Annotated in this window: 50 protein-coding genes and 1 pseudogene (2 of these 51 running past the window's edge); 28 read left to right on the top strand and 23 right to left on the bottom strand. The window is 65.9% G+C overall.

The window, feature by feature from the left end:
* Positions 1-326: the 5' portion of a metallophosphoesterase family protein gene (locus MTBLM5_RS12450; protein WP_173976416.1), read on the bottom strand. It extends 424 nt beyond the left edge of the window; 326 of the gene's 750 nt are visible here — the first part of the coding sequence; the start codon lies at positions 324-326; its stop codon lies beyond the left edge, outside the window.
* A 120-nt stretch (positions 327-446) separates the two neighbouring features.
* On the opposite strand from MTBLM5_RS12450, the gene MTBLM5_RS12445 reads away from it, so the two are divergent.
* Positions 447-1,778 carry a hypothetical protein gene (locus tag MTBLM5_RS12445; RefSeq protein WP_173976415.1) on the top strand — a complete coding sequence of 444 codons (1,332 nt, stop codon included), beginning with the start codon at positions 447-449 and terminating at the stop codon, positions 1,776-1,778.
* A 9-nt stretch (positions 1,779-1,787) separates the two neighbouring features.
* The gene (locus MTBLM5_RS12440; RefSeq protein ID WP_173976414.1) at positions 1,788-3,041 is read left to right on the top strand and encodes a hypothetical protein; all 1,254 of its coding nucleotides are present in this window, start codon (positions 1,788-1,790) and stop codon (positions 3,039-3,041) included.
* Between the two features lie 89 nt (positions 3,042-3,130).
* Here the strand turns inward: MTBLM5_RS12440 and MTBLM5_RS12435 are convergent, their stop codons facing one another.
* The gene (locus MTBLM5_RS12435; RefSeq protein ID WP_173976413.1) at positions 3,131-3,505 is read right to left on the bottom strand and encodes a hypothetical protein; all 375 of its coding nucleotides are present in this window, start codon (positions 3,503-3,505) and stop codon (positions 3,131-3,133) included.
* Between the two features lie 98 nt (positions 3,506-3,603).
* Here MTBLM5_RS12435 and MTBLM5_RS12430 point away from each other — a divergent pair, with 98 nt between their 5' ends.
* The 3 genes from MTBLM5_RS12430 to MTBLM5_RS12420 are packed head-to-tail and all read left to right on the top strand — an operon-like array spanning position 3,604 to position 5,936.
* Positions 3,604-4,356: an ABC transporter ATP-binding protein gene (locus MTBLM5_RS12430; protein WP_173976514.1), complete on the top strand. Its 753-nt coding sequence runs from the start codon at positions 3,604-3,606 to the stop codon at positions 4,354-4,356.
* Positions 4,353-5,153 carry an ABC transporter permease gene (locus tag MTBLM5_RS12425; RefSeq protein ID WP_173976412.1) on the top strand — a complete coding sequence of 267 codons (801 nt, stop codon included), beginning with the start codon at positions 4,353-4,355 and terminating at the stop codon, positions 5,151-5,153. The genes MTBLM5_RS12430 and MTBLM5_RS12425 overlap by 4 nt, the downstream gene beginning before the upstream one ends.
* A 3-nt stretch (positions 5,154-5,156) precedes the next feature.
* Positions 5,157-5,936 carry a methyltransferase domain-containing protein gene (locus tag MTBLM5_RS12420; RefSeq protein ID WP_254431028.1) on the top strand — a complete coding sequence of 260 codons (780 nt, stop codon included), beginning with the start codon at positions 5,157-5,159 and terminating at the stop codon, positions 5,934-5,936.
* On the opposite strand, the gene MTBLM5_RS12415 is transcribed toward MTBLM5_RS12420, so the two are convergent.
* The 4 genes from MTBLM5_RS12415 to MTBLM5_RS12400 all read right to left on the bottom strand — a co-directional run bounded on the left by MTBLM5_RS12415 (position 5,914) and on the right by MTBLM5_RS12400 (position 9,481).
* The gene (locus MTBLM5_RS12415; protein WP_173976411.1) at positions 5,914-6,873 is read right to left on the bottom strand and encodes a redoxin family protein; all 960 of its coding nucleotides are present in this window, start codon (positions 6,871-6,873) and stop codon (positions 5,914-5,916) included. The genes MTBLM5_RS12420 and MTBLM5_RS12415 overlap by 23 nt on opposite strands.
* A 68-nt stretch (positions 6,874-6,941) precedes the next feature.
* The gene (locus tag MTBLM5_RS12410) at positions 6,942-7,796 is read right to left on the bottom strand and encodes a hypothetical protein (protein WP_173976410.1); all 855 of its coding nucleotides are present in this window, start codon (positions 7,794-7,796) and stop codon (positions 6,942-6,944) included.
* 71 nt (positions 7,797-7,867) lie between these two features.
* Positions 7,868-9,040 carry an EAL domain-containing protein gene (locus tag MTBLM5_RS12405; RefSeq protein WP_173976409.1) on the bottom strand — a complete coding sequence of 391 codons (1,173 nt, stop codon included), beginning with the start codon at positions 9,038-9,040 and terminating at the stop codon, positions 7,868-7,870.
* A 33-nt stretch (positions 9,041-9,073) separates the two neighbouring features.
* Complete coding sequence (locus MTBLM5_RS12400) at positions 9,074-9,481, bottom strand: bacteriohemerythrin (protein WP_173976408.1); 408 nt, start codon at positions 9,479-9,481, stop codon at positions 9,074-9,076.
* 247 nt (positions 9,482-9,728) lie between these two features.
* Here MTBLM5_RS12400 and MTBLM5_RS12395 point away from each other — a divergent pair, with 247 nt between their 5' ends.
* Positions 9,729-10,169, top strand: coding sequence for a hydrogenase maturation protease (locus tag MTBLM5_RS12395; protein WP_173976407.1), 441 nt, complete (start codon positions 9,729-9,731; stop codon positions 10,167-10,169).
* Here the strand turns inward: MTBLM5_RS12395 and ruvX are convergent.
* Together ruvX and MTBLM5_RS12385 are read right to left on the bottom strand one after the other, a co-directional pair.
* Positions 10,159-10,620 (bottom strand): Holliday junction resolvase RuvX, encoded by a 462-nt coding sequence (gene ruvX, locus MTBLM5_RS12390; RefSeq protein WP_068500873.1) that lies wholly within the window; start codon positions 10,618-10,620, stop codon positions 10,159-10,161. The genes MTBLM5_RS12395 and ruvX overlap by 11 nt on opposite strands.
* A 220-nt stretch (positions 10,621-10,840) precedes the next feature.
* Positions 10,841-11,998 (bottom strand): GNAT family N-acetyltransferase, encoded by a 1,158-nt coding sequence (locus MTBLM5_RS12385; protein WP_173976406.1) that lies wholly within the window; start codon positions 11,996-11,998, stop codon positions 10,841-10,843.
* A 117-nt stretch (positions 11,999-12,115) separates the two neighbouring features.
* On the opposite strand from MTBLM5_RS12385, the gene MTBLM5_RS12380 reads away from it, so the two are divergent.
* From MTBLM5_RS12380 to MTBLM5_RS19135, 3 genes are all read left to right on the top strand, one after another.
* Positions 12,116-13,729 (top strand): FAD-binding oxidoreductase, encoded by a 1,614-nt coding sequence (locus tag MTBLM5_RS12380; RefSeq protein WP_173976405.1) that lies wholly within the window; start codon positions 12,116-12,118, stop codon positions 13,727-13,729.
* 95 nt (positions 13,730-13,824) lie between these two features.
* Complete coding sequence (locus MTBLM5_RS12375) at positions 13,825-14,349, top strand: PAS domain-containing protein (RefSeq protein WP_173976404.1); 525 nt, start codon at positions 13,825-13,827, stop codon at positions 14,347-14,349.
* Positions 14,324-16,261: a methyl-accepting chemotaxis protein gene (locus MTBLM5_RS19135; RefSeq protein WP_305792053.1), complete on the top strand. Its 1,938-nt coding sequence runs from the start codon at positions 14,324-14,326 to the stop codon at positions 16,259-16,261. Before MTBLM5_RS12375 ends, MTBLM5_RS19135 begins: the two co-directional genes overlap by 26 nt.
* Here MTBLM5_RS19135 and amrB read toward each other — a convergent pair whose 3' ends face one another.
* The gene (gene amrB / locus MTBLM5_RS12365) at positions 16,262-17,635 is read right to left on the bottom strand and encodes an AmmeMemoRadiSam system protein B (protein ID WP_173976402.1); all 1,374 of its coding nucleotides are present in this window, start codon (positions 17,633-17,635) and stop codon (positions 16,262-16,264) included. It lies immediately after the preceding gene.
* Positions 17,636-17,743: 108 nt separating this feature from the next.
* On the opposite strand from amrB, the gene amrS reads away from it, so the two are divergent.
* Entirely contained in the window at positions 17,744-18,832 is a 1,089-nt protein-coding gene (gene amrS / locus MTBLM5_RS12360) for an AmmeMemoRadiSam system radical SAM enzyme (RefSeq protein WP_173976401.1), read from the top strand.
* Between the two features lie 117 nt (positions 18,833-18,949).
* The gene (locus MTBLM5_RS12355) at positions 18,950-19,354 is read left to right on the top strand and encodes a response regulator (RefSeq protein ID WP_173976400.1); all 405 of its coding nucleotides are present in this window, start codon (positions 18,950-18,952) and stop codon (positions 19,352-19,354) included.
* A 54-nt stretch (positions 19,355-19,408) separates the two neighbouring features.
* Here the strand turns inward: MTBLM5_RS12355 and irrA are convergent, their stop codons facing one another.
* Together irrA and MTBLM5_RS12345 are read right to left on the bottom strand one after the other, a co-directional pair.
* Positions 19,409-19,810, bottom strand: a complete 402-nt coding sequence (irrA, locus tag MTBLM5_RS12350; RefSeq protein ID WP_217425023.1) for an iron response transcriptional regulator IrrA — start codon at positions 19,808-19,810, stop codon at positions 19,409-19,411.
* Positions 19,811-19,918: 108 nt separating this feature from the next.
* A complete protein-coding gene (locus MTBLM5_RS12345) occupies positions 19,919-20,443 on the bottom strand; it encodes a hypothetical protein (RefSeq protein ID WP_173976398.1) in 525 nt (174 codons plus the stop codon).
* A 239-nt stretch (positions 20,444-20,682) separates the two neighbouring features.
* Between MTBLM5_RS12345 and MTBLM5_RS12340 the strand changes: the two genes are divergently transcribed.
* The 5 genes from MTBLM5_RS12340 to MTBLM5_RS12320 all read left to right on the top strand — a co-directional run bounded on the left by MTBLM5_RS12340 (position 20,683) and on the right by MTBLM5_RS12320 (position 26,180).
* Positions 20,683-21,111 (top strand): bacteriohemerythrin, encoded by a 429-nt coding sequence (locus MTBLM5_RS12340; protein WP_173976397.1) that lies wholly within the window; start codon positions 20,683-20,685, stop codon positions 21,109-21,111.
* A gap of 198 nt (positions 21,112-21,309) precedes the next feature.
* Positions 21,310-21,759, top strand: coding sequence for a cytochrome c (locus MTBLM5_RS12335; RefSeq protein WP_173976396.1), 450 nt, complete (start codon positions 21,310-21,312; stop codon positions 21,757-21,759).
* Between the two features lie 17 nt (positions 21,760-21,776).
* Entirely contained in the window at positions 21,777-23,120 is a 1,344-nt protein-coding gene (locus tag MTBLM5_RS12330; RefSeq protein WP_173976395.1) for a cbb3-type cytochrome c oxidase subunit I, read from the top strand.
* Between the two features lie 337 nt (positions 23,121-23,457).
* Positions 23,458-24,249 carry a CbbQ/NirQ/NorQ/GpvN family protein gene (locus MTBLM5_RS12325; RefSeq protein ID WP_068500908.1) on the top strand — a complete coding sequence of 264 codons (792 nt, stop codon included), beginning with the start codon at positions 23,458-23,460 and terminating at the stop codon, positions 24,247-24,249.
* Positions 24,250-24,254: 5 nt separating this feature from the next.
* Positions 24,255-26,180 (top strand): nitric oxide reductase activation protein NorD, encoded by a 1,926-nt coding sequence (locus tag MTBLM5_RS12320; protein WP_173976394.1) that lies wholly within the window; start codon positions 24,255-24,257, stop codon positions 26,178-26,180.
* Positions 26,181-26,188: 8 nt separating this feature from the next.
* Here the strand turns inward: MTBLM5_RS12320 and MTBLM5_RS12315 are convergent, their stop codons facing one another.
* Genes MTBLM5_RS12315 through MTBLM5_RS12305 form a run of 3 tightly spaced genes read right to left on the bottom strand, consistent with a single transcriptional unit; the run spans position 26,189 to position 29,287 of the window.
* Positions 26,189-26,716, bottom strand: coding sequence for a M15 family metallopeptidase (locus MTBLM5_RS12315; RefSeq protein WP_173976393.1), 528 nt, complete (start codon positions 26,714-26,716; stop codon positions 26,189-26,191).
* Positions 26,717-26,774: 58 nt separating this feature from the next.
* The gene (locus tag MTBLM5_RS12310) at positions 26,775-28,487 is read right to left on the bottom strand and encodes a glycosyltransferase (protein WP_217425022.1); all 1,713 of its coding nucleotides are present in this window, start codon (positions 28,485-28,487) and stop codon (positions 26,775-26,777) included.
* Positions 28,488-28,492: 5 nt separating this feature from the next.
* The gene (locus tag MTBLM5_RS12305; RefSeq protein ID WP_173976391.1) at positions 28,493-29,287 is read right to left on the bottom strand and encodes a hypothetical protein; all 795 of its coding nucleotides are present in this window, start codon (positions 29,285-29,287) and stop codon (positions 28,493-28,495) included.
* A 92-nt stretch (positions 29,288-29,379) separates the two neighbouring features.
* Here MTBLM5_RS12305 and MTBLM5_RS12300 point away from each other — a divergent pair, with 92 nt between their 5' ends.
* Genes MTBLM5_RS12300 through MTBLM5_RS12285 form a run of 4 tightly spaced genes read left to right on the top strand, consistent with a single transcriptional unit; the run spans position 29,380 to position 35,156 of the window.
* Positions 29,380-31,038, top strand: coding sequence for an NAD+ synthase (locus MTBLM5_RS12300; RefSeq protein ID WP_173976390.1), 1,659 nt, complete (start codon positions 29,380-29,382; stop codon positions 31,036-31,038).
* On the top strand, positions 31,039-32,382 hold the full coding sequence (gene gltX, locus MTBLM5_RS12295) for a glutamate--tRNA ligase (RefSeq protein WP_217425025.1): 1,344 nt from the start codon (positions 31,039-31,041) through the stop codon (positions 32,380-32,382).
* Positions 32,383-32,392: 10 nt separating this feature from the next.
* Positions 32,393-33,772, top strand: coding sequence for a cysteine--tRNA ligase (gene cysS, locus MTBLM5_RS12290; RefSeq protein ID WP_173976388.1), 1,380 nt, complete (start codon positions 32,393-32,395; stop codon positions 33,770-33,772).
* A 4-nt stretch (positions 33,773-33,776) separates the two neighbouring features.
* Positions 33,777-35,156 carry a hypothetical protein gene (locus MTBLM5_RS12285; RefSeq protein ID WP_173976387.1) on the top strand — a complete coding sequence of 460 codons (1,380 nt, stop codon included), beginning with the start codon at positions 33,777-33,779 and terminating at the stop codon, positions 35,154-35,156.
* On the opposite strand, the gene MTBLM5_RS12280 is transcribed toward MTBLM5_RS12285, so the two are convergent.
* The 5 genes from MTBLM5_RS12280 to MTBLM5_RS12260 all read right to left on the bottom strand — a co-directional run bounded on the left by MTBLM5_RS12280 (position 35,149) and on the right by MTBLM5_RS12260 (position 38,395).
* Entirely contained in the window at positions 35,149-35,874 is a 726-nt protein-coding gene (locus tag MTBLM5_RS12280; protein WP_173976386.1) for an ABC transporter substrate-binding protein, read from the bottom strand. The two genes, MTBLM5_RS12285 and MTBLM5_RS12280, sit on opposite strands and share 8 nt — an antisense overlap.
* A gap of 141 nt (positions 35,875-36,015) precedes the next feature.
* The gene (locus tag MTBLM5_RS12275) at positions 36,016-36,771 is read right to left on the bottom strand and encodes an SDR family oxidoreductase (RefSeq protein WP_256367178.1); all 756 of its coding nucleotides are present in this window, start codon (positions 36,769-36,771) and stop codon (positions 36,016-36,018) included.
* On the bottom strand, positions 36,772-37,116 hold the full coding sequence (locus tag MTBLM5_RS12270; protein WP_068500944.1) for a DUF86 domain-containing protein: 345 nt from the start codon (positions 37,114-37,116) through the stop codon (positions 36,772-36,774). It lies immediately after the preceding gene.
* On the bottom strand, positions 37,113-37,556 hold the full coding sequence (locus MTBLM5_RS12265) for a nucleotidyltransferase family protein (protein ID WP_173976385.1): 444 nt from the start codon (positions 37,554-37,556) through the stop codon (positions 37,113-37,115). The genes MTBLM5_RS12270 and MTBLM5_RS12265 overlap by 4 nt, the downstream gene beginning before the upstream one ends.
* 20 nt (positions 37,557-37,576) lie before the next feature.
* On the bottom strand, positions 37,577-38,395 hold the full coding sequence (locus tag MTBLM5_RS12260) for a response regulator (protein WP_173976384.1): 819 nt from the start codon (positions 38,393-38,395) through the stop codon (positions 37,577-37,579).
* 305 nt (positions 38,396-38,700) lie between these two features.
* On the opposite strand from MTBLM5_RS12260, the gene MTBLM5_RS12255 reads away from it, so the two are divergent.
* The 5 genes and pseudogenes from MTBLM5_RS12255 to MTBLM5_RS12235 all read left to right on the top strand — a co-directional run bounded on the left by MTBLM5_RS12255 (position 38,701) and on the right by MTBLM5_RS12235 (position 44,776).
* A complete protein-coding gene (locus MTBLM5_RS12255; RefSeq protein WP_173976383.1) occupies positions 38,701-39,597 on the top strand; it encodes a YicC/YloC family endoribonuclease in 897 nt (298 codons plus the stop codon).
* 9 nt (positions 39,598-39,606) lie between these two features.
* Positions 39,607-40,263, top strand: coding sequence for a guanylate kinase (gene gmk, locus MTBLM5_RS12250; protein WP_173976382.1), 657 nt, complete (start codon positions 39,607-39,609; stop codon positions 40,261-40,263).
* On the top strand, positions 40,260-41,240 hold the full coding sequence (locus MTBLM5_RS12245; protein ID WP_173976381.1) for a glycosyltransferase family 9 protein: 981 nt from the start codon (positions 40,260-40,262) through the stop codon (positions 41,238-41,240). Before gmk ends, MTBLM5_RS12245 begins: the two co-directional genes overlap by 4 nt.
* Before the next feature lie 68 nt (positions 41,241-41,308).
* Positions 41,309-41,835: pseudogene (locus MTBLM5_RS12240) on the top strand (adenine phosphoribosyltransferase).
* Between the two features lie 37 nt (positions 41,836-41,872).
* Entirely contained in the window at positions 41,873-44,776 is a 2,904-nt protein-coding gene (locus MTBLM5_RS12235) for a PAS domain S-box protein (protein ID WP_254431026.1), read from the top strand.
* Positions 44,777-44,938: 162 nt separating this feature from the next.
* Here MTBLM5_RS12235 and MTBLM5_RS12230 read toward each other — a convergent pair whose 3' ends face one another.
* Positions 44,939-46,744, bottom strand: coding sequence for a sensor histidine kinase (locus MTBLM5_RS12230; RefSeq protein ID WP_173976380.1), 1,806 nt, complete (start codon positions 46,742-46,744; stop codon positions 44,939-44,941).
* A gap of 100 nt (positions 46,745-46,844) precedes the next feature.
* Positions 46,845-49,502, bottom strand: a complete 2,658-nt coding sequence (locus MTBLM5_RS12225) for a bifunctional acetate--CoA ligase family protein/GNAT family N-acetyltransferase (protein WP_173976379.1) — start codon at positions 49,500-49,502, stop codon at positions 46,845-46,847.
* A gap of 153 nt (positions 49,503-49,655) precedes the next feature.
* Here MTBLM5_RS12225 and MTBLM5_RS12220 point away from each other — a divergent pair, with 153 nt between their 5' ends.
* Together MTBLM5_RS12220 and MTBLM5_RS12215 are read left to right on the top strand one after the other, a co-directional pair.
* On the top strand, positions 49,656-50,450 hold the full coding sequence (locus MTBLM5_RS12220) for a hypothetical protein (RefSeq protein WP_173976378.1): 795 nt from the start codon (positions 49,656-49,658) through the stop codon (positions 50,448-50,450).
* Between the two features lie 10 nt (positions 50,451-50,460).
* A complete protein-coding gene (locus MTBLM5_RS12215) occupies positions 50,461-51,810 on the top strand; it encodes a GH1 family beta-glucosidase (RefSeq protein ID WP_173976377.1) in 1,350 nt (449 codons plus the stop codon).
* Positions 51,811-51,880: 70 nt separating this feature from the next.
* On the opposite strand, the gene MTBLM5_RS12210 is transcribed toward MTBLM5_RS12215, so the two are convergent.
* Complete coding sequence (locus MTBLM5_RS12210) at positions 51,881-53,764, bottom strand: ABC transporter ATP-binding protein/permease (RefSeq protein WP_217425021.1); 1,884 nt, start codon at positions 53,762-53,764, stop codon at positions 51,881-51,883.
* 145 nt (positions 53,765-53,909) lie between these two features.
* Here MTBLM5_RS12210 and MTBLM5_RS12205 point away from each other — a divergent pair, with 145 nt between their 5' ends.
* Positions 53,910-55,709 carry an O-acetylhomoserine aminocarboxypropyltransferase gene (locus MTBLM5_RS12205; protein WP_173976376.1) on the top strand — a complete coding sequence of 600 codons (1,800 nt, stop codon included), beginning with the start codon at positions 53,910-53,912 and terminating at the stop codon, positions 55,707-55,709.
* On the opposite strand, the gene MTBLM5_RS12200 is transcribed toward MTBLM5_RS12205, so the two are convergent.
* On the bottom strand, positions 55,691-56,820 hold the 3' portion of the coding sequence (locus MTBLM5_RS12200; RefSeq protein WP_173976375.1) for an EAL domain-containing protein. Its footprint extends 1,081 nt past the window's final position; 1,130 of the gene's 2,211 nt are visible here — the last part of the coding sequence; its start codon lies off the right edge, out of view; its stop codon occupies positions 55,691-55,693. The genes MTBLM5_RS12205 and MTBLM5_RS12200 overlap by 19 nt on opposite strands.

Genomic DNA, 56,820 nt, shown 5'->3' with positions numbered 1-56,820 from the left:
CGGCCCGAGCCTTGGTCGGTGAAGAAACGGACCAGATAATCCTCGTGGTTGCCGCGCAGGCACACCCAGTCGGCCTTGGCCAGCGGTCCAGTCGAGGGCGGGCCGGCGATCAGCCGATCGACCACCGCCTTGGAGTGCTGGCCGCGATCGACGAAATCGCCCAGAAACACCAAACTCAGCGCCTTGTGCGCATTGGCCTGGGCGTCCTCGGCGATGCGCGTCAGCAAAAGGTCGAGCAGGTCGGCGCGACCGTGCACGTCGCCAATCGCATAGACGCGACATCCCGAAGGAACAGAAGGAAAGCAGGAAGCGGGGTCCGAGCGCATTTCGCTCTAGGCTCACCATCGTGTGCGTTGTATTTTAAATGTCAGGGAAAAACATTGCCCGTTTCCGAGGGCCACGACAACAGCTACTCGGACATGGGCCGCCACCAGAATGGGGACGGAATGAACGCGACAGCGTTCGGAGGAAAACCGCAGGAAATCGTCACGTCGGAGAGCTTGCTCTTCGACGCCGCCGAGCGCGTCGGTCGAATCCGCGAAGGGCGCCAGGCGCTCCACCTGCATCTGTCGCAGCTTTTGCCGCAGAACCGCGAGGATGCGAAGATCCGCATCGCGTTCCGCATGTTCGAATCCATGGTCGATATGTTCCGCGGCCAAATGTTCCTGCTGACCAACAACGATATCGTGTTGATCTGCAAGGACGCCCGCCTGGCCGACCTGGACGCCATCGTCTATAAGCTGCGCGCCCTGTTCTCGAAGGACCCCTTGACCTATTCCGAGTCGGAAGACGGCGAAGATCGCTTCGTCACCTTCTACGACCTCGAGACCGAGTACGACACCTTCTTCTCGGTCTGCGCCGACCTGGTCAATCTGGCCAAGAAGCGGGTCGCCGACCAAAGGACGGCGCCGCCGGTCCAGCCGTTGGATTCGCGCAACCTCGCCCAGGTCCTCGAACGGATCGGCGCCACCGACATCGGTGGCGTGGTGCGCCGCCAGCCGTGCATCCGCTTCGTCGACAAGACCAAGGCGGAAGTGGCGTTCCAGGAATTCTACATGTCGATCGGCGACCTGCAGAAGGTGCTGGCCCCCGACGTCAACATCCTGGCCAATCGCTGGCTGTTCCAGCATCTGTCGCAGGTCCTGGACCTGCGCGTGCTGTCGGTGCTGCAAGATGCCGGCTTCAGGAAGACGCCGGCGGCCTTTTCGGTCAACCTCAACGTCTCGACCGTCGAGACGCCGGTGTTCCAGCAATTCGAGCGCGCCGTGCACGGCAAGGCCGGCATCTATGTTGAATTCCAGCTGATGGACATCTTCAACAACCTCGACCAGTTCTTCCGGGTGCGCGACCGCCTGCGCCGGGCCGGACACAAGACGGTGCTGGACGGCATGAGCCCGATCACCCTGCAATTCATGGACGCCGAGCTTTACGATGTCGATTTCGTCAAGGTGGCGTGGTCGGGCGACATGGCCGACGACGTGGTGACCTCGGATATCCAGCGTTCGCTGGGGCCGGTCGGCATGGATCACGTCATCTTGTCGCGCTGCGACACCGAGGCGTCGATCGAATGGGGCCTGCAGCAGGGCATCCGCCATTTCCAGGGTCGCTTCCTCGACACCATGGTCGCGGCCATCACCATGGCCCAGTGCGACAAGGCCAGCGCCTGCACGCTTCAGCAATGCAACAGCCGCCATGCGGTGATTTCCGGCCGGCCCAGGGTCGAGTGCGGGAACAACGACATGCTGGACCTGTTCCCTGCCCTCAAGATTTCGAAATAGGGGGGCGGCATGTTGGGATCACCTCCGACGGGCTACACCCGCCCCGCCAGCCAGGAAAGCCTGCTGCTCGACTATCTGAACCGGCTAGAGCGCCACCGTTCGGACCGCCGCGCCGTCCATCTGATGCTGTCCAGGCTGCAGACTCATAATCGTCGCGAGCAGCATATGCGCATGGCCACCAGCACCTTCGACGGTCTGGTCAAGATGCTGCAGGCCCAGGTCTTCACCATCGCCGGCGGCGATTTGATGGTGGTCTACAAGTCGCAGGCCCAGGACGAGATCGAGGCGGCCATCGTCAAGCTGCGCTTCCTGTTCTCGGACGATCCGCTGATCATCGACGACGATGACGGCGCGCGGGGCACGCTGTGCCTGTGGTACGACCTGGATCGCGAATACGACGCCCTGGTCACCTTCGCCCAGAAGGCGCTGGCCGACGAGCAGGCCAAGCGCAAGGCCGAGCAGGAACAAGCCAGCCGTGAGGCCCGCTTCGCGGAAAAGCCCAAGGGGGCGCCCTTCACCCCGGAATTGCTGGTCCGGGTCGAGGCCGCCCTGGGTCAGGCCGACCTGGCCAACCTGATCCGCCGCCAGGCGGTGTGCGCGGTGGTGGGCAACGCGCCGCCCCAGCCGGTGTTCCACGAATTGTTCATCTCGATCGCCGACCTGCGGCAGACCTTGATGCCCAACGTCAACATGAATTCCAGCCCGTGGCTGTTCCAGCAATTGACCGAGACGCTGGACCGCCGTGTGTTGTCGATGCTGAACAAGCACGACGACCGCACGCTGGAAGGCGACATTTCCATCAACCTCAACGTTTCGACCATCCTGTCGCCCGAGTTCCTGGTGTTCGACGACAACATCAAGGCCGGCATGCGCGGGACCATCGTGCTGGAGCTGCAGAAGGTCGATATCATGGCCGACCTGGGCGCCTATCTGTTCGCCCGCGATTTCGCCCATGACCGCGGCTACCGCATCTGCGTCGATGGGCTGGCCTATTCGATGCTGCCGTTCGTCGATCGCGAACGGCTGGGGGCCGACCTGATCAAGCTGATCTGGGACCCCTCGTTGACCGAGGAACGGGACCAGAAGACGGCGGCGCTGCGTCGCATCGGCACCACCCGGATCATCCTGGCCCGCTGCGACACGCCGTCGGCCATCGAATACGGCCAATCGGTGGGAATCAGCCTGTTCCAGGGCCGCCACGTCGAGCAGACCCTGATGAACGAAATGCGCCGCAAGGGCGGCGCGCGCGGCGCACGGCGTTAGGCGCGAAGCGCGGAGGTTATGCGCGAAGCGCGGCCCGTGGCCGGGCCCGCTCAGGCGCCGCGCGGGCTTAGGCGCGAAGCGCGCCCCGATCACCCCCCGCAGGTGCCGCAGCACACGTCGCCTTCATAGGACAGGCGCACCACCAGGGCGCGGCCGCCTTCGCGCAGGGGCAGGAACTGCACCAAGGCGGTGGATATCCCATCGGGCAATGGCGCGCGTTCGCCGGTCATGCGCATCATCCGGGCACTTCCCAGCGTGAAACTGTCGGCACCGTCGCAGCGCGAGAAGGCGTCGGCCAGGAAGGTCTGGGCCTGCTCGGCGCCGGTCTCGGCCATCAAGATGGCATCGCCGCGAACCATCGCCACCACCTGGGTCCGGCCATCCTCGATGCGCAGGTTGACCTCGGACGCGTGGGCGGCGGCGGCGTTGTGGACCAGGTCCAGAAAGGCGGGCAGGGCGGTCATGATCGGGGCTCCGGCAATTGCTCGGTCCATCTGCGCCATCGGGCGGATGAATGGCGTTGAGCTTGATCAAGCCCGTCCGGCGGGCCAATATCCAGGGAATGGACGCGTTCGCCATCACCGTCGATCATTTGGTCAAATCCTTCGGGCCGGTCCGGGCCGTCGATGACGTGTCGTTCGCCGTCGCCACCGGCTCGACCACCGCCATGCTGGGGGGCAACGGTGCCGGCAAGACCACCACGCTGTCGATGCTGCTGGGCCTGCTGCTGCCGACCTCGGGCGCCATCCGGGTGCTGGGGGAAGACATGGTGCGCCACCGCTACCGGGTGCTGCCCAGGCTGAACTTCTCCAGCCCCTATGTGGACCTGCCCCATCGCCTGACCGTGCGCGAGAACCTGACGGTCTATGGTCATCTGTATGGCATCGCCAAGCTGGCGGGGCGTATCGCCGAGTTGACCGCCGATCTTGACCTGGGCGCGATCATCGATCGCCCGGTCGGCAAGCTGTCGGCCGGGCAAAAGGCCCGCGTCGCCCTGGCCAAGGCGATGTTGAACCGGCCCGAGCTGCTGCTGCTGGACGAACCGACCGCCTCGCTTGATCCCGACACCGCCGACTGGGTGCGAAGCTTCCTGACCGAGTATCAGCGGCAAAGCGGGGCGACCATCTTGCTGGCCTCGCACAACATGACCGAGGTCGAGCGCATGTGCGACGCGGTGCTGATGATGAAGCAGGGCCGCATCGTCGATCAGGGCAGCCCGGCGGCGCTGATCGAGCGGTTCGGCCGCTCGACCCTGGAAGAGGTGTTCCTGGACATCGCCCGCGACCGCAACAAACCGGCCGAGGCGGCGCAATGACCCATTTCTCGTTCCGGCGCGTCGGTGCCTTGCTGCTTCGCCACCTCTACATCATGCGCGGTTCGTGGCCCAGGCTGCTGGAAATGGCCTATTGGCCGGCGGTCAACATGGTGGTGTGGGGCTTCACCAGCCAGTTCTTCGCCGGCCATTCCGATTGGGTCGCCAAGGCCGGCGGCATCCTGATCGGCGCGGTCTTGCTGTGGGACGTGATGTTTCGCGGCAATCTGGGGGTGGCGCTGTCCTTCATGGAAGAAATGTGGTCGCGCAACCTGGGGCACCTTTCGGTCAGTCCGCTGCGCCCGATCGAACTGGTGGCCGGCCTGGTGGCCATGAGCCTGGTCCGCACCCTGATCGGCGTGTTGCCGGCGATGCTGCTGGCCATTCCGCTGTACCATTACTCGATCTTCGAGATGGGGCCGGCACTGATCACCTTTTGGGCCAACCTGATGGTTTCGGGCTGGGCCATCGGCCTGGCGGTGTCGGCGATGGTGCTGCGTTTCGGGCTGGGGGTGGAAAGCCTGGCCTGGGTGATGGTGTTCGCCGTCGCCCCGCTGGCCGGCATCTATTACCCGGTCGAGACCTTGCCGGCCTGGCTGCAGCCGGTCGCCTGGGCCTTGCCACCGGCCCACGTGTTCGACGGCATGCGCACCTTGATGCAAACCGGCCTGTTCGACTGGAGCCGCCTGCTGCAGGCGGTCGGGTTGAACCTGTTGTACGTGGCGGCGGCCGCCGCCTTGTTCCTGCGCACCCACCATGTCGCGCGTCAACGCGGCCTGCTCTTGAATGTGGGGGAATAGATCGTGACAGATCCTTCGGGCTATCCGGGCATGTGGAGCGACGTCGTCGATCTGCGCGACTTCTATGAATCCAGCCTGGGCCAGATGGCCTGCCGGCTGATTCGCGGTCATTTGCGCCAGATGTGGCCCGACGTCACCAGCCAGCGGGTGCTGGGGCTGGGCTTCGCCACCCCCTATCTGCGCTCGTTCCAGGTCGAGGCCGAGCGGGTGGCGGCGGTGATGCCGGCCAGCCAGGGCGTGCTGCCGTGGCCGGCGGACGGGCCGGGCAAGACCTTGCTGGCCGACGAGACCGAATTGCCGTTCCCGGATCGTTGCATGGACCGCATCTTGATGGTCCACGCCCTTGAGGCGACCGAGAACGTGCGCGGCCTGATGCGCGAGATCTGGCGGGTGATGGCCGATGGCGGCCGGCTGGTGATCGTCGTCCCCAACCGGCGCGGCATCTGGGCCCGGCTCGAGGTCACGCCGTTCGGCCAGGGCCGGCCCTTCACCACCGGCCAGTTGGCCCGGCTGCTGCGCGACAACATGTTCACCCCCATGGCCCATACCGGCGCGTTGATCCTGCCGCCGGTATCGTCACGGCTGCTGCTGCGTTTCGCCCCGGCCATCGAGCAACTGGGGCGGCGCTGGTTCGAGGGCTTTTCCGGCGTCAACATCATCGAGGCGACCAAACAGATCTATGCCGGCGGCCTGGTGCGCGAGGCGCGCGGCCGGCGGCGCGGCTATCTGCCGGTGGCGCAGGGATTCGGGCGGGTCGGGGTCAAGCGGCAGGATTGGCGGTAAGCCAGTCCAGCACCTGTTCGGCGTGGCTGTCGGGCGGGAACACCGGATAGAAGACGTGCTCGACGATGCCGTGGCTGATCACCAGGGTCAGGCGGCGCAGCATGGTCATCGGCCCGACATCGATGGTCGGCAGGCCCAGGGCCTTGGTGAAGGCGAACTGGGAATCGCTCAACAGCGGGAACTTCAACCCCAGGCGCAGCGCCAGTTCCTTCTGAAAGTCCGAGGTCTGGGCCGACAGGGCGTACAATTCCGCCCCGGCCTTGCGGATCGCCTCGTGCTTGTTGCGCAGGCCGACCAATTCCTCGGAACTGTCCTGGGCGTCGGGGATGGTCCGCCATTCCGGCGGCAGCTTCTGCGAGAAGCCGGCGGTGACCGAATAGCACGCCACCACCAGGCGGGTGTCGCGCGCCTGCGACAGATCCTTGTCGCCTCCGGTGGCGATGGGCAGGCGCAGCGACGGAACCGGCTTGCCGGCCAACCCGTCGGCCGCCCCGTCATCGGTCGAACCCGACAGGGCATCGGCCAGCACCTGGCTGGGATCGTCCAACTCACCGATCAGTTCGGTGGCCTCGCGCACCAGCGCTTCGTGGCGCCGCCCCCAGGAATCGACCGCCTTCATGTCTTCGCTCGACAGGTTCAGGGACTTGCCGAAGCGGACCATGGTCCGAACTTCCTCGGGGTGGAACTCGCGGTCGGAATAGGCGATGGCCGACAATTTCAGCATCGCCGCCATCTGGGCGCGGCGGTCGCCCAGGGTCGTAAGGTCGGGGCCGGCGACATAATGCTCGCGCCGGGGCGCCGGGATCGACAATTCGTGGCGCAATGCGTCCAGCAGGCTGGATTCTTCCTTGCGGACCACCCCGTCGGCGGCAACCATCCGGTAGGCCATCAACAGCAGGGTTTGCCGCTGGGGTGCGCTGAGAAAACGTAGAAACATCCGGGTCCCCTCCGGGTATCGCTCCGACCGGTGCGAGTATAGACCGGGCGAAGCCCCCGCGCGACGGGTTATCGCCGGCCGTTCCAGGGCGAAAGCGGCACCAGGTTCAGCCCCATCGGCACCTGCGCCTTGGCCAGGTCCAGGGTGTCGTCGGTGACCGGGATGCGGACGATTCCGGCGGTCAACGGCAGATCGACGGTTCTCTGGGTGGCGTTCTCCAGCCGGACCAGCGGGCGGATCAGCGGCACCGAACTGCGCAGCAGGCGGGCGCGCGTCGGGTCCTGGGCGGTCACCATCACCCGCTTGATCACCGATTGCGTCGTCGCATAGGTCAAGATCGCCACGGTATTGGCCGGCATGTCGTCTTCCATGCCCGACAACGCCACCAGGCGCTTGCGGTCGCCTTCCAGGGTGAAGTGGGCGACCGGCGAATCGGTGTCGTAAAGCCAGTTTCCGTCGCCCAGGGAATAGACCGAGCGCTTGGTCTGGCGTTCGATCACCAGGGTTGTGTCGTCCTCGATCGAGGCGGCACGGCCGGCGGCAACGATGGTGTAAAGGGGCGGCCGCTTGACGTCTTCGGGGGTTTCCAGCGGCCAGGCGTCCAGCCGGATCAAGCCCTCGGCGCGGCTGGTCGAGAAGACATCGACATTGATGACGTCCAGGCGCAGCAACAGACGGCGCGGCCTGGGCTCGCCCGGCATCGGCACCAGGGCGGTGTGGAAATTGACGTTGACCATCCGGCCCTGCATCTGCCCGTCGACACCGCGCAGGCCGAACAGCGATTCCCCGCCCAGGACGTTGAACATCTCGGTGCGCTTCGCCCACAGGCCAATGCCGACGCCGATGGCCAAGATCGGCGACGTCGTCAGCAACACGAACCCGGCGAAGAACAAGCCGGCGACGAAGGTCCAGGTAAGGCGCATGTCTGTACGTCTACTCCCCGGCGAACCTTACGCGGATCGCTCCATCGGGGCAACCCGCAAGGGCTTGAGGCCTACAAGGCGACCCCGCTCTTGTAGAACTGGTCGGCCAGGCGGCCCTGCACCAGCCTGATGCCCATCGGGCGGATCAGGGGAAAGGCTTTGGGATTGTCGCAATGGGACAAGATCGCCTTGGTGCCGGCTCCGAAGCCCTGCACCGCCTTGACGAAGCTGGACAGTTCGGCGGGCGTGGCCTCGAGCAGGTCATTGTTCCAGATGATCTTGACGTAATCGGGACGCAATTTTTCGAAGTTCAAAAGCTCGAAATCGCGCCACTCGACGCCGTCGATGCACAATCTGATCTTGGCCTCGCCGGTCACCTTGCGCACGGCGGGAATCAGCGCGCTATTCTGGATCAGGTCGGTCTTGTGGACCTCGATGACGAAACGCGACGCCAGCCCTTCCGGGGCGCGGACCAGGAACTCGGCGAAGTCCTTGGACAGGATGGTATTGATGCCCAAGTTGGCACTGAAGGATTTGTGGCTGTACTCCTGGACCTCGCGGACCATCGCCTTCAGGGCGGCGCGGTCCAATTCCTCGCGCAGCGCGTGGAACAGCCAGGGATTGCTGGTGATCTGGATGCCCGGCAGGAAATTGCGCTGGATCTTGTCGGCCGACAGGGTGAACTCGACGAACTCGACGCTGTGGCTGGAATCGCCGGCCAGATAGATCGATTGGCTTTCGATGCAGTTGCGCATGTCGGCATTGCGCAGCCGCTCGATCAGCACCGCCAGCAATTCCGGCTTCATCGGCTGTTGGCCGCCTTCATCGTCCTGGGCGCCGCCGCGCCCGGTGATGGCCTTGACGGCGGCGACGACACGGTCGAGTTCCTTGACGGCGTCGCAAATCTTGAAGAAGCCGAACTCGTTATAGGCGTTGCGCACCGACAGCACGGAATCGCCCATGAACAGCTTTTCGACCTTGTTGCAGATCAGCACCACCTCGGCCAGCGGCAGGTTGGCGTAGGTCACGAACAGGTCGCGGTTGCCGGCGGTGAACAGCTTGAAGTTCTGCGCCTTCTCGAACGACTTCTGGATGAAGCGGGTCGCACCGTCCATGCGCAGCTTCAAATCCTCGCCGGCCGGAGCCAAGGACACCGCGAAATGAATGATCCGCTTTCCCAGCGGATCGCGTTTGATGGCGTGCAATTCGTGCAGGAACGCGCGTTCCGCGTCTGTAGCCCGCATGATCGACCCTCCCCCTGTCCCTGTCCCTGAACCTTAGGCCTTGTTGTGCTTGGCGGCGATATAGCGGGAATATTCGTTATCGACCTCCAGGATGTGGCCCAGCAGCCAATCCAGGACGAAGCCGCGAATCTTCAATGCCGCGCGTTGTTTGTTTCCGTCCTCGGCCTGGGTGCGCAATTCCTCGACCTTGGCGACGAATTCGCGGTGCAAGGCGGCGTGGCCCTCCAGCCCGGGATAGCCGACCGCGTTCATCAGCGCTTCTTCGTGGGCGAAATGATACTCGATATAGGCACTCAACGCGCCCAGAACGTCTTGGACGCACTCGTCGGCCAAGTCGGCATTGATGTTAACGTCCAGTTGATTGAGCAGCGCAAACAAGATCAGATGCTGGGCATCCATGTCGTCGTGGCCAATCTTGTATCCGTTTTCCCACGCAAGCATGGAGGTCTCTCCTCATCTTTGGCCACGACAATGCTGATAAAAAAAGCCGTCACGCCTGATGTGGCGGACAGCTTGGAAAAAACATTAACTCTTTGCCCGACTGCGAATCAAGCTCATTCCTAGGGCTCCGGCGGCATGGCGGAAATCGACGAATGGGTTCGCGATCCGCCAGCAAATCCCTTATTGGTTGATAGCGTTGATTTTGTATGCAATACCGTCGGGGGGTGATCGAAATCGGGGTACGCGCGTGATTCATTTGATCTGTCTGGGAAACCCTTGTCACGGAGATGATGGCTTCGGGGGCGCGGTGTTTGCGCGTTTGAACCAGGTGGCCTGGCGGCCCGGTGTTCGGCTGTTCGACGCCGCCGCCGAAGGCGGGGCGGTGGCGTTGTTTCAGGGGTGTTCTCGGGCGGTGATGATCGACGTGTTGCCGCCGGGGGCGGGGCAGCCCGGCCAGGTTCTGCGGCTGAAGGATTACCCGGACGATCCGCAAGGGGCGGCGGCCGGCGGCGGTGCGGGCATCCTGGCGACGGTGCGTCGGACCATCGATCCGCTTCCCGAGATCGAGGTGATCGGCGCGGTGGCGGTGGCCTGCATGCCGTTCCGGCCCGGCCTGTCGCCGTTGGTGTCGGCGGCGGTGGGGACGGTGGCAGCCATGTTGCGGCGGGAATTCGCCGTTAACGGTTAAGGGAATCCAGCGCACCCTGCAGGATATAGGCGGCGGCCATCTTGTCGATCACTTCGGCGCGGCGGGCCCGCGAGGTGTCGGCTTCCAGCAAGGTTCGGGTGACGGCGGCGGTGGACAGGCGCTCGTCCCACAGCGCGACCGGGACGTCGCGCAGGCGCAAAAGGTTGCGCACGAAGGCGCGGGTGGATTGGCAGCGCGGCCCCTCGGTACCGTCCATCTCGACCGGCAGGCCCAGCACCAGGCCGCCGACGCCTTGCTTGTCCATCAGGGCGAACAGCGCTTCGACGTCCTTGGTGAATTTCTCGCGGCGGATGGTGTCGAAGGGCGAGGCGATGGTCAGGCGCACGTCGGACAGGGCCAGTCCGATGGTCTTGGTGCCAAGGTCCAGGCCCATCAGGCGGGCGTCGCGGCCCAGCAGGGGGCGGATTTCGGTGATCGGGCAAAGGGCCATGGCCCCATCATAGGACGGCGCCGGAAAAAGCGCGACCCTCCTTCGACCGGGCCGGGGGGAGATGACGGCGAATACCCCCGGTTGACCGGTCGAAGAAGGGTCGTTGCCACCGCGGATGCCTGGTCAGGCCCGCGGCGCGGTTCGTCGTTCCAGCGGTTCGAAACCGGGTGCCCTCGGGCAGACTCTGGAATTGGGCGTGCCCCGCCCATTTTGCAAGAGGTCAGGACCCGACCTGGCGGAACGGCCCGGCCGCTTCCTGCAAGGCGATGTCGGCGGCGACCAGCGGGGTCTCGTGGGCCAGGAAGCGGGCGACCGGCAGGGCCAGGCGCTGGTCGGCGATCCAGTGGGCCGAGCGGGTCGGAACCGGCAAATAGCCCCGGCCCAGTTTGTGCTCGCCCTGGGCGCCGGCTTCGACCCGGGCCAGGCCATGGGCCAGGGCGAAGTCGATGGCGCGATAGTAGCAGGCCTCGAAATGCAGGAAGGCGGTGTCGGTGTCGGCGCCCCAGGTGCGGCCATAAAGGGTGTCGCCGCCGATCATGTTGAAGGCGGCGGCAACCGGGCGGCCGTCCTGCTCGGCCCACACCAGCACCACCTGCGCGCCCAGGGCCGAGGCCGAGAGCGCCTCGAAGAAGGCGCGGGTCAGATAGGGTTGGCCCCATTTGCGCCGCGCCGTCGCGTGGACCAGGCGCAGGAAATGGTCCCAATGGAAGGGCAAGATGTCGGCCCCGACCAGGGTGCGGATGGTCAGGCCCGAGCGCGCCACCGCGTCGCGTTCCTTGCGGATCTGCTTGCGGCGCCGGGATGCCAGGTCGGCCAGGAAATCATCGAACCGGCCATAGCCGCGGTTGGTCCAGTGATATTGATAGCCCAGCCGGGTCATGAAGCCGGCCGCTTCCAGTTCGGCGATGTCGCCATCGTTGGCGAAGGTGACGTGGGCCGAGGACAGCTTGTTGTCGCTGGCCAATTGCACCATGGCGGCGGCCAGGGTCGCACGGCCCGAGCGGCCGGGGCGGACCATCAGGCGGGGGCCGGCGACCGGCGTGAAGGGCACCGCGCATTGCAGCTTGGGATAATATTGTCCCCCGGCCCGGCCATAGGCCTCGGCCCACGCCCAGTCGAAGACATATTCGCCATAGGAATGGCTTTTCAGGTAAAGGGGCGCGCAGGCGGCCAGCGTGCCGTCGCTGTCTTGGACCGTCAGGTGGCACGGACTCCAGCCGGTGTTGGCGGTGGCCGAGCCCGATTGCTCCAGGCAATCCAGAAAGGCATGGCTGACGAACGGGTTGGAACTGGCGGCGCAGGCGTCCCACGCGTCCTTGTCGATCCGGGCGATCGAATGGACGGCGCTGACGTTGACGGCCGTGTCGCCTTCGGGCATCGGGGCTCCGATCTTTTTGCTTCTCGCTTGATATGGCGGCGGATTTGATGGATTCCAAGCGCCGATATGATATAACCCGCGCCTTATTCCCGGACCCCGCGCCCCAATGACCGGATCATGACGACGGCCAGCCCGCCACCCATCGACTTTGCCGCCCTTGGCCGCGCCGAGCTGGCCGACGATGGCGGCCGCGCGCTGGACGCCTTGCTGCTGGTAAGCGCCGACATCGTCGATGCCACCCGTCAGGCGGTGGCGGCGGGCTTTGCGGTGATGCCGACCGGCGGGCTGACCAGCGCCATCGGTTCGTTCGATTACAAGAAGGAAAGCGTGGACGGGTTCGCCGGGATCGTGGCCATCCGGCCCAAGGGTGCCCTGACCCCGGACATCGTCGATGCCACCACCCCGATCGAGCAGTTGCGGACCCACGAGGTGGCGGTCGATCGCGAAAACGGGCTGGTGTCGGCCGGGGCCGGCCTGACCTTCACCCAGATCAACGCCGTGCTGGCCGAACAGGTCGGCCCCAACGCCCGGGTGTTGGTCGATCTGACCAGCATCGGCTCGGCCTTTGTCGGCGGCGTCGTCGCCACCGGCGCCATGGGGCCGCTGCGCATGCGGCCCAGCACGACCCTGGATGCGGTGGTCCTGGCCGATGGCGGCGAGGCCCGGGTGATGGCCGGCGACGATCTGGACCTGGTCGAAGGACTGCAGGGCTGGACCGGCATGGTCGCCGCCGCCCGCTTCCGTTTCTACGACGTGCCGCCCTCGGAATTCGGCCTGGTCCTGCCGGTGCAGGGCAGCGACATCGATGCCGTGGCCGGCCTGTTGGCCTATCTCGAACCCTGGACCCAGGTGCACCTGCCGGGTGCCGGCGGCCGCCTTGGCAACGGCGACACCGTGTTGAACGGCGTCGAGCTGGTCAGCCGCGACTCGCTGGAAGTCTTCGTCGAGCATGCCCAGGACCCGGCCCGCTCGAAGGCCCAGGGTCTGCTGCAATCGTGCGAGTATGCCGGCGCCGACTGGCTGGCCTGCATCACCGGCTGGTCCGAGAATTCGGTCGATGATGTCCTGTTCAGCCTGCTCGACCCCGAGACCGAGACTATCGGCGGCGTGATGATCGAATATGGCGTCGGCTTCTCGTCGGGCGCCGAGATGGATACCTTCCGGGCCATCCGCGAAGGCGCCCCCGACCTGGCCCGCACCCGGGCCCGTGTCCGGCCGGAAGGGCGGATGAAGCCGTGGACCACCTCGACCGACGTCAACGTCTCGGTGCCGGCCGATGCCGGCGCCATCGCCGAAATCATGGCCGCCTATGCCGATTATCGCCAGGCGGTGCGCACCTTGGCCCGCGAATTGGCCGGCAGCGGCGTCGATATCGAATTGTCGGCCTACGGTCATTTGTCGCCGCATGGCATCGACCCGCATCACCGCGTCACCATCTTCGCCGATCAAGGCCAGGAAACCGCCCTGGCCGCCGCCCGTCAGGCGGTGCTGGCCGACAAGCGCACGCTGATTCGCGACCTGCTGCACGCCGCCGAGCGCGGCGGCGGTCGTGTCACTGGCGGCGAGAAGGGGGCGCCGTCGCTGGTCGAAATCGCCCGTGCCGCCGGCGGCGAAGGTCGCATGCCCGAAGATTTGCGGCGCCGCATGGGGCGTGCCCGTGCGGCGGTTTCTTCCGCGCCGCCGAACTTCAACTTCCGAGCGCCTGACGAGTTAAAGTGCGCACAGCCATAAGACATATGGCTTACTAATATTGAATCTTCCGTTGCTAGGTTGAAAACTGTATGGTTCCGCCGAGGGCGCTTGCCGCCCAAGCGGAGGGCCAATATTTGAATCGCGCAGATTTGTTCGTGACGGGAGTGGAGCGGCACCTGGAGCCGGATGCCATCATCGTCAGCAAGACCGATCCGCAAGGGCGGATTATCTATGCCAATCAAACATTCCTGGAAATTGCCGGGTATACCGAGGCCGAGGTGCTGGGCAAGCCGCACAATCTGGTCCGCCACCCCGACATGCCGCGGTGCGTGTTCAAGTTACTGTGGGACACCATTAACGCTGGCAATGAAATCTTTGCCTACGTGGTGAATCGGTCCAAGAACGGCGATCATTATTGGGTGTTCGCGCACGTCACGCCGACCTTCGACGCTTCCGGCGCCATCAAGGGCTACCATTCCAGCCGCAGGGCGCCCACGCCGGCCGCCATCGCCGCCATCAAGCCGGTCTATGCCGAGTTGCTGGCCGAAGAGGCCAAGCATGCCAATCCCAAGGAGGCCGCGGCGGCCGGGGTCGATCTGCTGGTTCGTAAATTCATTGGGGTTGGGGGCAGTTATGAAGACTTGGTCTTCTCTCTTTAAGTCGTTCGGCGCCGCCCTGGTGACGGCGATCCTGGCCTTGGTGCTGGCGGTGACGGCGATCGCGTCGGGCAACGCCCTGCAGATCGGCCTGGCCGCCGCCATCCTGGCCCTGGCCTGCCTGTCGGCGCTGTGGAACCGCATGGGCACCGCCGCGGTGACCCGCGTCGTCAACGCGCTGGAAGGCATGGCCGGCGGTCGTTTGGACGACCGTCTGATCCGCGTCGGCGACGGCGGCGAGGTCTATCGCCTGATGGAAGCCTTCAACGCCTCGGCCGACAAGGTCGAAGCCTTCACCCGCGAGGTCCGGGGCGCGCTGGAAGCCGCCTCGCACGGGCGCTTCAAGCGCACCATCCGCCCCGAAGGCATGAGCGGCGATTATATGGGCTATGTCCAGGCCATCAACGTCGCCTGCGCCCGCATGGAAGAAGGCGAAAAAAGCGTCGGCGCCATGATCGAGCGCATCGACAAGCAGGTCGCCGACACCATCGAAAGCGTGTCGGGCCTGACCGCCGACCTGGTCGACAGCGCCCAGACCATGTCGGGGGTGACCAGTTCGGTCAAGCACGACACCCATGCCGCCTCGGATGCCGCCGGCGACGCCTTCGCCTCGGCGCAAGCGGTGGCCGCCGCCGCCGAGGAATTGCATGCCTCGATCGCGGAAATCGCCTCGCAGGTCGGGCGTTCGACCGGCGCCGCCCAGGATGCGGTGACCCGTATGGGCGACGCCCGCCACGTGGTCGACCGACTGGGCGTCGCCGCCAACGAAATCGGCCAGGTGGTGGAACTGATCGGCACCATCGCCGCCCAGACCAATCTGCTGGCCTTGAACGCCACCATCGAGGCGGCGCGAGCGGGCGAAGCCGGCAAGGGCTTCGCGGTCGTTGCCAACGAGGTCAAGCATCTGGCCAACCAGACCGCCAAGGCCACCGACGAGATCACCAGCCGGGTTGCGACCATCCAGCGGGTGTCGCGTGACACCGTCGGCATGATCGACGACGTCTCGACCGCCATTCAGGGCATGGAACAGGTGGCGGCCGGCATCTCGGCCGCAGTCGAGGAGCAGACCGCCGCCACCAGCGAGATCGCCCGCAACGTGTCCTTGACCGCCGAACAGGCCGAAGCGGTCAAAAGCCGGATGTATTCGGTCGAGGAAAGCGTCAAGAACGCCGACGGCGCCTCGCACGCGGTCAGCGAAAGCGCCGTGCGCATGGACGAATCGCTGGTCAGCATGCGCAAGCTTCTGATCAAGGCGGTGCGCACCTCGTCGGACTTCGCCAACCGCCGCAAGGGCCGCCGCCGCGCCACCATGCTGGAGGCCGAACTGTCCAGGGACGGCCGGTCGGCCAAGGTGATCATCCACGATCTGTCGGAAGACGGGGCGATGACCACCGCGGTCCAAGGCGAGCAATGCACCCGCGGCTCGCGCGTGACCATGACCATCGCCTCCGAGAACATCACGCTGGAAGCCGAGATCTCGGCCTGCACCGAGGGCTTCCTGCACATGCATTTCGTCGCCGGCAAGCTGGAGAGCGCTCGGGTCGATTCCTTGTCGAAATCGTCGATCTCGAAGCTGATGGACCTGACCAAGGACGATCACCGCGCCTTCGTCGGACGGGTGGCCGAGGCGGTGGCCGGGAAACTCAGGCTGCTGCCGGCGGACCTGTCGACGCACCACACCTGCCGGTTGGGCAAGTGGTACGACAATGTCACCGACGACCGCATGATGTCGCTGCCGGCATTCCGCGAATTGCTGGACCATCACCGTCCGGTCCACACCAAGGGCCGCGATGTGCTGGTGGCGCTCAATTCCGGCGACCAGCCCCAGGCCTTGGCCGGGATGGATGAACTGGAGGAGCTGTCCAAGCGGGTGATCGCCACCTTGGACCAGTTGGGCCGGCAGTTCGCCGCCTGATTACTTGATTTCCACCGCCTGGAAGCGGCTGGCCTTGAAGCTCGTGGACCAATGGTTCACGGGCATGCCGGCCTTTTGCTTGAGGTGGGCCAGGAACTGCCCCTTGTCGGGCAGTTGTTCCCACACCGACGGCAGGAACAGGGCGCGATGACCGCCATCCTCGATGATCAGCCCGTCGATGCGCGGGCGAAGCTGCGCCAGAAGATCGGCCTGATCGACGAACGTCATCGGCTCGGGCGGGGTCAGCACCGACACCGACAGGTCCAGGCCTTGCACCTCGTCGGCCTTCAGCGGGGGAAAGCGCGGGTCCTTGAAGGCCGCCTTGAAGGCGTTGTCGGTGACGTCGTCCAACAGCGGCCGCCAGGCAATGGCCGAGCCGATGCAGCCGCGCAACTGACCGGCCCGCTTCAGGGTGACGAACACCGCGCCGGGCTGGCCCATCGCCGCCGGCATGTCGGAGGTCATCACCTCGCGCGCAGGGTGGCCGGTTTGCAGCCCGACCCGGATCGAGGCCCAGGCCAGCTGTTTCAGCAACTCGCCCATGGCGCGGATTGGGTCCTCGGCCGATGGTTCGGCCGGGTACAGCGCCCAGGCGCCATAGCCGACCACCCGGTCCTTCGGGCCGGCGGTGTCGCCGGAATTGCGCACGTCCAGGGTGACGATCTCCAGGCCGCGGCGCTGGGCCGCCAGCAACAGGCCGCCGACGGGAATGCGGCCGCAGGCCTGGTCGCGGCCCAGGCCGTTGGGGTCCAGCCGCTCGATGGCGGCGACCGAGGCGGAATCGAGCTTCTGGCAGGACGGATAATCCAGGTAATGCGACAGGTCGGTCGAGATGACGATCAAGGTTTCCGGCCCGCCCCAGGCGGCGTCCAGCAGGGCGGCCACTTCTTCCGGTCGGGCGTCGCCGATCACCACCGGGACCAGGGTGAAGCGGGTCAGGCAGCGCTGCAGGAAGGGGACATGGACTTCCAGCGAATGTTCCTGCGCATGGGCGGCGTCCAGGCTGCCCAGCATGGGGACGCCCTGCAGGCCTGCGATGAAGGCGCGGTCGATGGGCACGGGACCCAGGGGTGAGGCCCAGGCTTCGGCCCCGCTGACCGCCATGCCGCGAAAGGCCACGCGGTGTGACGGCCCCAACAGGACGACGCGGGTGATGGTGTCACGGCCGCGTTCCAGCAGGGCATAGGCGCTGGCGGCCACCGGCCCGGAATAGACATAGCCGGCATGGGGGGCGATCAGCGCCTTGGGCACCTGTGCGCGGGCGGGCGTGCGCGCGCCGGCCTGGCCCAGATAGGAATCGACCTGCTGGGCCAATTGGGCGGCGTCGGCCGGATAGAACTGACCGGCGACGGCAGTGGGGCGAATGGCAGTCATAGTCGGCATTTTACGCTATAATCGGGTCTTATACCCAATCCGAATGATCAATTCGGATATCGTGTCTTGCGCCCATTGCAGGCGCGGCCAAGCAAAGGGTGGTCGTCCATGACCGATGTCCAAGGATCGCACTTCCCCGCCCGCCACTGGCACGTCCTGGAAGACGGCCGCATCCAGTGCGATGTCTGCCCGCGCTTTTGCAAGCTGAACGACGGCCAGCGTGGCCTGTGCTTCGTGCGCGCCCGCATGGGCCAAGCCATGGTGCTGACCACCTATGGCCGCTCGTCGGGATTTTGCGTCGACCCGATCGAGAAGAAGCCGCTGAACCATTTCCTGCCCGGCACCGGGGTCTTGTCGTTCGGCACCGCCGGCTGCAATCTGACCTGCAAGTTCTGTCAGAACTGGGACATCTCGAAGGCGCGCGAGATCGACCGCCTGAACCAATTGGTCGGCCCCGAAGACATCGCCCGGGCGGCGCTGCAGACCGGGGCGCGCGCGGTGGCTTTCACCTACAACGACCCGGTGATCTTCCTGGAATACGCCATCGACACCGCCAAGGCCTGCCGGGCGGCGGGGATCAAGACTGTGGCGGTGTCGGCCGGCTATATCGCGCCCGAGGCCCGGGCCGAGTTCTATGCCCACATGGATGCCGCCAATATCGACCTCAAGGCCTTCACCGAGGAGTTCTATCACACGCTGTGCGGCGGCCATCTTGGCGCCGTGCTGGAGACCTTGAAGTACCTGAAGCATGAAACCGACGTGTGGTTCGAGATCACCACCTTGCTGATTCCCGGCCAGAATGACGGCGATGACGAACTGGCGGCGCTGGCGGCCTGGGTGGCGACCGAGCTGGGGCCCGACGTGCCCTTGCATTTCTCGGCCTTCCATCCCGATTACAAGATGACCGACCTGCCCAACACGCCGCTGTCCACCCTGGCCCGCGCGCGAGACATCGCCCGACGGGCTGGATTGCACTACGTCTATACCGGAAACGTCCATGACGAGGCCGGCGGCAGCACCTATTGCCCCGGCTGCGGCGCCAAGCTGATCGGCCGCGACTGGCACCAGATCACCCGCTGGCACCTGCGGCCCGACGGCACCTGCCCGGATTGTGGAACCCGGATCGCCGGCCATTTCGAGGCCGGCCCCGGCACCTGGGGCAGAAAGCGCGTGCCGGTGCGATTCGGGCGTGGTTAGCGGCGCCTGTCTTGACCAGCGACAAGAGGCGCACCAAACTAATGCTCTATGCTATTGAGCATTGACGGGCGACGGGGCGCCCATGACCGAACGCCTGGACGGAGTAAGGCTAAGATCATGAGCGAGAACGAATTGTTGGAGTGGGTGGCCGATAAATCCATCATCGTCGTCGAGGACGAAAGTTCGTCGCGGATGGTGCTGGCGGGGCTGCTGCGCAGTATCGGCGCGACCAAGGTGCGCGTCGCCACCAATGGCGAGGACGCCTTGCGTCAAATCGAGACCAAGGGCGTGCCCGACATCATCTTCTGCGATTGGATGATGCCGGAAATGGACGGGCTGACCCTGCTGTCGGTGGTCAAGCCACTGCATCCCGGCGTTCGCTTCGTCATGGTGACCTCGAAGAAGGAGCCGGACGACGTCCGCACCGCCGCCGCCCTGAAGGTCGATGGCTATGTCGTCAAGCCCTATGCGCGGGCCACGTTGATGGACAGCCTGGCGCGGCTGCGGGCCAAGGAAGCCTGACGACGAAAAAGGCCCCGGACGCTGATCCGGGGCCTTTGGGTCGCGATGAATGGCTCAGGACGCCTTGCGGACGCGGATGATCACATCGACGCCCACCATTTCCATGCCCGGCGGCGCGGTCGGCAGGTCAAGGACCCGCGGCTGCGTGCCGGGGATGTCCTCGATGCGGCCGGTGGCCTCGTGGTAATAATGGTGGTGTTCCGAGACGTTGGTGCAAAACCAGCTGCGCTCGCCCACCGGCACCCGCTTGACCAGGCCGGCGGCGGCGAATTCGTGCAAGGTGTTGTAGACGGTCGCCAGTGACAGGCGAATCCCGGCCGACTTCGCCTCTTGGTGCAGGCTGTCGGGCGTCAGATGGCGGCGGCCGCCATCATGGATGATTCGGGCGATGGTCAGGCGCTGACGTGTGGGGCGAATACCCACGGCCCTCAGGGCTGACTCGTCGATTGCAGGCACGACATCCTCCCCACTTACCAAAAATTACGGATTGCATATTAGGGGCGATACAAAAAATGAGCAACCAAATGATGAATTGAATCATCCCCCGATTCCGGCCTGTATCGTTCAGGTGCCGTCGGCGATGAATCCGGCCAGTTTTCGCAGCATGGACAGGTCGCGGTGCAGGTGCTCGAGGTCGTGATTGCGCCAGATTCGGCCGAAGCAGCCCAACGCCTGGCAGTCGCCGCAGGCCAGGTCGCGGCCCTTCAATTCGGCCTCGAGGCTACTGATCATGGTTTCCAGATGGCGGCGTCGTTCGGCGACGTCGACCAGATCCAGGAACGCCAGCTTCAGTCTCAGGCCGGTCTGGCCCAACGCCGCGCCGGGCTGGTCGAGCGGCAAGGACAGCATCAGGGACAAGGTCTCTCGGCCCGCTTCGGTGATGGCGAAGACCGGGTCGGGACTGGTCGGCTCGGCCGACAGATGGCCGCCGCGGACCATTTCATCCAGGCAGTCGCACACCAATTGGCCCGACGGACTCCACTGGCCGGCCGAGATGGTGTCGATGGCCTGGCAGATCGTCTCGGTGTCGATGGCGCGCCGCGCCGCGCAGCCCAACGCCGCCAGCCAGATGAAATCGCCGGCTCCCATCGGTCGGGTCCACGGAATGCTTGCCAGGGAGGTTCGATCGAGATGGCTCATGGAAACACCGCATGCAAGTGATAATCATTCGCATGTTTAGCCGATGGGTCGATGGGCTGTCAACCGCCCGCGCGGTGCTGCGATGCACAATTTTTCGCTGTGGATTTTCCGTTGCGGCGGCGCTTGCCGTTGCCGTATCGTCATAAAAACAATGGGCCAACCGGCCCAGAAAATCGGGGAGCATGTCCATGCCCATTCCAGGCCACAAGAGCCTGACGGTTGGTGTTCGCGAAATCGACGCCGGCACCGAGGGCCTGTGCTACCTGATGAACCGCCTGTTCGAGCCGATGGTCGAATGCCGGCGGGCCGGTGGCGTATGCGACCGCACCCAATGCACGCGGATTTCCGCCTTGTTGCGCTATGTCGACCGCAACTTCCTGGCCCAGGAAGCGCTGATGGAGCAGGCCGACTACCCGTACGAAGACCATCACCGGCGCGAGCATTGGCGCCTGGTCCACCAATTGCGCCGCATGCGCGAGGGCAATGTCTGCGCCGACCGTGACCGCACGGTGGTCAGCGAGGTCGTCGGCCGCTGGATGATGGAACATGTCGGCGAATGCGATCGCCGCCTGGGCAATTGGGCGGTGACGCGCCGCGTGCTGGACCCGTCCAGCTGATTTTGCCGTTCCGGGCAAAAGACCGCCTAAATTCCTTAGTCTTGACCAATGTTAAAGCTGGCTCCTTGCCAGCCCGGATAGCTTCGTCCTCGTGGTGGGGCATGTCCTCACTCCAGGCTTGAAATGTAAAGGGTGCGACCACCGTCGGGGGGAACCGCGGTGGATGGAGTTCAAACCCTCATCGTTCGAGGAGCGACCATGTCCGAGACACTGACGAAAGCCGCTGCCCGTAATATTTTTTACGGCGGTACGGCGTTTTTCTTCGTGGTGTTTGTCGCCTTGACCGCGCATAGCGTGACCAGGGCCAACGCCATTGCAGCAGCCAACCCCGTCACCCCTTCGGTGGCGGCCGGCAAGCATGTTTGGGAAAAACATTCTTGCATCAATTGCCACACCCTGATCGGTGAAGGCGCCTACTACGCGCCGGAACTGGCCAATGTGTGGGTGCGCTTCGGCGGCAAGGAAGACGCCAACGGCGCCCGCGAGGCGCTGAAGGCGTGGATGAAGGGCCAGCCCTCGGGCATCGAAGGCCGCCGCCAGATGCCCCAGTTCAATCTCTCCGAGAAGGAACTGGATGACCTCGCTGACTTCTTCAAGTGGACCAGCGAGATCAACACCCAGAATTGGCCGCCGAAGGTCAGCGGTTAAGGCGCGAGGTAAAGACTATGAAATACCAATCGCAAAAGGTGGCGCTGTATTACTTCGCAGGTGCGATGGCTCTGTTCGTCGCGCAGGTGTTGTTCGGCACCCTTCTGGGCACCGTGGTCGTCAAGCCGAATTTCCTGGCTGACCTGGTTCCCTTCAACATCCTGCGCATGATTCACACCAATGCGCTGATCGTCTGGCTGCTGATGGGCTTCTTCGGCTGCGCCTACTACCTGATCCCGGAAGAATCCGAGACCGAACTGCACAGCCCCGGCCTGGCCGTGTTGCAGTTCTGGCTGTTCCTGATCGGCGCCGCCGCCGCGGTGGTCGGCTACCTGTTCAAGATCCACGAAGGCCGCGAGTTCCTGGAACAGCCGCTGTGGATCAAGCTGGCCATCGTCGTGGTCGCCCTGATGTTCCTCTACAACGTCACCATGACGGTGCTGAAGGGTCGCAAGACCGCCATCACCAACGTCTTGCTGATGGGCCTGTGGGGCATCGCGGTGTTCTTCCTGTTCTCGCTGTACAACCCGAACAATCTGGTCCTGGACAAGATGTTCTGGTGGTGGGTCGTCCATCTGTGGGTGGAAGGCGTGTGGGAACTGGTCATGGCTTCGGTGCTGGCCTTCCTGATGATCAAGCTGACCGGCGTCGATCGCGAGATCGTCGAGAAGTGGCTGTACATCATCATCTCGATGACCCTGTTCACCGGCATCCTGGGCACCGGCCACCACTACTACTGGATCGGCACGCCGACCTATTGGCAGTGGATCGGCTCGATCTTCTCGACCCTGGAAGTCCTGCCGTTCTTCGCCATGGTGGTGTTCACCTTCTACATGGTGTGGAAGGGCGGCCGTCAGCACCCGAACAAGGCGGCGCTGCTGTGGTGCCTGGGCTGCTCGACCTTCGCCTTCTTCGGCGCCGGCGTGTGGGGCTTCCTGCACACCCTGGCCCCGATCAACTACTACACCCACGGTACCCAGGTGACCGCGGCTCACGGCCACCTCGCCTTCTACGGCGCCTATGTCATGCTGAACGTCGCGATGTTCACCTATGCCATGCCGCTGCTTCTGAAGCGCGAGCCCTATAACCAGCTGCTCAACATGTGGGGCTTCTGGATCACCACTTCGGCGGTGACCTTCATGACCTTCGCGTTGACCTTCGCCGGCGTGGTGCAGACCCATCTGCAGCGCGTGCTGGGCATGAACTTCATGGAAGTTCAGGAACAGCTGGCTCTGTTCTACTGGTTCCGTCTGGGCGCCGGTCTGTTCACCCTGGTTGGCGTGATCCTGATCGTCTACTCCCTGGTGGTTCCGGGCAAGGCCGCGCAGGCCGCCAAGACGGGTTATCAGCCCGCCGAGTAAGGTGTGATCAAAGGGGGGCGGGCCGCTTTAAAACCAAGCGGGCCGCCCCTTTTTTATGGACAGCAAACCGTCTCCCGCGAAAAAGTCCCCAGGCTTCGGCTCGGTGTACTTTTCCCCGATTCTGTTTGGAAACCCCGTGCTCAAGCAAGCTTTCCGCGCGGGATTGGCTTGTTCTCCCGCCATGAGGCGAGCACGGCTCGCCTCATGGCGGCTGTCAAACGCGAAAAATAGGCGCAGGGCCGCCCCAAGCCTATTTTTCTCCTTTTGAATCAACGTGCAAAAGTACACTGAGCGAAGCGAAGGACTTTTACACGACACTTAAACCGGAGTGATACCAATGAGCGGCACCCAGACCGACATCCCCTTCTACATGCCCGTGGGCAACGAATGCCGTCTGTTCGAGCTGGCCTTCCGCCACAAGCTGCCGCTTTTGTTGAAAGGGCCCACGGGGTGCGGCAAGACCCGCTTCGTCGCCCATATGGCCGCCCGCATGGGCCGGCCTTTGCACACGGTCTCGTGTCACGATGATTTGACCGCCGCCGACCTGACCGGGCGCTACCTGCTGAAGGGCGGCGACACCATCTGGGCCGACGGCCCGCTGACCCAGGCGGTGCGCACCGGCGGCATGTGCTACCTGGACGAGGTGGTCGAGGCCAGGAAGGACGTCACCGTGGTCTTGCACCCCTTGACCGACGACCGCCGCATCCTGCCGCTGGATCGCACCGGCGAGCTGTTGGATGCGCCCGACGAATTCATGCTGATCGTGTCGTACAATCCCGGCTATCAGAACGTCCTGAAGCAGCTCAAGCCTTCGACCCGCCAGCGCTTCGTCGCCATCGAGTTCGACTTCCCGCCGGCCGACATCGAGCGCAAGGTGGTCGCCACCGAATCCGGCCTGCCTGAAGAACAGGTGGTCTCGCTGGTGATGCTGGCCCAGAAGCTGCGCGCCATGAAGGGCCACGATCTGGAAGAGGGCGTCTCGACCCGTCTGCTGGTCTATTGCGCCACCTTGATCAATGCCGGGCTGCCGGTGCGCGAGGCGGTGCAGGCGGCGATGATCGAGCCGCTGACCGACGATTTCGACGTCAAGAAAGGGCTGGACGAACTGGTCGTCGCGGTGTTCGGGTAACGCCGATGAGCTGGCTCGAGAAGCTGGAACTGGAAGAAACCGTCGGCCGCTTCTGGCACCGTTTGGTCGGCGAGAAGCATTCCTGGCCGCGCCACCCCGACGCCGCCGTCGCGCTGGACGAGGTCCGCGCCCAGCTGGCGGTGTTCTTTCGCGGCCTTGGCGGCGATTCGGGCGTCGCCATCGCCTCGGCCTCGCTGCGCACGTCGGAACACCGGCTGACCTGGCGCCAGCGGATCGGCATGGACGACGAACGCATGGTGGTCGCCGCCCGCGACGAGGTGTCGCTGTCCTTGCCCGACGTCCTGGACCATTTCCCCGAGGCCGGTCACAATCGCGATCTCTATTTCTGGCTGGCCGCCTTCTTCGCGATGCTGCCGCCGGCCGGCCCGCAGGAATCCGACCCCTTGCGGACCGACCTGGCCTTCCTGGCCCGGGCCTCGCTGGCGACGCGGGCGGTCACCGCCCAGTTTCCCGGCCTGGCCAAGCGGTATGGCGTGCTGTCGGCGGTGCTGCGTGCCCTGCGCCCCAAACGCCCGGTCGCCGGCATCGAGGCCCAGGTCGAGGCATTGGTGACGGAATTGCTGGGCGGGCCGGCCGACCCCGCCAACCCGTTGCGTCCGGTCCTGTCGGGCATCATTCCCGACCAATTGTCGGCGCCCGCCACCTACAAGCCGTTCCTGCCCTGTCCGCTGTGGGGCGAGGCGCTGCACCGCGAGCCCGAACCGCGGCTGGACGAGGACGAAATCTCGACGCCGGATTCGAAGAAGGAAGAGGAAGGTGCGGACAACAAGCGCCGCCACGCCGAGCGCAAGAAGCAGGACAATGCCGACCGCAAGGACCCGCTGATCCTGAACCGCTTCGAGAAGATCCTGTCCTTCGCCGACATGGTCAACGTCAATCGCGGCGCAGACGATCCCGACGAGGAGGAAGCCAAGAAGGCCGCCGAGGAGATGGACAAGATCACCATCTCGCAACATGGCAAGAAGGCGGCGACCAAGCTGAAGTTCGACCTGGACCTGCCGCCCGAGGCGACCGACACCACCAAGCTGTCCGGCACCCATCTGTATCCCGAATGGGATCATCGCGCCGCCTGCTATCACAAGGACCATTGCGTGGTCCATGTGGCGGTGGCCCCCGAGGAAGGCGAGAATTGGGTCCCGGACGAGCAGGCCCGTCGGCGTATCCGCCAGGTCAAGCGCCAGTTCGAGGCGCTGCGCACCAAGGCCCAGCTTCTGCGTGCCCAGGTCGATGGTTCGGAATTGGACACCGAGGCGGTGGTGCGGGCCAGGTCCGACCTGGCCGCCTCGGGCCAATGTTCCGACCGGGTCTACATGCAGCGCCGGCCGATGGAGCGCGACCTGGCGGTGGCTGTGCTTCTGGATGCCTCGCTCTCGACCGATTCCTGGGTGGAAAACCGCCGGGTGTTGGATGTGGCCAAGGAAGCGTTGGCGGTATTTTCCCACGGACTGGCCGCCTGCGACGACCCCTTCGCCATCTACACCTTCACCTCGCGCAAGCGGGCCTGGGTCAAGGTCGATACCGTCAAGGATTTCGACGAAACCTTAAGCCCGGCGGTGATGCGCCGCATCGGCGCGGTCAAGCCCGGCTATTTCACCCGCATCGGCACCGCCATCCGCCACGTCACCAAGCAGTTGGAGGAACGGCCCAACCGTCACCGTCTGCTGCTGGTGATCACCGACGGCAAGCCCAACGACATCGACCATTACGAAGGCCGCTACGGCATCGAGGATACAAGGAAGGCGGTGGCCGAGGCCCGCGCCAAGGGCATGGCGGTGTTCGGGGTCACCATCGACAAGAAGGCGCAGACCTATTTCCCGCACCTGTTTGGCCGCGGCGGCTATGCCATCGTCCACCATCTGGCCCAGCTGACGGCGGCATTGCCGCGCATCTATCGGCATCTGGTGGGGTAGGGTCAGGATCAGGCGGTCAGCACCTCGGTCACCGTCCGCCCGGCCACCATGCCGCGGGCCTTCAGAGAGGCGATGGTCCAGCCCTGCGGCGCCTGGTAATGGGGCAGGTCGGGCTTGCTGGTCCAGTTCCCGCCCCATTCAAGGCCGCATTCGGCGGCCAGGCCGCCCACCTGAGCCCAGTCGCTGACGCCGTCCTGGTTCCAGTCGCACCCATTGCTCCAATCGACCTGGCGGCCACTTTTGACCACGATGTCGAAGGCCAGGCCATAGCCGTGGAAACTGTCGCTGGCCGTCGGCGCCCAGGTGACCGCATGGCGATTGCGCGCCTCGTCGATGGGCGCCATGCCGGCCTGCTTGCGCAGGGCGTTGACCTCGTCCAGGGGTTTCCTGCTTTGGGCGAACAAGGCGGCCTGTTCCTCGGCGGTGCGCAAGGTCTCGGTGATCTGCACTTCCAGCTTGAAGCGCTCCATCGCCAACTGGACCAGCTTTTCAGCGCGGCGGCGAACCTCTGGATGAAGCTTTTCCGTTCCCCTCATGACCAGCCCTCCCGACGCAAAACAACCATTAATATTTATGTCTGCCGGGAAAAATCCGTCAAGATTGATTTTGGTGGGACGGGGGCTTTTCCCGTCCCGCCGCCAGCACTGCGCGCCACACCTTGTCGGGGCCGTAATGGTCGCGGGCAAAGGCCAGGGCCCGGCTGGCGATGGCGTCGCGCAGGTCGGGGCGGCGTTCCAGCACCCGGCAGATGCCCTCGATGTCGCCGGCATGGGACCAGGGCAGGTAATGGTGCCAGGGGGTGAAGAAGGCTTCGGTGCCGCTGCCGTCCTGTTCAAGCAATAAGGCGCCGCAGGCGATGGATTCCCATACCCGGCCGGTGACCAGGCGTTCGGCCTGGTCGTGGGCGGCAAGGTTCAAGACCATGCCGGCCCGGGCCAGGTGCGCGGCATAATCGGCCGAGTTGGCGGTACGCTGCTTTCGTTCGGCGCCGATCAACAGGGTCAGGCCCAGCGGCCGGTTGGCCAGGGCGGCTAGCAGCATCACCCGGTGGGGCTGGGCCAGCCCGCCCACGAACAGCAAGCCTTTGTCGTTGGTCCCCGGCGCGAAGGGCGGGTGCAAGGCCGGCACCGGAATGGCCACGCCCTTGCCGCCCATGGCCGGCAGGGCCGGCGAGTGGGGATCGAACACCAGAACGCCCTCGGAAATTTCCGCCCAATATTCCATCAGCGACTGGGCCGCCTTCAGGGCGTCGCGGAACATGCAGACCAGCCGGAAGCCGAACCGGGCCTTCCACCCGGCCACCATGTCGCGGGAAAGCCCGCGCCCGGTCGGCGACCAACTGCAATCCAGCAGCACGATGTCGGGGCGGGTGCGCTCGATATGCTGGGCCAGGGCCGCCAGCCGCTGGGCGATGGCGCTGTCGGGGGCGCGCACTTCCAAGGGCTTGCCGGTGGAATCGTCCAGCCACAGATCCAGCTGGCCCCCGGCCACATCGGCGGTGGCGGCCAAATGGGCGGCCAGATCGTTGGGGAAGACCTCGCGGCCGCCATTGGTGGCGGCGCCGACGAACAAGACGCGGGCGCCGTCGGGGGAAAGCTCGGCCCCGGGCAGGGCGAAAGGCGGGTTGGGGGGCGCGGCCAGGCCGTGCTCGATCTTGGCCTCGATGGCGTCGGGCAAGGTGGTGGGGGGGCGGCAGGGTCCGATCATCGCCGCCAAGCTATCTTCGTTGGCCTGCCAGATCGGCTGCAGCATCCGGAGCGATGCCTCGGGCTGGCCGGCTTCCAGCAAGGCCTCGCCGGCCCGGACCAGCGCCATCGGCGCGATCCCGTGGCGGCCCATCCATTGGGCGACGAAGCCCGCTCCCTCGCCCGCGCGCCCGGCCTGGCGGCAGGCCTTGACCAGCCGGTCGTGGCCGTCGTCCCACTGGCCAAGGCCGCCCAGGGCCGCGACCAGTTCGGTGATGTCGTCATGGGTGCCCGCCTCGAAGGCGGTCAGAAGCGGCAAGATTCTGAAGGGGCTGCCCGGAATGATGCGGGCGGTGAGGTCGCGGGCGGTGTCATCGTCGCCGACCTGGGTGGCCAGGCAGGCACGGTCGGCCAGCAGGCCGTCATCGCCTGGCGCCTCGGCCAGGCCGCATTCCAAGGTCTCGATGGCGAGGTCCAGCAAGCCGCCGGACCGGGCCAGATGGGCCAGCGAGCGCCAGGCCAGCGGCGGCGGCGCACCGGCCTTGCGCCATTCCTCGATTCTTGCCTTGCCGGCGGGCTGCGCCGTCGCCGGGAAGCGCTCGGCCAGCCAAGTCTCGAACACAATGGTCACAATTGGTCGAGCCGGCGAAAGAAGGCGGCGACGGTATCGACGGTGTGCTCGCCATAGCGCCTTCTCAGCTCGGCCGGCCGCGCCACCACCTGGGCGCGGACGTCGGCAAACAGGGCCCGCATCATCTCGGCGAAACTGGTCTCGGTCAGCTGCCAGGTGGAATCGGGCGAGCCGGGCTGAGCCGGGGCCAGATGCGAGTTGACCAATGACAGGAACCAGTCGCGGCGATGCTCGAAGGCGCTGAAATAATGGGCCACCACCACCAGGACATCGGTGGTCAAGGCGTGGGTTTCTGGGTCGGCATGGATGCGTTCCCAATCATAGCCGCCGCTGCTGGCGCGGTGGCGGTCCAAGATGGCCTGGCTTTTCCTTTGGCATTGCTCGTACAGCATCGGGCCGATCATCTTGTCGATGGCCAGGTTGAAGCCGGGGATCACCCGGCGCGAAAGCACGCCCTTGCCGCCATCGTCGCCCTGGCGGGGCGGGAACAGGGGGGCGAAGGCCTTCATCAGGATGCGGTCGAACGGCTTGCGCCTGGCGCTTTCCCACTGCTTGGCCTCGCGCGTTACCGAGCAGGCATCGTACGAGCGGCGAAACACCGACTGGAAGCGCTTGGCTTCCTCGGCCAGGAAGGATTCGGCCAGTTCGCGGATGGCGGCGGCGGAAAGCGCGCCACCCCGACGGGCCGCTTCCACCTCCAGCCGGGTGGTGAAATGGCCGATCATGGTGTTGGCGATGGCCTCGCAGGCCTTGGGGCCGCTTGGTCCGGACGGCGGATCGAAGGTGGTCATGCTCGCGAAACTCCCCTGACTGGGCCAGGATAGCAGGAATTGCCGGCTCTGCACATTGACAGCCAGCGTCCCGGTCCCTAGGCTTTGGGGCCATGTCCCAGGCAATAACCATCGCTCTCGCCCAGATCAATCCGGTGGTCGGTGACGTCACCGGAAACGTCGCCCGCATCCGCGAGGCCCGCCTCCGCGCCGCCCGCGACGGCGCCGATCTGGTGGTGTTCCCCGAATTGACCATCTCGGGCTATCCGCCCGAGGATCTGGTGCTGAAGGCCGCGTTCCTGGATGCGGTCGAAGGTGCGGTCGACGATCTGGCCGCCGATACCGACGATGGCGGGCCGGCGGTGCTGATCGGCGCGCCCTGGCGGGTCGAGGACCACACCTACAACGCCGTCCTGCTGCTGGACAAGGGCGCCATCGCCGCCACCCGGCTGAAGGCGCATCTGCCCAATTACGGCGTGTTCGACGAAGCCCGGGTGTTCACCGCCGGGCCGCTGCCGGCGCCGATCCTGTTTCGCGGCATCCAGCTGGGCGTGATGATCTGCGAGGACATGTGGTACGCCGACGTCGCCGACGGGCTGGCGGCGCTGGGGGCCGAAATTCTGCTGGTGCCCAACGGTTCGCCGTTCGAGCTGGCCAAGGCCGGGGTGCGGCTGGAGCGTGCCGCCGAGCGGGTCGCCGCCACCGGCCTGCCGCTGGTTTATGTCAACCAGATCGGCGGTCAGGACGAACTGGTGTTCGACGGCGCCTCGTTCGTACTGGCGGGCAAGGGCCAGATGGTCGCCCGCCTGCCGGCCTGGCGCGAAGAGGTGACGACCCTGACCTTCACTCGGAACGGTGCCGGCTGGCAGGCCGACGGCGCGCTGGCCCCCGAACCCTGCGCCGATGAAAGCCTTTATCAGGCGATGGTGCTGGGCCTGCGCGACTATGTCACCAAGAACGGCTTTCCCGGCGTGGTGCTGGGCCTGTCGGGCGGCATCGATTCGGCCCTGGCGGCGGCGGTGGCCGTCGACGCCCTGGGGGCGGACAAGGTGTGGTGCGTGATGATGCCGTCGCCTTATACCAGTCATGAAAGCCTCGAGGACGCCGAAGGCGTCGCCCGCTTGCTGGGGTGCCGGCTGGATACGGTATCCATCGAGCCGGCGATGGCCGCCTTCGGGGTGATGCTGGCGCCGTCCTTTGCCGGCCACAAGGCCGACATCACCGAGGAGAATCTGCAATCGCGATCGCGCGGGCTGACCTTGATGGCGCTGTCCAACAAGTTCGGCCCGATGGTCCTGTCCACCGGCAACAAGAGCGAGATGAGCACCGGTTACGCCACCCTTTACGGCGACATGTGCGGCGGCTATGCCGTGTTGAAGGACGTCTACAAGACCGCGGTGTTCGCGGTGTGCCGGTGGCGCAACCTCTGCCGTCCCGACGGCGCCTTGGGGCCCAGTGGCCCGGTGATGCCCGAGCGGGTCATCACCAAGCCGCCCTCGGCCGAGTTGAAGCCCGACCAGAAGGACCAGGACACCTTGCCGCCCTACGACCAGTTGGACGGCATCCTGTCCTGCCTGATCGAGGGCGAGATGGGCGTCACCGAGACGGTCGCCCAGGGCTACCCCGAAGATGTGGTGCGCCGGGTCTGGCGCATGCTCGACCGCGCCGAATACAAGCGCCGCCAAGCCCCGCCCGGCGTCAAGATCACCGGCCGCTCGTTCGGTCGCGATCGGCGCTATCCCATCACCAACGGCTTCACCAGGACCATCTGAATCGTGTCGGTCACCGTCCGTTTCGCCCCCAGCCCCACCGGGCTGCTGCATGTGGGCAATGCTCGCGTCGCCCTGATCAACTGGCTGTTCGCCAAGGCGCATGGCGGCTATTTCGTGCTGCGCTACGACGACACCGATGCCGAGCGCTCGAAGCCCGAATATGTCGCGGCCATCGCTGCCGACCTTGACTGGCTGGGGCTGGAATGGGATCGCCATTTCCACCAATCGGCCCGGCTGGACCGCTATCGCGAGGTGGCCGAGGCGCTGAAGGCCCAGGGCCGGCTTTATCCCTGCTACGAGACGCCGGAAGAGCTGGAATACAAGCGCAAGCGCCAGCTGGCGCGCGGCCAGCCGCCGGTCTATGACCGCGCCCACCTGCACCTGCCCAAGGTCGAGCTCGAGCGTCTGATCGCCGAGGGCCGCACGCCCCACTGGCGCTTCAAGCTGGATCACCGCGTCGAGCAGTGGGAGGATCTGGTCAAGGGAGCGATGCATGTGGATTGCGCCTCGCTGTCCGACCCGGTGCTGATCCGCGCCGACGGCACCTTCCTTTACACCCTGCCCAGCGTGGTCGATGACGCCGATTACGCCATCAGCCACATCATCCGCGGCGAGGACCACGTCACCAATTCGGCGCCGCAATTGCAGCTGTTCCGCGCCATCGGCGCCACACCGCCGCAATTCGCCCACCTGCCGCTGATGACCGACATTTCCGGGGCGGGCCTGTCCAAGCGGCTGGGCTCGCTGTCGCTGTCCGAAATGCGCGAAGACGGTGTGCTGCCGATGGCGGTCAATTCCCTGTTGGCCAAGCTGGGCACCTCGGACGCCATCGAGGAACGCAACAGTCTGGACAGCCTGATCGAGGAATTCTCGATCACCCATTTCAGCCGCTCGACCGCCAAGTTCGACCCGGTCGAACTGGCCCATCTCAACACCCGGCTGCTGCACGCCATGAGCTTCGCCGAGGCCCAACCGGCCTTGGCCGCCCTGGGGCTGGATCAGGCCGACCAAAGCTTCTGGGAGGCGGTCAAGGGCAACCTGGCCAAGATGGCCGACGCCCGCCAATGGTGGCCGGTGGTGGCTGGCCCGATCGTGCCGGTGGTCGAGGATCAGGCCTTCCTGGACGCGGCGGCCGGTCTGTTGCCGCCCGAGCCGTGGGATGCATCGACCTGGAGTGCCTGGACCAATGCCATCAAGGCCGCCACCGGGGCCAAGGGCCGCGCCCTGTTTCACCCGCTGCGCCTAGCCTTGACGGCCGCCGAGAATGGACCGGAACTGAAGAACCTGCTACCTCTGATCGGCCGCGAAAAAGCCCTGGAACGGTTGGCCGGCAAGGCCGCCTAGGAGTCCCCGCATGCCCCTGGTCCTGTACAACACGCTGACCCGCAAGAAGGACGTGTTCGAGCCGCTGAACCCCGATCGCGTCGGCATGTATGTGTGCGGCCCGACCGTCTATGATCGCGCTCATATCGGCAATGCCCGGCCGGTGATCGTGTTCGACGTGCTGTACCGGCTGCTGACCCGGCTGTATCCGGCGGTGACCTATGTCCGCAACATCACCGACGTCGATGACAAGATCAATCAGCGCGCCAAGGATTCCGGCGAACCGATCTCGGCGATCACCGAACGCACCACCAAGATGTTCCATGACGACATCGCGGAATTGAACGCGGCTCCGCCCACCATCGAGCCGCGCGCCACCGATCATATCAACCAGATGCTGACCATGATCGAGGGGCTGATCGCCAAGGGCTTCGCTTACGAGGCCGAGGGCCATGTGCTGTTCTCGGTGCCCAGCATGAAGGATTACGGCGCCCTGTCGCGCCGGTCGATGGACGAAATGATGGCCGGCGCCCGTGTCGAGGTCGCGCCCTACAAGCGCAATCCCGCCGATTTCGTGCTGTGGAAGCCGTCCACCCCCGATCTGCCGGGCTGGGACAGCCCGTGGGGCCGCGGCCGTCCGGGCTGGCACATCGAATGCAGCGCCATGAGCGGCCAGTATCTGGGCGTCACCTTCGACATCCATGGCGGCGGCCAGGATCTGGTGTTCCCCCACCACGAGAACGAGATCGCCCAAAGTGTGTGCGCCAACGGCGCGCCCTTCGCCCGTTATTGGCTGCATAACGGCTATCTGATGGTCGAGGGCGAGAAGATGTCCAAAAGCCTGGGCAACTTCTTCACCGTGCGCGAATTGCTGGAAATCGCCCCGGGCGAGGCGATCCGCCTGGCCATGCTGTCGACCCATTATCACCAGCCGTTCGACTGGACCGCCGACGGCTTGAAGCAGGCCCGCGCCACCCTGGACCGGCTTTACACCGCGTTGCGCGGCGCAGCCGACATCGTGGCCGCCGAGGTCGCGGCCCCCATCGAGGTGATGGCGGCGCTGGAAGACGATCTGAACACCCCGCTGGCCATCAGCCATCTGCATGAACTGGCCGGCAACCTCAACAAGGCGGCCGACACGGAGGCCAAGGCCCAGGCCAAGGGGCTGCTGCTGGCGGCGGCCGACCTTCTGGGCGTGCTGAAGCAGGACCCGGAAGCGTGGTTCCGCTGGCAGCCGGACAGCGGCGGCAACGGCCTGTCGGAAGCCGATATCGAGGCGGCCATCGCCGCCCGTCTGGACGCCCGCAAGACCAAGAACTGGGCCGAGGCCGATCGCATCCGCAAGGATCTGGCCGAGCAGGGCGTGGTCCTTGAGGACGGTCCCGCCGGCACCAGCTGGAAACGGGTGTGATCCGATGCATCTGAGCGCGGGGCCGGACCTGTTCCACTGGCGGGGCTGGCGCGTGCTGTCGATCCTTGTGGTGGCGGCCCTGTTCCTGGCCCCGGCCCTGTGGAACGGCTATCCGCTGATCTATTACGACACCGAAGATTATGTCGAGATGTCGTTCACCTGGCAGCCGATCATCTGGCGCATCATGACCTATGGCGCCTTCACCTGGATCGGCCATCCCTTCGGCACCTTGTGGGCGGTGGCGTGGACGCAGGCACTGATCGGCGCCTGGATCATGCACGAGGCGGTGTGGGCCTGGGTGGCGCGCTATCGGCCGCAGGTCTATGTGCTGATGGGGGTGATCGTCGCGCTGTTCACCGGCCTGCCGTGGGTGGTCAGCCAGATCCTGGCCGACATGTTCGCCGGCTTCGCCGTGCTGGGGCTGGCGGTGCTGGCCTTTGGCGACAATCTGTCGCGGCCCCGCCGATTGGCCCTGGTGCCGTTGGTGGCGCTGGGCATTTGCCTGCATATGTCCCATGTGGCGGTGGCGGCCGGGCTGATCATCGCGATGACCGGCCTGCACCTGTTCTCGCGCCTGTCGCTCAGGCTGCCGCGTCCGCGCCTGCTGTTTCCGGTGCTGGCGGTGGCCTTGGGCACGGCCGCCGTGCCCGGACTGCATTGGGCGGTGACCGGCCAGGCCTTCTTCACCCAGTCGGGGCAGGTGCTGCAATTGGCCCTGTTCGTCCAGGACGGACTGGCCAAGAAGTATCTGGACGAGGTCTGTCCCAATGGCGCCACCTTCAAGATGTGCGCCCACAAGGAAGGTCTGCCCTACACCGCCGACGAGTTCCTGTGGGGCGACAGCGCCTTCGACGATCTGGGCGGCTGGAAGGCCATGCACGACGAGGCCGGCGCCATCGTCTCGGGGGCGATCAAGACCTTCCCGGCCGACGTCGCCCGCGCCATGGCCCGCAATACCATCACCCAGATCGACCTGATCGGCTCGGGCGAGGATCTGGTGCCGATGTCGTGGCACTTCGTGAAGACCGTGTTGAAGCGCTATCCGCGCGATTTCCGCTCGTTCCGCTTCGCCATGCAGCAGCGCGCCGAAGGGATCGACTTCACCCTGATCAACCAGATCCAGGTGCCGGTGGCCCAGGCGGCGCAGGTGGCCCTGTTCGGTCTGCTGGTGGTGGCCTGGCGGCGGCGCGACCGCATCTCGGCCGGGCTTCTGGTGACCGTCATCCTGGCGATCATCGGCAACGCCGTGGTGTGCGGGGCCTTGTCCAACCCGCATGACCGCTATCAGAATCGTCTGGTGTGGCTGGCCTTGTTCGCCTGCTCGGTGGCGGCGATCCGCCTGGATCAGCGTTTCACCCGCCGCAAGCCGGTTCCGCCTACCTGACCGTTCCGGCCAGGATACGTTCCTTGTCCAGCCGGTCGGCGATGGCCTGCAGCCGCGCGATCACCGCATCGGCGTCGGGATAGGTTTTGGACAGCACCAGATAGACGTCCAGGCGCGACACCAGATCGGACTGCACCCGGCTGATCGGGTGTTCTGCCAGCACCTCGCCGGCCGGGCCGGCATAATCCAGGACGTAATCGACGCGGTCCCGCGCCAACAGGGCGAAGGCGGAATCGTGGCTGGTCACTTCTTCCGTCCGTACCGCGTTGGCCGGATCGGCGATGAAATCCTTGAGGCCGGCATAGGAATATCCCCGGATCAGCGCCACCCGCTTGCCGGCCAGGCCTTCCTTTCCGACCAGCGCCGGACTGTCGGCCTGGCGATAGGCCCGAAGCTCGGTCGAGGCGACCGGGTTCTTGCCGTAAAGGCAGCATTCCGCCAGGGCCGGCGCGCGGACCAGCATCGAGAATTGGGCGGTCCCCGATTTCAACACCTCGAACATGCGGCTGGCGGGATAGCCCCGCGCCGTCCACTTGATGCCGGCCTGGGTGAACATCACGTTGGCCAGACGCAGCAGCGGATTGTCGGGCTCGCCCTTCGCATCGACGCGGGTGGTCCACACCGACTGGTCGGGATAGACATATTCCAGCTCGGCGGCGAGCGCCGGGGCGGCGGCCAGCCACGACAGGGCGAAGGCGGTGGCGAGGACGCGCAGCATCGTCAAGCTTCTCCTAGTGTGGTGATTCCGAAGTTCGCATCAAAATGCGGACATCGGAATCACCACACAACTCAACAGATTAGTGGCCTGCTCATCCCAGAAATTCACTTGCGAATTTCTGGGGCAGGACACTAGGGCGGGCTATTTCCTGGGCAGCCGGTGGCTGACGGCTTCCATCAGGCGGTTCGGCAAGGCGCCGGCCAGCCATGCCGCCATGGCCATCGGCCAGGGAAAGGCGATCCGGCCGCGATTGGCCGCAAGCCCCGAAATGATGATACGCGCCGCGCGGTCGGAATCCATTAGAAACGGCATCTTGAAGCGATTGGTCGCGGTCAGGCGGGTGGTGACGAAGCCCGGACAGATCACCGACACCCTGATTCCGTCGTCGGCCAGCCAGTCACGCAGGCCTTCGCCCCAGGCCTTGACCGCCGCCTTCGAGGCGCAATAGGCCGGCGCGCCGCCCAGGCCGCGATAACCCGCCAGCGACGACACGATGGCGATCTGCCCCGATTTTCTCGGTCGCATCACCTCGATGGCCGGCAGGACGGTGTTCATGACCCCGCCGACATTGGTGGCGAAGATGGCGCGGGCCTGCTCGGCGGTCTCGCCGTTGCCGCCGGTACCGGCCGAGATGCCGGCATTGGCCACCACCAGATCCAGCGGCCGGCTGCCGTTGCAGGCGCCGACCCACGCATCCATCATCGCCCGGTCGGTCACGTCGAGACGGCGCGAATGGGCCTCGGCGCCCAAGGCCCGGCAGCGATTGGTGACGTCGGACAGGCGTTCGCGGTCGCGGCCGGACAGGAACAGGGCGATGCCGGGCTTGGCATAGGAAAGCGCCATGGCTTCCCCGATGCCCGACGACGCGCCGGTGATCAGGATCGACGTGGGGGACACCTAGTCGTGCTCCGTCAAGATGGCCTTCAAGGCGCCGACCAGCGGCGGGAGGTCGCCTCGCGCGGCGTCAAGGATGATGGCGGGATCGACCGAATGGTATTCGTGGACCAGGATGTTGCGCATGTCGGTGATCCGCGACCACGGCACGTCGGGATGGCGGTGCTGGATCGGCGACGGGATGCGCTTGGCCGCCTCGCCCAGAACTTCAAGGTTGCGCAACACCGCATCCTGGGTGCGCGGGTCGGCGACGAAAGCGGCGGTGTTCATGCCATCGACATAGCGGGTGATCCGTTCGATGGCTTCCAGCATGTCCTCGATGCGGACCCGCCAATCCTTGTGGCTCACAGTTCACAGGCCTCCTCGCCCAGCACCGGCACGCATTCCGCCAGGATATGCGCCTGCAGCCGGGGTTTGATGTTGCCCTTGGTGATCAGATCGACGGGGCGACCCAGCACCCCTTCCAGGGCATGTTTCAATTCGACATAGCGAAACAGCCCGCCCGGCTGGCCGGGGAGGAATTCGACCATCAGATCGACGTCGGACATCGGCCTGGCCTCGTCCCTGACCACTGATCCGAACAGGGAAACCGACTTGACGCCGAACCGTTCGAACAGGTCGGCGTGGACCCGCAAGGTCTCGATCACTTCGTCGCGGGTGATGGGCGGGCGTTGGCGGCCGATGCGGGTGGCATAGGCCTTGACCGCCTCGACCTTGTCGGCCGGGACGCGGACCATGACCTCGACGACGTTGGGACGGCCCCTGGCGGGGCGGCGGCGTTCGCTCATGCCCCGATGATAAAGCGAAATCAGCCGCCGGTATAGGTCGTGGCGATGCGCCGGGCGGCGGCGTGCAACGAGTCGAACTCGCCGATGGTGGCGGCGCTGGGGCGGTTCTTGATTTCGGCGCTCTTGGCCAGCAGGGCTTCCAGGTTCTCGGTGCCGTGGCGCAGGTCGCGGGCGACCCGCTCCATCAACTCGCTGATCAGGTTTTCCAGGTTGAAGGCGCCGCGCAGGACCATCTCGGGGGTATGAGTCCCTTCGCGGGCCTTGTCCAGCAAGGTCTTGCATTCCCATTCGCAGCCGGCGGCCAGTCGCTTGATCCGTTCCAGCGACAGCGTCCCGAAAATCTGAGACTTCTGGGAATCATACCGTTCGGGCGCCGCGCCGGCGGCACGGGCCTGCACCGGATTGGGCACGGTGAACGCCGCCGCCGAGGTCGCCCCCGGCCGCGCCTGCTTGCGCCGGTCCGGCCCGATGTAATCATGGGTCACCACGAACGGCTTGCGCCGGTTGGCGAAGGCACCCAGCCGGGTGGCGATCTGGTCGGGCGAGAACGGAATCAGCAGCAAATCGTCGGCGCCGGAATTGACGCAATTATGGACGCGCGATTCGTCGGTGGTGGCCAGCAACATGGCGCCGACGATGAAGGGGTCGGTGCCCAGGCGGCCCAGCCGGGTCTCGCGCAGCAGATAGGTGGTGTCGGTGCCGTCGATCTCGGAGTTCATCACCACCATATCGAAACGCTCGGTGGCGAACGCATTGTGGGCGTTGACGAAGGTGTTGGCCTCGGCAATGTCGCGAATACCAAGATTATTCAGGCCAATTCTGATGCCTTGTTTAATCATGCTATTGGGCTCGCACACGAGAGCACGGACTTTCGCCAGTGAACCTGCGCCGTTGATTGCCGCATTCCTGCTGGGAGCCCGAGATATTGCTGGTGATGTGCTGGCCATTCACTGCCTGTTTAAATGCTATTTACAATGGCTATGTCCCCATAAAAACTATCAATTTTGTTGCGCAATTTACAAGAAATTTAGGACTTCTGCTGAAACAATTGTTTTATTTATGCGGCGATCAGCTGTGCGCGCCGGGTTGTTGCCGGGCCGCGCCGCCGCTATAACCAAGCCGAAACCCTGCCAGGAGATCGCCCGTGACCGTCGCCAGCATGACCGGCTATGCCCGCGCCGAAGGGCGCGATGCCCAAGGTTCGTGGGTGTGGGAAGCCAAAAGCGTCAACGGGCGCGGGCTTGAATTGCGGCTGCGCCTGCCGCCGGGCTTGGACGCGTTGGACCCCATCGCCCGCGAGGCGGCGGCGCGTGTGCTCAAGCGCGGCAACATCCAACTGTCCTTGAACCTGACGGCGGCCAGCGAGGCCCCCATGGTGCGGATCAACGCCGCCTTGGTGCGGCAACTGGCCGGTCTGGCCGCCGAACTGGCGCCGCTTTATCCCCATGTGCAGCCGGCCAGCTGGGACGGGTTGCTGGCGGTCAAGGGCGTGCTGGAGCCGGTCGGCGCCGAGGACGAGGACAGCCCGGACAAGCGCCAGGCGCGCGAGGCGGCGATCAAGGACAGCCTGATCCAGGTACTGGATCAACTGGCCTTGATGCGGCTGTCCGAGGGCCAGCGCATCAAGGCGGTGCTGCTGGACCAACTGGCCGAGATTTCCACCCTGTCCGAGCGGGCCGGCGGCACCGCCGCGCTGCGGCCCGAGGCGGTCAAGGAACGATTGCGGGTCCAATTGGCGGCGATCGTCGAGGCCCAGCCGTCCCTGATCGACGAGCGGATCGCCCAGGAAGTGGCGTTGCTGGCGGTCAAGGCCGACATCCGCGAGGAACTCGACCGTCTGCGTGCCCATGTCGGCGCCGCCCGCGAGCTGTTGGCCGCCGGTGGCGCGGTCGGCCGCAAGCTCGATTTCCTGTCGCAGGAATTCAACCGCGAAGCCAACACCTTGTGCTCGAAGGCGCAAGACGTCGAACTGACCCGCATCGGCCTGGATCTGAAGGCGGTGATCGACCAGTTCCGCGAGCAGGTTCAGAACATCGAATAGGGGAAGATCATGACCGCCACGCCGCCCGCCAACCTTCCGACCGTCGCCCGTCGCGGCCTGATGCTGGTGCTGTCGTCGCCGTCGGGCGCCGGCAAGAGCACCATCGCCCGCGCCCTGCTGGATCGCGATGCCGACATCGCCATGTCGGTTTCGTGCACCACCCGGGCGCCGCGCCCGGGCGAGGTCGACGGCAAGGACTATCATTTCGTCACCGTCGAGACATTCCAGCAGATGGTCGCCGCCGGCCAGTTCCTGGAACACGCCAAGGTGTTCGACAATTATTACGGCACGCCGCGCCAGCCGGTCGAGGACGCCCTGGCCTCGGGCCGCGACGTGCTGTTCGACATCGACTGGCAGGGCACCCAGCAATTGGGGCAGAACGCCCGCTCGGATCTGGTCACCGTGTTCATCCTGCCGCCCTCGGTCGAGGAACTCGAGCGCCGCCTGCGCGGCCGGGCCCAGGATACCGAAGAGGTGGTCAGGAAGCGCATGGCCAAGGCCGGCGACGAGATGAGCCACTGGTTCGAGTACGATTACATCCTGCTCAATACCGAGGTCGATCGCTCGATCGCCCGCGTCCAGGCCATCTTGGATTCCGAGCGTCTGAAGCGCGACCGCCAGGTCGGCATGGCCGCCTTCGTCAACAATCTGCGCGGCGAGGGATGAGCGCCGGTCCCGCCACCATCCTGGTCTATGTCGGGCTGGACGCCGTCGGCGACGGGCTGATGAAGCTGCCGTTCCTGCGGGCGCTGAAGGCCGCCTTCCCCCAGGCGCGCATCACCTGGATGGCCGGCAAGGGCCACAGTGTCTATGCCGGTATCCTGGCGCCCCTGGTCGAAGGCCTGGTGTCCGAGGTGCTGGACCAGGCGGGGATCGGATCGCGCGTCGGCGAATTGTTTGGCCGTCGTCCGTTGGCCGGGCGGACATTCGACCTGATCATCGATACCCAGCGCCGTCTGCTGACCAGCCTGATCCTGCGGCGGATCGGCCATGAACGGTTCATTTCCGCCGCCGCCGGGTTTCTTTTGTCCGACGCCCGCCCGCCCGCCGGCTATCGCCGGCCGGCCTCGATGGTGGCGCAAGTGATGGATCTGGTCGAACTGGCCAGCGGACAGCCGGCCGATGCCTGCGCGCCTTTGCCCAACGACGCGGCGATCGCGGCGACCGCGGTCGCTCTGCTGCCCGACGGGGCTTCTTATGTCGGGCTGGCCCCGGGGGCGGGCGGGCGGATCAAATGCTGGCCGCTGGACCGCTTCATCGCCGTCGCGCGCAGGCAAGCCGAGCTTGGGCGGGTGCCGGTGTTCCTGCTGGGTCCGGCCGAGGCCGACTGGGCCGGCGCGATCCGCGAGCAGGTGCCCAATGCCCGCTTCCCGTTGCAGCAGGCGGCGGCGGTCACGCCGATGCTGACCATCGCCCTGGGGCGCAGGATGGGGGCGGCCATCGCCAACGATTCGGGCACCGGCCACATGCTGGCCCTGGCCGACATTCCGCTGGTGTCGTTGTTTGGTCCGACGCCGGCCGACAAATTCGCCCCGGCAGCTCGGACGCTGACGGTTTTACGGGCCGCCGACTGGGGAAGCGACAAGATGGACGCCATCCCCGAGACCGCCGTCCTGGCCGCGCTCGACAAGTGTTTGCTTTGACCGCGCGTGAGGCCAAGGGTACCATCGGCGCCGACCTTATTCGACCACGGGATGGAGACCGCAGCAGCATGGATATCAAGGACCACATCAGGGGCATTCCCGATTTTCCCAAGCCGGGCATCCTGTTCTATGACATCTCGACCCTGTTGGCCCATCCCGATGCCTGGCAGGTGGCGATGGGGCGCATGTCGCGTGAGGTCCGCAAGTTCCAGCCCGATCTGCTGGCCGGCGTCGAATCGCGCGGCTTTCTGGCAGCGGCGCCGCTGGCGCTGAAGCTGGGCTGCGGCTTCTCGTCATGCTGCGCAAGAAGGGCAAGCTGCCCGGCAAGACCATCAAGCACGAATACAGCCTGGAATACGGCACCGACACCATCGAGATCCAGGAAGACGCCGTTCAACCCGGCCAGCGCGTGGTGGTCATCGACGATCTGCTGGCCACCGGCGGCACCATGACGGCCGGCGTGGACCTGTTGCGCAAGGTCGGCGCCAACGTGGTCGGCGCCGCGGCGATCATCGAGCTGACCTTCCTGCCCGGCCGCAAGCGTCTGGCCGAGATGGACGTTCCGTTCACCGCGCTGGTGTCGTACGACGACTGAATCATAGGGCCTGAAGACCGAGAAGGGCCGCACAGGGATGGATTTCGCGTTACAGGCCGCTCTCTTGGGCGCGGTGATGGGCTCGGCGGTTCTCGCCGTGTCCACCATCTATGGCTGGACGCTGCCCGGTGCGCCCAAGGCCTTCGGGTGGTGGGCCGGCGCGTTCATCCTGGAAGCCGCCAGCAAGGCGGTGCTGCTGGGCGGCGGCGATTCCTTCATGATCGAGGCGTCGGATTTCTTCCACGGCATGGCGACCGGGTTGTCGCTGTGCGGCGCGCTTTCGTTCATGGGCCGCCCGATCACGCCGACGATCCTGGGGGTCGGGCTGTTGTTGGCCGGCGGCTGGGCGGTGGTGGTCCATGCTTTCCGCGAGGCGGCCGGGCTGTCGGGCCTGCCGTTGTTCGGGGTCGGCGGCCTGCCCATGCTGGTCGGCGCCTGGGCTTTCCTTGATCGCGGCCAGCCGGTCGATCGCCGCCAGCCCAACCTGTTGGCGTCGATATCGTTCGCCGCCAGCGGCATCCATCAATTGTCGGCGCCGTTGCTGCATGCCCATCCGACCTCGGCGACGCTGTCCTTCGTGGTGTCGCAATTCCTGTCGATGGTGATGGCGGTGGCGCTGCTGCTGGTGGTGCTGCGCAGCCAGCAGGCCAGGGCCGAAAGCGAGGGCCAACGGGCCAGCCTGCTGCAAAGCCGCCTGCTCGACGCCCTGGATGGCGTCCAGGACGGCATCGCGCTGTTCGACTCCTCGGGGACGTTGGTCACCTCGAACGACCTTTACCGCGAGTTCCTGGCCCCGGCCGCCAACGCCATCCGCCAGGGCCAGAACATCCACGACATCTTGAAGGCCGAGGCCGAGTTCTGCCTGGTGTCCGATTCCGTCGGGATCGAGGACGGCCGCGAAGTCCAATTGTGGGATGGACGCTGGGTCGCGGCGAACGTCTATGGCACCGCCGATGGCGGCCAGCTGCGCATTCTGCGCGACGTCACCGCCCGGAAGCAGACCGATCTGGCGTTACAGGAAAGCGTGAACTGGCTGCGCGGCATCATGGACACCGTGGTCGATGGCATCATCACCATCGACGACACCGCCACGGTGCTGTCCTACAACCAGGCGGCGGCGCGCATCTTCGGCTACAATCCCGACGAGGTGGTCGGCCGCAACGTCAGCATGCTGATGCCCGAACCCTACCGCGCCGAGCATGACGGCTATATGGCCCGCTATCGCCGCACCGGCGAGGCCAGGGTGATCGGCATCGGCCGCGAGGTGCACGGTCAGCGCAAGGACGGCAGCAGCTTCCCGCTGGAGCTGTCGGTGACCGAGATGCGCCAGGGCGAGCTGGTCACCTTCATCGGCCTGGTGCGCGACATCACCGACCGTAAGCAGGTCGAAAACGCGCTGGTGCAAAGCGAACAGCGTTTCCGCGACCTGGCCGAATCGGCGTCGGACTGGTTCTGGGAACTGGATGGTCAGCTGACCTTCTCGTTCGTCTCGGGCCGGGTGCGTCAGGTCCTGGGTGTCGGGCCGGCCCATTTCATCGGGCGGTCGTTCCTGGAACTGGGCGACGCCGCCGAAAATCCGGTGGATTGGCATGCGCAACTCGGGCTGATCCAGGCCCGGCGGCCGTTCCGCGGCTTCGTCTTCCTGAACCGCATGCCGTCGGGCGCCATCAAGTTCGTGGAAATGGCCGGCCGGCCGGTGTTCGACGCCGACAATTCCTTCGCCGGCTATCGCGGCACCGCCAGCGACGTCACGCCCTTGAAGCGTCACGAACAGGAACTGGCGGCGCAATCCAGCCTGCGCCAGGCGATCATCGACAACATGGCCCAGGGCGTCGCGGTGTTCGACGGGACGGAACGGTTGGTGGCGCTCAACAAGCACGCCCGCCTGATGCTGGACCTGGCCGAGGGCGACGTCGATCCCGGCCAGTCGAACCTGGAAGGCATGCTGCTGCATCTGGCGGTCCAGGGCGAGTTCGGCCGCGGCAACGCCATGCGCAAGGCTGGCAACCGGCTGGCCCGCTTGCGCGAGCAGCCCAACCTGGTGTTCGAGCATGCCAGGCCCATGGGTGCGGTGATCGAGGTGCGCGCTTCGGGCATGCCGGGCGGCGGCCTGATCTTGACCTTCACCGACATCACCGACCGCAAGAAGGTCGAAGACACCCTGCGCGAGGCCAAGAACGCCGCCGAGCGCGGCAATCGGGCCAAGGCCACCTTCCTGGCCAACATCAGCCACGAATTGCGCACGCCGCTGAACGCCATCATCGGTTTCTCGGAATTGATGAAGCACGAGATTTTCGGGCCGCTCGAGCCGGTGTCCTATCGCACCTATGTCGATGACATTCACGAAAGCGGCATGCACCTGCTGGAGTTGATCAACGACATCTTGGACATGTCCAAGGCCGAGGCCGGAATGACCGATCTGGTCGATAGCCTGGTTGACGTGACCTCGGTGATGCGCAGCTCGATCCGGATGATGGCGAGGCGCGCCCAGGCCAACGGCGTCGATCTGATCGAGGATTACCCGGCCGATCTGCCCTTCCTGCGCGGCGACGAGCGCCGGGTGCGCCAGATCGTCCTCAACTTGCTGTCCAACGCCGTCAAGTTCACCGAGGAAGGGGGCTCGGTCACCCTGTCGGCGGTGGCCGACGAACAGGGCTATTGCATCCGGGTTGCCGATACCGGCATCGGCATGAGCCCCGAGGATCTGGAGCGCGTGATGGAGCCCTTCGTCCAGGCCGACACAAGATTGTCGCGCAAGTACGAAGGTACCGGCCTGGGATTGCCCTTGACCCGCGCCCTGACCATGGCCCATGGCGGCACCTTGGTCATCTTGTCCGAACCCGACAAGGGCACCACCGCCACCGCCTGTTTCCCGGCAAGCCGTATCGTCAACAATCCAGCCGAGGCGATCGCCATCGAGGAAAGCCTGCGGCGAGGCTAGACCGTTTTCCGCCCGAGCGGAAACCGGCCTAGAGTCATATGTTTGGCCCGTGCCGGGCCGCTCAGGCGCCGCTCTGGAGTCAAATGCTTGGCCCGTGCCGGGCCGCTCAGGCGCCGCTCGGGCTGGCCCGCGTGTTCACCCTTGGCGTGAACACGCTAAGGCTCAGCCGTCACGCAGCACCCGGGCCGGCGGGATGCCGATCGATACGGTGGTGCCGGCCCCCGGGCGGCTGGAAATATGGAACGTGCCGTCATGCAGCAGCACCAGGCGGCGCGCCAGCGGCAGTCCCAGGCCGTTGCCTTCCTGCTTGGTGACATGCGGGCTGGAGCCACGGCCGAAGGGCTGCAACACCAAATCCATGTCCTTCGAATCGATGCCGATGCCGGTGTCGTGGATCATGATCCGCACCCATCCGTCGGGCGTCGGATCGATGTCGATCGTGACCAGGCCGCCGGCCGGCGTGAATTTGATGGCGTTGTTGATCAGATTGACCAGGATCTGGCTGAAACGCAGCGAATCGACCCTGACCTTGGGGATCTGCGCGTCGGCCGTGCCGGCGAAATCCAGCCGCAGCGACCGGCTGGTGGCGAGCGGCATCAGGGTGGCCAGGCAGCTTTTGATCAGTTCGCAAATATCGATCTCGTCATCGATCAGCGCGACCTTGCCGGTATCGATCTGGGCCATGTCCAGCATGTCGTCGATGCTGCCCTTCAGCAGCATGCCGGCATGGTGGACGCTGCGCAGGGCTTCCTTCTGCTTCGCGGTCTGCAAGGGGCCGAAGATTTCCAGCTGCAGCGCCTCGGTGAAGCCCAGGATGGCGTTCAGGGGCGTGCGCAATTCATGGCTCATGTTGGCCAGGAAGTCGGTCTTGGCTTGACTGGTCTCTTCGGCGTGCTGCTTGGCCAGTTGCAGCATGCGATATTCCTGTTCCTCGGCTTCCTGCGCGGCGGCGGCGACGCGCGCCTCGGATTCGCGGCGGCGCTGGTCGGCGCGAATGAATAAGGTGACCAGCAGCGCGCTGGCCAGCAGCGCGACGATGGCGGCCGGGATCAGGATGCGGTCGGCTTCCTCGAATGGGGCCTGCATCACCGCCTTGGGGACGCCGTACAGGATGGTCCATCCCAGCCCCGGAATGCGATGGAAGGTGGTGACCACCTCGCTGCCCTCCTGGGTCAGGGCCAGGAAGCGGCCGCGCTGGGCGGTGGTCGCGGCAAGCTTCGAGCCGGCCGAGTCGGTGATGCGGGCGCCGACGAAGCTGTCGGGATCGCGCGAGCGGGCGGCGATGCGCCCATTGGCGTCGATCACCGCGACGACATGGGTGGCGGGAAAGTTCTGTCGTGTCAGCACCGCGCTCAAGGCTGCCGGGAAGAAGGTGCCGTTCAGGATATAGCGGATATCTGCGCCCTCCATCACCGGCACCCCCATGATGATCAGGGGCTTCGACTGGATGCTGCCGCTGGGCACCACGCCGAAGATCTGGGGCGCCTTGGTCTCGACGATCCGGGCGACGTTGCCGGGCGCGCTGGTATAGGGCAGGGGCGCGCCGTAGGGGCGCAAGGTGTTGGTCACCATGGTCTTGTTGACCGGGTCGATCAACGCCATGGTGAACCAATGCTGCTCGGGCCGTCGGACGACGTTGGTCAGTTCGCGGTGGAACGCGCCGATGTCATTGCGGACGATGTCGGTCGATGACGCCATCACCGTCAGCACCTGGAAGCGGGCCTCGATGTCGCGCTCGATGGCGGTGGACAGCGCGGTGACGATGCCGTCGATTTCCGACTCGATCAGCTTGCGGCGGTCGTCGGCGTAGAAATATCCCAGGACCAGGGCGAATGCGGCGATGGGCAGCGCGGTGGCGCAGCAGATGGCCACCAGGCGCCAAGATTGCGGCCATTCCTTGGCCCATCCGATCCGGACGGGTCGGGGGCTGTTGTCGTTGTTGCCGTCGAAGCGAGCCGCGGGCGCCATCCTGTCCCCAGCCATCGTGGTTGGTCGTTGATTGGATACCAGTTCGGGCGTTTTGTCGATGGGGCCGATGACCCAGGCGGGCCGGGGCGTGGCGGAAAATCTAGTCGCAGATCAAGATGCCTTCGACGATGTCGGGATCCTCCTCGGCCGGCTTCAGGGCGAAGCCCATCTTGGCCGCCAGCTTCAGCATCGCGGCGTTCTCGGCCAGAACCTGGATGACCATCTCGTGGGTGCCGCGGTTCCTGGTGAAGGCCACCATGGTTTCCAGCAATTTGCGGCCCAGCCCGGTTCCCTTCAGATTCGAGCGGACCAGGATGGCCAGCTCGGCCCGGTGGTTGTCGGGGTCGGTGACGGTCCGCACCACGCCCAATGTCTCGGGCTGACCGTCCTTGCCCGTATGGGTGGCGATGAAGGCCATTTCGCGGTCGTAATCGATCTGGGTCAGCCGCGCCAGTTGGTGGTGGGCCAGGGTGCGGATATGGCCGTGGAACCGGTAGCGCAGATCCTGCGGCGTCATGTGGCCGATCAGGTCGGCGTGGGCCGGCTCGTCCTCGGGCCGGATCGGCCGGATCAGGACCTCGGTGCCGTCGTGCAGCACGGTCGGCTCTTCCAGGTGGCCGGGATAGGGCAGGACGGCGAAATGGCGGCGGTCGCCGGGGGTGATCGGCTCGATGCGCATGCGGGCATCGACCGCCAGCACGCCCTGGTCGTCGCAGAACAGCGGGTTGACGTCGCAGGCGACGATCTCGGGATTATCGACCAGCATTTGCGACAGCCGCACCAGCGCCACCGCCAGCGCCTCGATATCGGCGGCGGCGCGCGCCCCGTGGGCGGCCAGCAGGCGGACGATGCGGGTGCGTTCGATCATGGCGCGCGCCAAGGGCAGGTTCAGCGGCGGCAGGGCCAGGGTGTGGTCGCGGACGATCTCGACGGCGCGGCCGCCCTCGCCGAAGACGATCAGCGGGCCGAACAGCGGATCGCAGGCGATGCCGATCATCAATTGGCGGGCATGGGGCCGCAGCGCCATCGACTGGATGGTGAACCCCTCGATGCGGGCGTCGGGGCGCTTGGTGGCGGTGCGATGCAAGATGCCGGCGCAGGCGGCGCGCACGGCGTCGGGGGTTTCCAGGTTCAAGGCGACGCCGCCGACGTCCCATTTGCGCGGGATGTCGGGCGAGGCGACGGTCAGGGCCACCGGCAGGCCGATCTCGACGGCCTTGCGGGCGGCGGCTTCGGAATCGGCGACGTGGTGGCTGGGCTGGGCGGCGATGCCATAGGCCGCCAGCATGGTCTTGGCCTCGGATTCCAGCAGCAGGCCGCCGCCGGCCGCCAGCGAGCGAGCGACGATGGCCCGCGCCGAGGCGGCATCGGGCTGGAAGTCCAAAAGATGCGACGGCGGCGTTTGCAGCAGCATCTCCTGGTGGCTTTGGAAGGCCAGCAGGTGGCGAAAGCCCCTGACCGCCTGGCCGGGGGTGTCGTAGGTCGGCAGGCCGGCCTCGGCGAACAATCGCCGCGCCGGACGCGCCGCCGCCTCGCCGACCCAGCAGGTCAGGACATGGCCGCCATGGCGCTTTTGAGTATCGACGACCGCCCTGGCCACCTCGATGCCGTCGGTCATGGCGTTGGGGGCGTGGATCACCAGCACGGCGTCGATTTCCGGGTCCTCGATCAGGACGCGGATGGCGTCGGCGGTGCGCTTGCCGTCGGAATCCACCGCCAGATCGACCGGGTTGCCGACCTTGGCGGATTTCGGCAGCAACACCTGAAGCTTGCGGATGCATTCCTCGGACAAGGGCGCCAGGGTGCCGTTGCCGCGCAGCAATTCATCGACCGCCATCATCGCCGTCCCGCCGCCATTCGAGACGATGGCCAGGCGGTCACCGCGCGGCGGCCGAGTGCGGGCCAGGGTCTCGACGGCGGCGAACAATTCGTCGAGGTCGGTCACCCCCAGGGCGCCGGCCCGGCCGATCGCCGCCTCGAACGCCTCGTCCGGCCGGGTCAGCGCTTCGGCCAGGAAGGCCGCCTGCGACGGCGACGGATCGTCGGCGGCGCGGCCGGCCTTGACCAGCACCACCGGCTTGTTGCGGGCGGCGGCTCGCAACGCCGGCATGAAGGCGCGGCGCTCGCGGATATCTTCGATATACAGCAAGATCGCCCGGGTCGCCTCGTCATTGGCCAGATGGTCCAGCGCGTCGGCGAAATCGACATCCATGCAGTCGCCCAAGGACAGGAACGCGGAAAAGCCGATGCCGCGCGGCCTGGCCCAGTCCAGGACGGCGGTGCACAGCGCGCCCGATTGCGACACGAAGGCGATGCGGCCCGGCTCGGCCGGGATGTGGCTGAAGCTGATGTTCAGGCGCGACTTGGGCACCAGCACCCCCAGCGAGCCGGCGCCCAGCAGGCGCATGTTGTGGCGCCGCGCCGCCTGGCGGCAGCCGGCCCATTCGGCGTCGGCCGACACCACGATGGCGATGCGGCAACCCTTGCGGCCCAACTGGTCGATCAGGCGGGGCAGGGTGTCGGGCGGCGTGCACAAGATCGCCAGGTCCGGCGCGATGGGCAGCAGGTCCACCGACGGATAGGCCAGCACGCCGGCGACGGCGCGGTATTTCGGATGGACCGGCATGATCGGGCCGGCGAAGCCGCCATCGAGCAGGTTGCGCATGACCACGGCGCCGACCGAACGCGGCGTGTCGGACGCGCCCACCACGGCGATGGCCGTCGGTTCGAACAGGAAATGCAGGTTGCGCACGCTCATGGCGGTCTCTCAGCTGCGTTGGCCTTAAAGCGATGGCCTGGGACGCGGTAATTTGCAAGGCTTGTTTGCCCGTCCTGTGCGCCCCTTTGCCAAAAGGGGGAAGTGGGGTAAACAGAGAGGGCAACGTCGTTTTCCGCCCAGATAGGTGCCTGGATGATCCGTGGTCTTGCCCTTGCCGTCCTGATCAGCGTCGCCGGGCCGGCATTGGCCCAGACGGCCACGCCCCCGATCCAGGAGGAAACGCCGCACTTCCAGCCGATCCGGCCGGTGGCGCCAGAGCCGGTCGCCCCTCCGGCCGCCGCTCCGGCCGCGCCCGCCGAACCGGTGGCGGCGCCCGAGCCCGCACCGGAGGCCCAGCCCGCCGCTCAAGACCCGGTGCCGGCGGCGATGAAGGCGATCGAGACCAAGGTGCCGTTCCAGATTCCCAATTGGGCTCTGGGGATCGTCGTGCTGTCGGTGGCCTTCCTGGCCGGGTCGTTCCTGGCCGGCGTGGTCGGGGCCATGGTGTTCAAGGCGCTGCGCCGGTCGGAATTGAAGGCGCGCCGCCGCGCCGTCGCCACCACGCTGGCAACCGAGCTGGAAACCCGCCGCCTGGCCTTCGAGGCGGTGCCGATGCCGCCCAATGCCGAGGCCGGGGTGTCATTCGTGTCGTCGGTGATCTCGCTGGCCGGGATCGAGGCCGGCTACCGCTCGGCCCAGGGTGAATTGTTCCTGCTGCCGCCGCAGACCGCCGCCAACCTGTCGGTCCATTACGCCGCCGTGCAGCGCGTCGCCGACTTCGTCAAGGGCCAAAGCCTGGCGGCGGCGGTCCGCATGATGCAGGCCAACCGCCTGGGCGGCCATCCCTGTCCCGACGCCGGCGCCATGCGCGACGCCCATGTCGAGATGGCGGCGGCCTTCCGCGGCATCGACAAGGTGATTGCCGGATTGAAGACTCTGGCCAAATAGGGAGGCGACCATGGCCGCAGGCAAGCATCCGCTGGGCGTTCGCGATGATTTCGTCTGGGGCGCCTCGACCTCGGCCTATCAGATCGAGGGAGCCGCGTTCGAGGACGGGCGCGGCCCCAGCATCTGGGACATCCATTCGCGCACCCAAGGGCGCACCGCCAACGGCGATACCGGCGACGTCGCCTGCGACCATTACCACCGCTGGCCGGAAGATGTGGCGCTGCTGAAGAAGCTGGGCGTCGGCGCCTATCGCTTCTCGGTGTCGTGGCCGCGCGTGCTGCCCCGGGGGCGGGGCGCGGTCAACGACAAGGGCATGGATTTCTATGATCGGTTGATCGACGGGGTGCTGGAAGCCGGCATCCAGCCGTGGCTGTGCCTGTATCACTGGGACCTGCCGCAGCGCCTGCATGAACTGGGCGGCTGGACCAACCGCGACGTCGCCGGCTGGTTCGCCGATTACGCCACCTTGATCGCCACCCGCTTCGGCGACCGGGTCAAGCATTTCGCCACCTTCAACGAGCCCAATGTCTGCACGCTGTTCGGCTATGGCATGACCTGGTGCGCGCCTGCCGCCGAGGACCGCGTCGCCTACCTGAAGGCCAGCCACCATCTGAACCTGGCCCATGGGGCCGGAATCGATGTGCTGCGCGGGCTGGTCAAGGATGTGTCCATCGGCTGCATCTACAATCTGCAGCCGGTCCACCCGGCCGACGAGGCGGTCGCTGCCGATCACGAGGCGGCGGCCAAGCTGGACGCCCACTGGAACCGGGTCTATGCCGACCCGCATATCCTGGGCCACTATCCCAACGTGGTGGTCGAGGATTACGAGCCCTACATGCAGGCCGGCGACCTGGCCCGCATCTGCCGGCCGATGGATTGGGTGGGGATGAACCATTACGGCCCGATCTGGACCAAGGCGGCGCCGGGTTCGCAGATGGGCTTCGCCTGGGCCGACGTCAAGGTGGCCGACGCCCACCCGGAAATCGGCTGGGAAATCTTCCCCGAGGCCTTCACCGACCAATTGCTGGAAACCTCGGCTCGCTACAAGCTGCCGGTCTACATCACCGAAAACGGCTGCGGCCGCAACGACGACCAGGAAATCGCCGATGCCGATGGGTATGTGGACGATTTCTACCGCATCACCTATCTGAAGCTTTACACGGCGGCGATGAAGGCGGCCATCGACAAGGGCGCCGACGTGCGCGGCTATTTCATCTGGTCGCTGTTGGACAATTTCGAGTGGGGCTCGGGCTACGGCAACCGCTTCGGCATCATCCGCGTCGATTTCCCGACGGGAAAGCGCACGCCGAAGAAGTCGTTCCAGTGGTACGCCGATGCCATCAAGGGGGTGTTGGGGTAACCGGGCTGTTCCCTGCCGCCGCGTCGGCGTCCCGGGTACCCGGGACGCTTCCAGTGCCGGTCATCGGCACCTAATCCCGGCTGCCGTTCTTCGGCTTCTCGGTGGCGCGGCGAAGCGGGTGGATCAGCCAGTGGCGCAGGTCCAGGGCGCCCATCTTGCGGCGGCGGTCCGAGGTGCGGACCAGGCTGGTCTCGCGGATGAAGGCCGGGCCGTGGCCCGACGCCTCCAACACCAGCTTGCGATGGTGGAACTGTTCCAGCCCCTGGTTATAGCCCACCGTCAAGATGGTGGCGTGGGGCAACTCGGCGATCAGCAGGCTCATCAGTTCCTGCTCGGCCTTTTCTTCCAGGCAGTCGGTGGCCTCGTCCAGGAAGATCCAATCGGGGCGATGCAGCAGCAGGCGGGCGAAGCCGATGCGTTGCTGTTCGCCGAGCGTCAGCACCTGTTCCCAATTGCCGACATCCAAAAGCCGGTGGGTCAGGTGGCCCAGCCCGACCTTCTGCATCGCCTTCAGCACCGTGGCCTCGGCGAAGACGTCGCGGTCGGACGGATAGCGCAGCGTGCTGCGCAATGATCCGATCGGCAGATAGGGCCGTTCGGGCACGAACGAGATGGCGCCGTCGCCCGGCAATTCGATATGGCCGCGTCCCCACGGCCACAGGCCGGCCACCACCTTGAACAGTTTCAAGGCGCCGCCGGGATCGCCCGAGATCAGCACCCGCTCGCCTTGTTGGATTTCCGCCTCGAAGCGGCTGACCACGGTGGTCCCGTCGGCGTTGGCGATGGTCAGGTCGCGGAAGGCCAGGACCGGCTTGTCCGACGGGCCGACGCAGATGCGGCTGTCGGGCATGCAGGCGATGTCGCCCTTCAGGGTCTCGATGGCGTTGTGCAGCGCCATGACCCGCTCGACCGAAGCCTTCCATTCCGCCGCCTTCGACAGATTGTCCACCGGCCATGACAGGGCCGAGGTCATCTGCTGGAAGGCCTGGGCGATCTGCATCAGCGCGCCCAGGGTGATGGCGCCGGCGATGTAGCGCGGCGCGGTGATCAGAATGGGGAAGCCGGTGGCCAGCACCGCGTAACCCGACGAGAACAGGAACACCCGGGCCAGCGCGTTGGTCTGGATGTCGAAGGCGTGGACCACGCCCTTGAACATTTCGGCAAGGCGGCGTTGTTCTTCCGGCTCGCCATCCAGCAAGGCGATGGATTCCGAGCTTTCGCGCACGCGGACCAGGCCGAAGCGGAAATTGGCCTCCTTGGTCTGGCGCAGGTTGACGGCGCCGACCAGGGGGCGGCCGATCAGCACGGCGGCGGTGGTGCCGGCGCTGGCATAAAGCAGCGAGACGAACACCATGTGGCCGGGCACGTCGAATTCGGTGCCGAACAGCGGCACCTGGATCACGCCCGACAGCGTCCACAGGATCTGGGTGAAGCTGACCAGCAGCAGCACGCAATAGACCAGGGAATGGGCCAGGTCGATGGCGGCTTCGGTGGCGTTCCTGACGTCCTCGGCGATGCGGCCGTCGGGGTTGTCGTGCTCGCCGGGGATGTGGGTGACCTGATAATGGCGGCCGTCGGCCAGCCAGTCGTCCAGCAGGCGTCGCGTCAGCCAGTCGCGCCAGCCGACCTGGACCCGGCGCTTGATCACCAGATGGACGGCGGTGACCGCCATGGCGAACACCAAGATGATCACCAGGGCGCCGATCTGCACCAGGAAGCGGTCCATCGACCGCTGCTCCAGGGCGTTGAACAGGTTGGCGCTCCACAGATTGATCAGGATCGGCGACACCACCTGCAACAGGGTCAAGGCCACCAGCAGGCCCAGCATGCCGCGCACGCGCCACTTGTCCTCGCCGGCCCAATAGGGGCCGGCCAAGCGCATGAACTGGCGAAGGAAGCCCTGTCCTTTGACGCTTGTCGTCGGCTGTTGTGGAATCTGCTCGTCCACCGGCATGGGTGATGTGACCTGCCCCGTCCCTATTTCCCACAAATTAAGCATGTTCCGAGGCTTGAGGCCAGTCGCTCGGCTAGGTTCTTGACCGGGCGCCAGCGCAAAGCCACCATCAGGATCGGTATCGTTCGATAAGGAAACCCCGCCCGTGGCCGACCTCGACCCCATTGCCTATGACGACGACTTCCTGCGCTCGATCTTGAAGGGCGTCAGGACCATCGCGGTGGTGGGGGCCTCGGCCAACTGGAACAGGCCCAGCTATTTCGTCGCCAAGTACCTGCAAGACAAGGGGTATCGGGTGATTCCGGTCAATCCCGGCCTGGCCGGCCAGACCTTGCTGGGCGAAGCCGTCTATGCCGACCTGGCCGCCATCCCCGAGCCGATCGACATGGTCGATATCTTCCGCAATTCCGAAGCCGCCGGCCCGATCACCGACCAGGCGGTGGCGATCGGCGCCAAGGTGGTGTGGATGCAATTGGGCGTCCAAAACGACGCGGCGGCGGCGCGCGCCCAGGCCGCCGGCCTGAAGGTGGTGATGAACCGCTGCCCCAAGATCGAGTTCGGCCGCCTGGGCGGCGAGCTTGGCTGGTACGGCGTCAATTCCGGCATCATCACCAATCAGCCCAAGGAAGCCCCCCGGCCCAAGCGCGAGCGTGCCGCCCGCTCGTCGGCGCCCCTGGATCACGGCTTCGCCACCAAGGCGGTGCATGCCGGCGCCGCCCCCGACGCCGCCACCGGGGCCCGGACCACGCCGATCTACCAGACCACCTCGTATGTGTTCGAGGACACCGACCATGCGGCGGCTTTGTTCAACCTGCACACCTTCGGCTACATCTATTCGCGCCTGACCAACCCGACGGTCAGCGTGCTGGAAGAACGCATGGCCGCCCTTGAAGGCGGCCGCGCCGCGGTGTGTGCCGCCTCGGGTCACGCCGCCCAGTTCCTGACCTTCTTCACCTTGCTGGAAGCGGGCGACCATTTCGTCGCCTCGCGCAATCTTTATGGCGGCTCGCTGACCCAGTTCGGCCTGTCGTTCAAGAAGCTGGGTTGGCACTGCACCTTCGTCGATCCGCACGATGCGGACAATTTCAAGGCCGCCATCGGCCCCAATACCAAGGCCATCTTCATCGAAAGCCTGGCCAATCCCGGCGGCATCGTCGTCGACATCGAGGCGGTGGCGAAAGTCGCACAGGAATCCGGCATCCCGTTGATCGTCGATAACACCCTGGCGACGCCTTACTTATGCCGCCCGTTCGAATGGGGCGCCGACATCGTCGTTCATTCGACCACCAAGTTCCTGGCCGGGCACGGCAATTCGGTCGGCGGCTGCGTCATCGAATCGGGTGGCTTCAATTGGTCTTCGTCGGACAAGTTCCCCAGCCTGACCAAGCCCGAACCGGCCTATCACGGCCTGACCTTTTATGAAACCTTCGGCGATTTCGCCTTCACCACCAAGGCCCGGGCGGTGGCTCTACGCGATTTTGGGCCAGCCATGGCGCCGATGAACGCCTTCCTGACCATCACCGGCATCGAGACCTTGCATGTCCGCATGGAACGCCATTGCGCCAACGCCCAGAAGGTCGCCCAGTTCCTGGCCGACCATCCGCAGGTGGCGTGGGTGTCCTATGCCGGGCTGGCCGACAGCCCTTATCGGGCGTTGTGCCAGAAATACCTGCCGCAAGGGGCCGGCGGGGTCTTCACCTTCGGGGTCAAGGGTGGCTTCGAGGCCGGCAAGCAGGTGGTGGAAAAGGTCCGGCTGTTCAGCCACCTGGCCAATATCGGCGACACCCGGTCGCTGATCTTGCATCCGTCCAGCACCACCCATCGCCAGCTGACCGAGGACCAGCAGATCGCGGCCGGCGCCGGCCCCGACGTCATCCGTCTGTCGATCGGCCTGGAAGATGCCGTCGATCTGATCGCCGACCTGGATCAGGCGCTGGCCGGCTGACCACGGTCTTTCAGCAACCGGCTGAATTCGGCGGCCGGCACCGCCTTGCTGTAGAGGAAGCCCTGGGCCTCGATGCAGCCCTCGGCCTGCAGGAAGTCGCGCTGACGCTCGGTCTCGACCCCTTCGGCGATCACCGCCAGGTTCAAGGATTCCGCCAGGCCGATGATGGCGCGCACCACCGCCTCGGCGCCGTGGCCGGAATGCAGGTCCATGATGAAGGACCGGTCGATCTTGATCATGTCGAACGGGAAGGCGCGCAATTGGCCCAGGCTGGAATAGCCGGTGCCGAAATCGTCCATCGACAGCCGGACGCCCTGGTCCTTCAGGCGGCTCAGGATGGCGGCGGCGGCGGCGGTGTCCTTCATCACCGTGCTTTCGGTCAGTTCCAGGTCGAAGGCCAGGGAATCGGTGCCCCAGCGGGCCATCGCCGCCTGTACCTGCCGGACCAGGCCGGGGTCGTGGAACTGGCGGGCCGACAAATTGACCGAGATGCGCAGGCGTCGTCCGTCCGCGGTCCAGTCCCGGCCCAGGCGGCAGGCCTGGTCGATGACCCAGCGGCCCAACGGCAGCACCAGACCGGTTTCTTCCGCGACCGGGATGAAGCGGTCCGGCGACACCATGCCCAGCGTCGGGTGGTGCCAGCGCAACAGGCCTTCGGCGCCGATGATGGTGTCGGTGAACAGATTGACCTGCGGCTGGAAGAACAGCTCGAACTCGTCATTTTCCAGGGCGCGGCGCAGGTCGCGTTCGACGGTCATGCGCTCGCAGGCCTGGTCGTTCATCTCGCGGGTGAAGAACTGGAAGGTCGAGCGCCCGGATTCCTTGGCCCGGTACATCGCCGCGTCGGCATGCATCAGCAGGTCCTGGCCCGAGGTGCCGTCGCGGGGCGACAACGCCGCGCCGATGCTGCAGCCGACCACCAGTTCCTGGCCATCGACCTCGATGGGCGCGCTGACATCGACGATCAGGCGCCCGATGATGTCGGCGACGACGTTTTCCGATTCGGGGGCGACCAGCAAGATGGCGAATTCGTCGCCGCCAAAGCGGGCGACGGTGTCGCCGGCCCGCACCGCCTTGGCGATGCGCTGGGCGGTGGTCTGCACCACCTTGT

This window comes from Magnetospirillum sp. LM-5, assembly GCF_902729445.1.
Classification (GTDB): domain Bacteria; phylum Pseudomonadota; class Alphaproteobacteria; order Rhodospirillales; family Magnetospirillaceae; genus Magnetospirillum.
This window is presented reverse-complemented; position numbering and strand designations above follow the sequence as displayed.

Bases quoted from the DNA above. Each gene is read 5' to 3' on its own strand.
- MTBLM5_RS12445 (WP_173976415.1), top strand. From the start codon at position 447: ATGAACGCGACAGCGTTCGGAGGAAAACCGCAGGAAATCGTCACGTCG.
- MTBLM5_RS12440 (WP_173976414.1), top strand. From the start codon at position 1,788: ATGTTGGGATCACCTCCGACGGGCTACACCCGCCCCGCCAGCCAGGAA.
- MTBLM5_RS12435 (WP_173976413.1), bottom strand. From the start codon at position 3,505: ATGACCGCCCTGCCCGCCTTTCTGGACCTGGTCCACAACGCCGCCGCC.
- MTBLM5_RS12430 (WP_173976514.1), top strand. From the start codon at position 3,604: ATGGACGCGTTCGCCATCACCGTCGATCATTTGGTCAAATCCTTCGGG.
- MTBLM5_RS12425 (WP_173976412.1), top strand. From the start codon at position 4,353: ATGACCCATTTCTCGTTCCGGCGCGTCGGTGCCTTGCTGCTTCGCCAC.
- MTBLM5_RS12415 (WP_173976411.1), bottom strand. From the start codon at position 6,873: ATGTTTCTACGTTTTCTCAGCGCACCCCAGCGGCAAACCCTGCTGTTG.
- MTBLM5_RS12410 (WP_173976410.1), bottom strand. From the start codon at position 7,796: ATGCGCCTTACCTGGACCTTCGTCGCCGGCTTGTTCTTCGCCGGGTTC.
- MTBLM5_RS12405 (WP_173976409.1), bottom strand. From the start codon at position 9,040: ATGCGGGCTACAGACGCGGAACGCGCGTTCCTGCACGAATTGCACGCC.
- MTBLM5_RS12400 (WP_173976408.1), bottom strand. From the start codon at position 9,481: ATGCTTGCGTGGGAAAACGGATACAAGATTGGCCACGACGACATGGAT.
- ruvX (WP_068500873.1), bottom strand. From the start codon at position 10,620: ATGGCCCTTTGCCCGATCACCGAAATCCGCCCCCTGCTGGGCCGCGAC.
- MTBLM5_RS12385 (WP_173976406.1), bottom strand. From the start codon at position 11,998: ATGCCCGAAGGCGACACGGCCGTCAACGTCAGCGCCGTCCATTCGATC.
- MTBLM5_RS12380 (WP_173976405.1), top strand. From the start codon at position 12,116: ATGACGACGGCCAGCCCGCCACCCATCGACTTTGCCGCCCTTGGCCGC.
- MTBLM5_RS19135 (WP_305792053.1), top strand. From the start codon at position 14,324: ATGAAGACTTGGTCTTCTCTCTTTAAGTCGTTCGGCGCCGCCCTGGTG.
- amrB (WP_173976402.1), bottom strand. From the start codon at position 17,635: ATGACTGCCATTCGCCCCACTGCCGTCGCCGGTCAGTTCTATCCGGCC.
- amrS (WP_173976401.1), top strand. From the start codon at position 17,744: ATGACCGATGTCCAAGGATCGCACTTCCCCGCCCGCCACTGGCACGTC.
- MTBLM5_RS12355 (WP_173976400.1), top strand. From the start codon at position 18,950: ATGAGCGAGAACGAATTGTTGGAGTGGGTGGCCGATAAATCCATCATC.
- MTBLM5_RS12345 (WP_173976398.1), bottom strand. From the start codon at position 20,443: ATGGGAGCCGGCGATTTCATCTGGCTGGCGGCGTTGGGCTGCGCGGCG.
- MTBLM5_RS12340 (WP_173976397.1), top strand. From the start codon at position 20,683: ATGCCCATTCCAGGCCACAAGAGCCTGACGGTTGGTGTTCGCGAAATC.
- MTBLM5_RS12335 (WP_173976396.1), top strand. From the start codon at position 21,310: ATGTCCGAGACACTGACGAAAGCCGCTGCCCGTAATATTTTTTACGGC.
- MTBLM5_RS12330 (WP_173976395.1), top strand. From the start codon at position 21,777: ATGAAATACCAATCGCAAAAGGTGGCGCTGTATTACTTCGCAGGTGCG.
- MTBLM5_RS12325 (WP_068500908.1), top strand. From the start codon at position 23,458: ATGAGCGGCACCCAGACCGACATCCCCTTCTACATGCCCGTGGGCAAC.
- MTBLM5_RS12320 (WP_173976394.1), top strand. From the start codon at position 24,255: ATGAGCTGGCTCGAGAAGCTGGAACTGGAAGAAACCGTCGGCCGCTTC.
- MTBLM5_RS12315 (WP_173976393.1), bottom strand. From the start codon at position 26,716: ATGAGGGGAACGGAAAAGCTTCATCCAGAGGTTCGCCGCCGCGCTGAA.
- MTBLM5_RS12305 (WP_173976391.1), bottom strand. From the start codon at position 29,287: ATGACCACCTTCGATCCGCCGTCCGGACCAAGCGGCCCCAAGGCCTGC.
- MTBLM5_RS12300 (WP_173976390.1), top strand. From the start codon at position 29,380: ATGTCCCAGGCAATAACCATCGCTCTCGCCCAGATCAATCCGGTGGTC.
- cysS (WP_173976388.1), top strand. From the start codon at position 32,393: ATGCCCCTGGTCCTGTACAACACGCTGACCCGCAAGAAGGACGTGTTC.
- MTBLM5_RS12285 (WP_173976387.1), top strand. From the start codon at position 33,777: ATGCATCTGAGCGCGGGGCCGGACCTGTTCCACTGGCGGGGCTGGCGC.
- MTBLM5_RS12280 (WP_173976386.1), bottom strand. From the start codon at position 35,874: ATGCTGCGCGTCCTCGCCACCGCCTTCGCCCTGTCGTGGCTGGCCGCC.
- MTBLM5_RS12265 (WP_173976385.1), bottom strand. From the start codon at position 37,556: ATGAGCGAACGCCGCCGCCCCGCCAGGGGCCGTCCCAACGTCGTCGAG.
- MTBLM5_RS12260 (WP_173976384.1), bottom strand. From the start codon at position 38,395: ATGATTAAACAAGGCATCAGAATTGGCCTGAATAATCTTGGTATTCGC.
- gmk (WP_173976382.1), top strand. From the start codon at position 39,607: ATGACCGCCACGCCGCCCGCCAACCTTCCGACCGTCGCCCGTCGCGGC.
- MTBLM5_RS12245 (WP_173976381.1), top strand. From the start codon at position 40,260: ATGAGCGCCGGTCCCGCCACCATCCTGGTCTATGTCGGGCTGGACGCC.
- MTBLM5_RS12235 (WP_254431026.1), top strand. From the start codon at position 41,873: ATGGATTTCGCGTTACAGGCCGCTCTCTTGGGCGCGGTGATGGGCTCG.
- MTBLM5_RS12230 (WP_173976380.1), bottom strand. From the start codon at position 46,744: ATGGCGCCCGCGGCTCGCTTCGACGGCAACAACGACAACAGCCCCCGA.
- MTBLM5_RS12225 (WP_173976379.1), bottom strand. From the start codon at position 49,502: ATGAGCGTGCGCAACCTGCATTTCCTGTTCGAACCGACGGCCATCGCC.
- MTBLM5_RS12220 (WP_173976378.1), top strand. From the start codon at position 49,656: ATGATCCGTGGTCTTGCCCTTGCCGTCCTGATCAGCGTCGCCGGGCCG.
- MTBLM5_RS12215 (WP_173976377.1), top strand. From the start codon at position 50,461: ATGGCCGCAGGCAAGCATCCGCTGGGCGTTCGCGATGATTTCGTCTGG.
- MTBLM5_RS12210 (WP_217425021.1), bottom strand. From the start codon at position 53,764: ATGCCGGTGGACGAGCAGATTCCACAACAGCCGACGACAAGCGTCAAA.